Genomic DNA, 57,671 nt, shown 5'->3' on the forward strand with positions numbered 1-57,671 from the left:
TTTAATGGATATCGAATCAATTGAAACTCCATTTGGTTTTTCGTGTTCAACGAAATACGGTTTAATATTTTCAAATCCAATAAACATTGGCGTATCGTATGTTAGGTAAATAGCATCTTTTGTAAAGAATTCAACCGCATGTTTCTCGCCTTCCCTTTTTGTTACGAGTTCTGCAATACGCTGATTACGTTTATTAACTTCATCTTCTAAAGACTTTTTTACAGCAGGTTTTGGCGTATCACTTTCTTTTGTTTTTATGGAAGCAAAATTAGTTCCGTCAATTGCTTTGTTTGCTCCCCAAATTTCTGATACCAAAGTAAGTTTTCCGTCTTTTCCTATTTTCCATACATTCAAATATTTTCCATCATAAACCAGCGCACTGCCTTTATCGTTTACTGCATCAATATTGAAAGTTCCAATTTCAATTCCATAATTATCAATCAGCTGAACTTCAAAAATATCTCGTTTATAAGCATTTATTTTAAAGTTAGAAAGCCATTGCTGGTAATAGGATTTTATATCTTCTTTTGTATATAATGCTTTATGATATTCGGGCATACAAACTGGCGCTGCATCATCATAATATTGTATTATAACATTACTATCATTATGTAAAAAAGAATCTGTTATCTGGCTGTTTATTGCTTTTAGTTTCTCTTTTAACTGCTCTGTATTTTTAATAGTTTGTCCTTCTAAATTCGTAAAAATCAAAAGGAAGATCATAATCGATAAATATCTATTTTTCATGGTTTTAGAATATTTAAATTGATCTCTTAAAAGTAGAAAAAAAATACATATATAAAATTCATTCTCAACGATTTGTACATTATTACTCCTTTTATGTATTCAGAGTGCCGTTTAGATTTGTATTTTTATGAAATAAAAAAAGCAAAAAATTAAAACTATTATATTTTGAAAAAACATTTTTTATTCACCGCAATTCTGGCTGGAAGTTTCACCATTCAGGCTCAAAATAAAATCATAACGGTCAGCAATAATCTGAAAGTTGACAGAGAATTTGAAACTGTTGAACTCACAAAAAAATCACTCGGATTGGCAGCAGATTCGAAACTTGAAAATTATGCTGTAAAAGACATCAGCAACAATTCATTTTTAGAAACCCAAACCGTAGACAATGACAGCGACGGAACTGCGGATGTTCTTTTATTTCAACCCAAAGTAAAAGCTTCGTCAAAACAGGATTTTGAAGTTTTTGTTGGAACTAATCCTTCGGCTTCAAAAATTGTGAGTTGTTATTCGAGATTTGTTCCTGAACGAACAGATGATTATGCGTGGGAAAACAATAAAGTGGCATTTAGAACTTACGGACCTGTAGCCCAAAAAATGGTCGAGGACAAAATTCCAGGCGGAACTTTAACCAGCGGAATTGACGCCTGGCTAAAAAGGGTCGATTATCCTATTATCAATAAATGGTACGAAAAAGCAACTAACGGAACGGGAACATACCACAAAGATACTGGCGAAGGTCTGGATAATTTCCATGTGGGCGACAGTCGCGGAATTGGCGGAATTGCTGTAAAAGTAGATGGTAAATATTATTTTTCTAAGAATTTCGTAAGCTGGAAAACAATTACAACCGGGCCAATCAGAACGAGTTTCATTTTAACCTACGCCGATTGGGATGCAAAAGGAAATAAAATAACAGAATCAAAATTAATCAGTTTAGATTACGGAAGTCAGTTTTCGCGTTTCGAAATCAATATTACCGGAACTAAAACTATTTCTGCCGGAATAACGCTTCATGAGAAAAAAGGAACTATTAGAACTAATTTAAAAGAGGGCTGGCTGAGTTACTGGGAACCAATCGACGATTCTGAAATTGGTTTAGGTTTAATCGCTCCAAAAGGTATTTTAACGAGTTTTGATAATCATGTTACCGATGAAAAAGATTTGAGTAACCTTTACGGAGATATCTCGGTTAAAAACAACAAAGCAATTTATTATGTTGGTTTTGGATGGAAAAAAGGAAGTCCATTTCAAACCAAACAAGAATGGGAAACCTATTTGACTTCTTTTGCTGAAAAGGTAAATAATCCTTTGATTGTGAAGGTTAAGAAATAATTTATAGCCCACGGGTTTTACGGATGAAACGGATTGACGCAGATTTTTTTTAAAATAAACTAGTGCAAACCCGTTTAATCCGTAAAACCCGTGGGCAATTAAACTCACCGCCTCGCAGGAAAATAATTCTCCTTTAAGATAATTTCCAGTGGAATATAATGCGTGCGTTCTGCATCTTCCTGAAGAACCAGTTTTTTATACAAATAATTAATTCCCATATAGCCCTGACTTTCGGGTCTTTGGTTGATTAAAAAATCGATTACGCCTTTGTTTAGGTATTCAATATTTTCATTTAATAAATCGTAGCCAATAATTCGGATTCCTTTTATATTGTTTTGTTCCAAAAATCTGGCAACAATATAAGCCCTTGAATTCGGTACAAAAATACTGCTGATTCCTGAAAACATTTCCAAATTCATTTGGTCGATTCCCGAATCTTTAATCGTTACTTCTGAAAATTTAAAATTCGTAAGTTCTTCATTTCCTTTAAAGAAAGAATAAAATCCGTCGATTCGCTGCAAGTACACAGAGGTACTTTCTATTTCACGGGTAATTTTAAAGATCAAAACGTGTCTTTCGTTTTTCACCGCAAAACTGATTAATCTTCCGGCCAGATAACCGCTTTGAAAAGCATCCTGACCGACATAAGCATGATCGTCTTCATTTGAAATATTCGAATCGATCATCACAACCGGAATATTTTTCTTTTTGTATTCATTTAAAAACTGAACGGAATCTTCATAAAATATTGGAGCAAACAATAATCCGTCGCAATCGAACTCCAAGACTTTTTTGACTGATTCCTTAAAAGAAGCTGCGTTAAAATCGTAAAAGAAATAATCCAGAACGATTCCGAATTTGCTAAACTCCAAAGCGGCTTTCTCAATACCTTCAACCTGACTTCTCCAATATTCTAATTTTTCATATTTAGGAAGAAAAACCGCAAAATGAAACTTCTTATTTAAGGCCAAGTTACTGGCGAGAATATTTCGCTTATAGCCAAATTCTTCAATTATAGCATTGACTTTATCTACAGTTTCCTGTGCAGCCTGACCACGATTATGTATAATCCTGTCAACAGTTCCGGGCGAAACATTGGCTAATTCGGCAATTTTTTTAATTGTTATGATATTGATTCTTTTTTAGTTAAAATAATAAAAGCTCTTTGGTATAAATTATTTTTTTTTAGCAAAAATAAGTTGTTTTACATTACAATTTACATACATTTGTAAAATACCGTGTGCGTACACGTAAAAATACACATAATATAAAAACGGCAAACAATTTTTATATTATTATTTCAAAAACCAAAACAAAACTTTACCCAATGATTGTAGATTCATTACATAATGCAGCTAAATATTATAGTCTGCATCCTAATTTTCAAAAAGCTTTTGAGTACGTAAATCAAACTGACATTGCAAATCTTGAAGCGGGAACTATAGAAATTAATGAAGGTTTAAAATTAATCGTAATTCATGGCGACGGAAGTACGAGAGAAGAAAGTATTAAAGGTTTTGAATGCCACGATAAAAACATTGACATTCAGATTTCAATACAAGGCCCTGAAACTTTTGCATGGAAACCAAGAGAAAAATGTGTCAGCCCAAACGGTGATTACAGCGACGAAAGAGATGTTCGTTTTTTTCATGATAAACCGGATATGTTTTTTGAACTTCAGGAGAAACAATTTGCTGTTTTATTTCCCGAAGATGTTCATGCCGCGATGATTGGCGAAGGTTTTTTGAAAAAACTGGTATTTAAAGTTAGAATCTCCTAACGGAGAAAAATTCCAAATTTTAAAATTCCAAATTCCAAGTGAAAACTTAAAATATTATTTTTCAAAAATTGGAATTTGGGATTTAAAATATTGAGATTTAAACATAAAATCAAACACATATAAATATACTTTACTTTCCAGAGTTTTGGAATTTGGAATTTAAAGTATTGAAATTTTTAAATAAAACTAAATGGATTCAATATTTAATCTAAAAGGAAAAATTGCACTTATAACAGGCGGTGCCGGAGTATTAGGAAGCAACTTTGCAAATGTTTTGGCTAAACAAGGCGTAATTGTTGGGATTGTTTCTCAATCGATTGAAAAAGCAAACAAAACTGTAAAAGATATAGAAGCGAATGGCGGACAAGGATTTGCGATTCAGGCGAATGTTTTAAGCAAAGAAGAATTAGAAAAAGCAAAAGACTTTATTGTTGAAAAATACGGTCGTTTAGATATCCTGATTAATGCAGCAGGCGGAAATATGCCGGGCGCAACGATTCAGCCGGATCAAGCCGTTTATGACATGAAAACAGATGATTTACAAAAAGTTGTCGATTTGAATATCATTGGAACTATGCTTCCAACTCAGGTTTTTGCGGAGCTTTTTGCCAAACAAAAATCAGGAAATATCATTAATATTTCATCAGCATCGGCACAAAGACCTTTAACTAGAGTTGTGGGATATTCTGCTTCAAAAGCGGCAATTGACAATTTTACACAATGGATGGCGGTTGAATTAGCTCAAAAATATGGCGAAGGAATTCGTGTAAATGCGATTTCACCGGGATTTTTTATTGGAGAACAAAACCGTGCATTATTATTGACTCCAGAAGGAAAATTAACTCCGCGTGGCGAAAAAATTATTGATCACACACCAATGGGAAGATTTGGAACTCCTGAAGATATAGACGGTGCGCTTTTATTTTTATGCAGCGATATGTCAAAATTCGTAACGGGAACAATCCTAAAAGTTGACGGAGGTTTTGCCGCAACAAGTATTTAAGATTTCTCACGTCCTGCAAGGTTTTCAAAACCTTGTAGGTCTAAATTATAGACTATTATAAATTAAAAATACCTACAAGGTTTTGAAAACCTTGCAGGAGAATAAACCAAAAACACATAACAAATGGAACAAACATTAAGATGGTTCGGACCAAATGATCCTGTTTCTTTACAAGATATTGCACAAACCGGAGCAACCGGAATCGTAACGGCTTTACACCATATTCCAAACGGAGAAGTTTGGAGTATTGAAGAAATTATTAAACGAAAAGTGGAAATTGAACACGAAAACGGAGATCCTAAAAAAGGTGCTTCGGGTTTGACTTGGTCGGTTGTAGAAAGTATTCCGGTACACGAAGACATTAAAAAACAAACGGGGAATTATCTTCAATACATTGAAAATTATAAGGAAAGCATTCGCAATCTGGCTTTATGCGGAATTAAATGTGTGTGTTATAATTTCATGCCGGTTTTAGACTGGTCAAGAACGGATTTGTCCTATACAGTTGAAGACGGTTCGAAAGCTTTACGTTTTGACATTAATGCTTTTGCGGCTTTTGAATTATTCATTTTGAAAAGACCGGGCGCAGAAAAAGAATATTCTGCAGAACAGACTCAAAAAGCCAAAAACTATTTTCAGGCTATGACGGATGAAGATAAAGTAAAACTGCAAAGAAACATTCTGGCTGGACTTCCTGGCGCCGAAGAAGCTTATTCTGTTGAAGATTTTCTAGTTACATTAAATGGTTACCATCATATTGACAGACAAGCTTTAAAAGATAATTTATTCTACTTTTTAAAACAGATTATTCCAGTTGCTGAAAGTAAAGGTGTTTTGATGGCGATTCATCCTGACGATCCGCCCTACCCGATTTTAGGTTTACCAAGAGTTGTTAGTACAGAAGAAGATTTGATTGAGTTAATGAATGCCGCGCCTTCTAAATCAAATGGATTTACAATGTGTACAGGTTCGTACGGCGTAAGAGCGGATAATGATTTACCGGGAATTGTAAGACGTCACGGTGATAAAATGAATTTTATTCATTTAAGAAGCACGCAAAGAGACGAAGAAGGTAGTTTCTACGAAGCAAACCATCTTGAAGGCGATGTTGATATGTACGAAGTTGTAAAAGCAATTTTGGAAGTAGAGAAAAGAAACAAAACCAAATTGCCAATGCGCCCGGATCATGGACATCAAATGCTGGATGATTTAAAGAAAAAAACAAATCCTGGGTATTCTGCAATTGGCCGTTTAAGAGGTCTCGCAGAGTTGCGAGGGCTTGAATTAGGGATTAAGCGATCTATATTATAAAGGTTTTGCCACGAAGGCACTAGGGGCGCGAAGTTTTTTTTAAGCCACAGATTAGAAGGATTAAAAAGATTTTTTTTCTCTCGCAGATTTTGCTGATTAAGCAGATAATTTAAAAGTTTAGTTTGTCATTTCGAGGAACGAGAAATCGCACAAGCAGCTCGACAAAGATTGGAGAATTTCTACACGGAATTTCTAGTGCGATTTCTCCTTATGTCGAAATGACAAAAAAATCCGCAAAATCTGCGGGATCTGCGAGAGAAAAAACCTTCACGCCCTAGCGCCTTCGTGGCAAACCCACACAATAAAACTAACTAACCACAAAAACCACAAACCATGATTCGCCAAACCATTCTTATATCCTGCAGCTTTTTTATGAACGCTGTATTGGCGCAGGAAATACCTAAAATTATAACTTCAAAAACAGATTATCTTCCTGATTTTAGTTTTGCGGGATATCATTTCGGCGAAAGCCAAATTCCTGAGGCTAATGGAAAAATTATAAATGCTGTTGATTTTGGCGTAAAAGCAAATGATAATTTAGACGATTCAAAAGCTTTATTGAAAGCTTTAAAAGCAGCCAATGCCGTTGACGGAAATGTTATTTTACAATTACCTCAAGGCAGAATTATTTTGAGTGAAATTGTCTATATCGAAAGAAGCAATTTTGTACTTCGCGGTACAGGTTCTGATGAAAACGGAACTGAAATTTACTGCCCAAGACCCATGATGTATCTTAAAGATCCTGAATCTTTGGCGGAACTTCGTGAATATCTTACCACTTTTGACAAAAGACAACGCGAACCTGAAAATAATGTCGATTTGCCTTTCTCACAATATGCGTGGTCTGGCGGTTTTATTTGGACACAGATTACGGGTGAACGTGTGAAATCTTATTTGGATAAATATGAACCGGATTCTAATGTTTTGGCGAAAGTGAGTTCTGGAAAAATGGGAGAATTTACAATCAATGTTTCTGATGTAAAAAATCTAAAAGTTGGTGATATCGTCGAATTACAATTGTTTAATAAAGATGGTGAAAACGGCGAAATTATTAAAGATTTATATCAGGGCGCAAAAGTAAAACCGGGCTCGCATCACTGGCAGTTTCCAAAACTTCCTATTGTGAGACAGCAGGTTGAAATTGTAAAGATTTCAAATTCAAAAATTACCATTAAAACTCCTTTAACTATTTCAATTAAACCAAGTTATCAGGCACAATTGGTAGAATGGAAACATTTAAACGAAGTAGGAATTGAACATCTTCGCTTTACTTTTCCTGATATTCCAAGAGTGGCGCATCACGTCGAACCGGGAAATAATGCTATTTTCCTGACCCGTCTTTTTAACAGCTGGGTGAATGATGTAAAAATCACAAATGCCGACAGCGGGATTTTAGGCGAAGAAATCTCAAATGTTACGGTTCAGAATATTATTACCGATGGACCGCATTTATCGCATTATACGGTAACTTTAGGTGGGGTTCATAATGTTTTGGTGAAGAATCTTAAAATCTACAATAAAGCGGTTCATCCGTTGAGTTTCAATACTTTTTCTACTAAAAATGTATATCAGGATTGTGAAATATTTGCCGATGCTCTTTTAGATCAGCATTCGGGAGCGAATCATCAAAATCTGTTTGATAATATCACAGCTCATATTACGGCTGATAAAAACAATAGTTACTTTTTGTTTGGCGGCGGCGGTGCTGATTATTGGAAACCTTCGCACGGACCTTTCAGTACGTTTTGGAATTTAAATGTACAAGTCGAAAATCCAGATCAGTCAAAACCGGTTTTATTATACGGAATGAAAGACGGTGCTTTCGCTAAAATTATTGGCGTACACGGAAATACAAAATTTGAAATCAAATACGATGTCGATCCCTATATTGAATTTTTAAACACGCCGATAGAAAAAATCCCGTCGCTGTATGATTATCAATTAAAAAAGCGATTGAGGTAAAGTTCTTTTTTAATCTCGCAAAGTCGCTAAGACGCAAAGTTTTATTTGCTCATTTTAATGATTAATAAGTACTATTTGTCATTTCGACGAAGGAGAAATCTCCTCGAGAAACTCTACAAAGATTGGACTCTCGTTGGCGAGCTACTTGTGGAGATTTCTCCTTCGTCGAAATGACAAAAATGAGACAATACTTTGCGTTCCAGCGGTTGAAACCGCTGGCTATGTTTTAAATTCTATATCAATATAAAAACCTTTGCATCTCTGATCCTTTGCCTCTTTGAACCTAAAAAAATAAACGCTATGAAATACAAAATAGCTTTTCTCGTAACCGTACTTATTTTCGGAAATCTGTTTTCCCAAAATAAATACCGCCTTAAAAATATTTCTACAACCGACGGGCTTTCGCAGAGTTCTGTTATTGCCATACATCAGGATAAACTTGGGCAGATGTGGTTTGGTACGCGTGACGGATTGAATAAATATGACGGCAGCCGATTTACGATTTTCAGGAATGATGTCAACGATAAATCTTCCATCAGCAACAATGATATTTTGGCAATTGTTGAAGACAATTCGGGAAAAATCTGGGTTGGAACTTACAATGGTTTAAATTGTTACGATCCTGTTTCTGGCAAATTTACCCGATATCTGCATACCAAAGCCAATCACACGATAAGCAATAATGCGGTTTGGACGATTAAAGAAATTGGCAGCGAAATGTGGTTTGGAACTTCAAAAGGATTGACAATTTTGAATAAAAAGACAGGAAATTTCACTTCGGTTTTTCATTCAGATACGGATACTTCTACACTTCCCAGCAATAATATTTTAAGCATTGTAAAAACCAAAAAAGGTGAAATCTGGATTGGAACTACAAAAGGTTTATGCCAGTTGACAAGCAGAAAAGGCAGTAAATTTTCGTTTAAAAATTATCCGTTAAATCCTGTTGATTTATTAACGGTACAATCGGTTATTGAAGATAAAACAGGCAATTTGTGGGTTGGAACAAAAAACAAAGGACTTTTAAAATTCGATCAAAAACAAAAAGCTTATGTTCCTTTTTTAGATGCTGCAAAATACCGCGAAATCAATAGTGACATTCGATCTTTGATAATTGACAAACAAGGTTCTTTGTGGATTGGTGCTTACGACGGAATTTACATTTTAGGACAAGATAAAAGTCTGCAAAAAATAAACAACACCAATAACAACAACGGAATCGACAAAGTAAAATCTGTTTATATGGATAAAAAAGGTTCGATCTGGATTGGCTGTTATTACAAAGGCGTGAATCTTTGGGATGTTTCAAATGTCAATTTCTCTAATTACAATCAAAATTCGAAAAAGATTCCGATGAGTTTCGATGTGGTTAGTTCAATTATTGCCGATAAAAATCACAATATCTATTTTGGAACAGAAGGCGGCGGAATTACTATTTACAACAATAAAACCGAAGCTGTAAGTTACATCAACAGTAAAACGGGTCAGGCCAATAAAAATGACATTAAATCGATGTGTCTTTCTGACGATCATATTTTGTGGATTGGAACTTTTTCAAAAGGTTTATCAGCTTACAACACGATTTCAAAAAGAATTGAAGACAATCGAATTACTTCAGATTTATTGACATTATTGAAAGAAAGCGGCGTTTATTCGCTTAAAACAGAAGGTCCTGTTTTATGGATTGGAACTTTTGGCAAAGGCTTAATTCGTTACGATACAGCAAATAAGAACTTTCAAATTATTGGAAATGACAATACAAAACCTGTTTTTTTAACCAATAATATTGTTCGAACTATTTTAGTTGACAAACAAAATTACGTTTGGGTTGGAACTCAAAATGGTTTAAACCGAATTCCGTTAAAAAATTTCAATCCGCAGCAATATAAAATTCAACATTTCTTTTACGATCATGCCGCTTTGTCCGGTGATGATATTTTGACTTTGTTTCAGGATTCTCAACATAAAATCTGGGTGGGAACAAAAGCAAAAGGGCTGCATTATTTTGATGGAAAAAAATTCAACCATATCAATCTTAAAATAGGAAATACTGTAATTACTTCTATTCACTCTATTTTAGAAGATGATGATAAAAACCTATGGATCAGTACCAATTTGGGAATTATCAAATACAATACAACGAAAAAGAATATTGTAATTTATGATCAAAAAGACGGATTGGCAAGTAATGAATTCAATGATAATTCCGCTTTAAAATTAGATTCGAATCAATTTTATTTCGGAAGTCCGTCTGGAGCAACCTATTTTGATGCTGCAAAAATTTCCCTGAATCAATATTCGCCTCAGGTTTTAATTACCGATTTGAAAATCAAGAACGAAACTATTCATGCAGAAGATAAAGACGGAATTTTAGAAAAAAGTATTGGTTTTACCCAAACCATAACGCTGGATTATGATAAGGCTAATTTCTCGATAAACTTTGCGATTCCAAATTACATTCGATCAAAAAACAATCAATACAGTTATCGATTAATTGGATTGGAAAATAACTGGACAACGACTAAAAATGCTGAAGCTAATTTTGCGATTCAAAATCCGGGAACTTATGTTTTTGAAGTTCGAGGCGCAAATAACGACGGCGTTTGGAACAAAACTCCGGCGACGCTTACGGTTGTTGTAAATCCGGCTCCGTGGCGCAGTATCTGGGCATTTTTGTTGTACGGAATTATTATTGGTTTAGGTTTATACGGTTTGATCTGGATTATGAAATCGAAAGCAAGATTGAAACAGAAACTGGAACTGGAATATCTGGAAACAAAACGTATTGAAGAAAATAATCGTGCAAAACTGGATTTCTTCACGAATATTTCTCATGAATTCAGAACGCCTTTAACTTTGATTTTAGGCCCATTGCAGCAAATTCTGGCGGATTATAACGGAACAAATGAAATGTACAAAAAGCTTTTGGTGATTGAAGGAAGTGCGAATCATCTTTTAAGTTTAATTAACCGTTTAATGGATTTCAGAAAACTGGAGAATGATCAGGTTACGTTAGAATCTGCTAACGGAAATATTGTAAAATTCACCAGAGAAATCTTTTTATCGTTTATAGAATATGCCAAAGACGGCGGTTACGATTATACTTTTGAAACTTCGGATGAAGAAATATCGGTTTATTTTGACCGATATAAACTCGAACGTGTATTTTATAATTTGATTTCGAATGCGTTTCGATATACACCAAAAGGCGGAACGATCAACATTAAAATAAATCAAGATCCCGAAAATCTTTTTATCGAGGTTGAAGATTCCGGAGTGGGAATTTCAGAAGAACATATTGACAAGATTTTTGATTTATTTTTTGAAGTGCCAACACACAATCAGGTTCAGAAAAATTATAATAAAGGAACAGGAATTGGGCTTTCAATCGTAAAAAATATTGTAAAACTGCATAAAGGAACAATCGATGTTACCAATAAAACTTCGGGCGGCGTTATTTTTAAAGTAACGCTTCCGCTTGGGCGTGAACATCTTTTAGACAGCGAAATTATTCCTGATTTTAAAATCAGCGATGATATTGCACAATACACAGCACAGCTTGAACCTTCGGAAACTATAGAAAATGAAGACATTGACGATTTAATTGTTAATGAAGAAAAGCAGACGATTCTACTTGTTGAAGATCATAAGGTTTTGAGAAAGTTCATGAAAAACCTGCTCAAAAAAGATTATAATATTATTGAGGCCGAAAACGGAAAAATTGCTTTTGAAAAGGCTTTAAAATTTGTTCCGAATTTGATTATCAGCGATGTTATTATGCCCGAAATGGTGGGAACTGAACTTTGTTCTAAAATTAAAGAAAACTTAAAAACGAGTCATATTCCGGTTATTTTGCTGACTTCCAGATCTTCATTGGTTTATAAATTTGAAGGATTAGAAAGTGGTGCCGATGATTACATCAGTAAACCGTTTAATTTAATGGAATTCAGGCTTCGCGTTAAAAACCTTTTAAACTCAACGGAGCGTTTGAAACTTAAGTTTTCAAGCGAAGACAGTTTTATTCCTTCAGAAATTACGGTTTCTTCTCTGGATGAAGAATTATTGAAAAAAGCATTTAAAATTGTAGAGGATAATATTTCAAACGAACAATTTGATATACCATTTTTCTGTTCAGAATTAGGTGTAAGCCGTACCATGTTATTCTTAAAAGTAAAAGCCTGGACCAATTTTACGCCAAACGAATTCATTCATGAAATCAGGTTAAAACGTGCCGCTCAATTATTGGAACAAAACAAATTAAACGTTTCAGAAATCAGTTATAAAGTCGGCTTTAACAATCCGAAGTACTTTAGCAAATGCTTCCAAAAAAGATACGGAGAAACTCCGTCGCAATTTGCTGACAAATTTTACGAAAAAACTTTTTGATGTATTCCTGCAAGGTTTTCAAAACCTTGTAGGTATAATTTCAATACTTACCAATCACTAAAAACATAACGATAATTTTAATACCTGCACGGTTAAAAAACATTGCAGTTATTTACACCTACAAGGTTTTGAAAACCTTACAGGATTAATTGTAATAAATTTTAAAAACCGCGTTTTTAAAGGGCTTAAAAAAGGGTATCTGTATTTTTAGATACCCTTTTTTGTATTTCTATATCGTTTTCGGCCTATACATTTGCGATATGAAAATCAGGAAAACAAACTTTTTATTGCTGCAAATTTTGTTTGTCATTATGATAATCGGAATGAGTCTATTGCTTTTCTACTTTCTCTAACATTAACCTTAAAACCAAAAAATGAATGTTTACAGACGAACAAATTAAATCGTTTAGATGGTATTTACTAGTAACTTTTTTACTGGCAACTATCATGATGAGTGCACAGGAGAGAAAAGTTACAGGAAAAGTAACTTCGAGCGAAGATTTACTCGGTTTACCTGGTGCTAATGTCTATATCAAGAATTCTTCTGTTGGAGCTACTACAGATATGGATGGAAATTATACCGTTTTTGTTTCTGAAAAAAATGCTGTTTTAGTATTCAATTTCGTAGGATACCAAAGTGTTGAAATTCCGGTTGGAAACAAAACTGCCATCAATGTAAGTTTAAAACCAGACACTAAAAATCTTGAAGAAGTAATTGTTGTGGGTTATGGAACCCGTAAAAAGAGCGACATTACAGGTTCAGTATCTTCGGTAACGGCAAAAGAACTGACTGCTTATCCGGTTCTAAGTGCAGAACAAGCTTTACAAGGACGTGCAGCAGGGGTTTCGGTACAAAGTAATAATGGTGGTGAACCGGGTGCACCTGTAAAAATCAGGGTTCGTGGCGGAACTTCGATTAATGCGAGTGGAGATGCTCTTGTTGTGGTTGACGGTTTTGCAGGAGTTTCAATGCCTGCTCCTCAGGATATTGCTTCTATTGAGGTTTTAAAAGATGCTTCGGCAACGGCAATTTACGGATCAAGAGGTTCAAACGGGGTTATTATGGTTACGACTAAAAAAGGAAAACCAGGAAAACCGGTAATTGAATTCAGTAACTCTACTTCTATTCAGACTGTAAACAATAAACTTGATTTATTAGATGCAGATCAGTTTGCGGCCTACAGAAAAAGTTTTACAACACATACACAAGGTCCTGCAAACACTGACTGGCAGGATGTTATTTATCGTGACGGAATGATTTCGAATACACAATTATCATTTTCAGGCGGATCTGACACTGTGAAATATTATGTTTCCGGAACTTATTTCAACCAAAATGGTGTTGTAATTAATTCAGGAATTGACAGATATACAATTGTTGCTAATCTTGAAGCTGATTTATCCCCTAAATTTAAAGTGGGCTTAAACACTTTTACAAGTAAACAAAATAAAGACGGAATTGTGAGCCAGACTGGAGCCGGAGGAACTGGAGCTGCGGGTGTAATTGCATCGGCTTACAGATTTATGCCAGACAAAGGAATTTATAATGAAGACGGAACCTATACAACAACAGCGCCAATTGGTGACGATATTGATAATCCGTATGCAACTGCAATGGAAAATATTCTGGAAACAGTTTCTATTGTAAACAGAAACAATTTCTTTGCACAATACAAAATCACTAAAGATTTAGACTTTAAAACAACTTTAGGTTTAACGGATAACAACTCTCAAACAGGAAGATTTATTCCTTCAACTTTAATTGCAGGAAAAAATATTAAAGGAGAAGCTTCTGTAAACAATACCAGATTTTCTTCTTTCTTAACAGAGAATTATTTGACTTTTAAACGTGAAATTATCGAAAAAGGAGTTTTAACGGTTCTGGGAGGTTATTCATACCAAAAGAACAAAAACGAAAGTTCGTTTGCTGCTTCAAGAGGGTTTTTAACAAATACGAATTCATATAGAAATCTTGGTGCAGGAACTGTATTTTTAAAACCAGATTCTAATTTATCTGAAACTGAATTAATCTCTGCTTTCGGAAGGTTGAATTTTGATTACGATGATAAGTATTTACTAACATTTACGGCCAGACGAGATGGTTCTTCAAGCTTTAGTAAAAACTACAAATACGGTACTTTCCCTTCTGGAGCAATTGGATGGAATATTGGGAAAGAAAATTTCTTAAAAGACAGCAAAACTATTTCTAATCTTAAATTAAGAGCGAGTTACGGAGCAACAGGAAATCCTTCAATTGGTGCCTACTCTACTCTTTCAAGATTCTCTGAAATTTATGATGTGAGCGGTGACGTAATTGTAAATGCGGTTCAATTGACATCTTTGGATAATCCGAATTTGAAATGGGAAACTTCATACCAACAAGATTACGGAATTGATTTAGGTTTATTTGATAACAGAATCAGCATTACGGCAGATTACTATAAAACGATCACGAAAGATTTATTATTCAACAGACCGCTTCCGGGAGTTTCGGGAATTGCATCTCAGCTTCAAAACGTTGGAGAATTAGAAAACAAAGGATGGGAATTGGGTATTAATTCTAAAAACTTTATCGGTCAGGATTTTACATGGAATACAAGTTTTAATATTTCTTCAAACAAAAACAAGGTATTAAAATTAGCTGATAATAAAGATTTATTGATCAACTCAACTCCAGGTCATTTCCTGGCTACAGAATCTCAAATTTTGAGAGTTGGTGAGCCGGTTGGTTCTTTCTTCGGATTCATTTATGATGGTGTTCTTCAACAAGGAGAAACTGCTTTACCAGGCAATTTTGAAACAACTGCGGGTGGTGAAAAATTCAGGGATTACAATGGTGACGGAAAATTAGATTCACAAGATAAAACGATTATCGGAAACCCAAATCCTGATTTCATCTTTGGTTTAAACAATGATTTCACGTATAAAAATCTTGATTTGAATATTTTCTTCCAAGGTTCAGAAGGCGGACAAATCCTAAACTATACTTTAATGGAATTAGCATCTGGAAACAACAATGCTACAACTGAAGTTTTAGATTCCTGGACGCCGACAAATACAGATACAAATGTTCCTAAAAATGCGGCAAGAACGAAAAGAGTTACGTCAAGATTTGTTTATGATGGAAGTTACATTCGTTTAAAAAACATCTCTTTAGGATATAGTTTAGATGAGAAAGTTGTTTCTAAATTCGGATTAAGTAAAATTCGTTTTTACATCAGTGCACAAAACCTTTGGACCATTACTGATTATCCTGGAACTGACCCTGAAACGAGTTACTTAAACGACAACAACTCAAGAAGTAATACCAATTTAGGATTGGATTATGGAGGTTATCCAAACGTGAGAACGTTTACAATGGGTCTAAACGTAAAATTCTAACAATAAAAATATCATGAAAAAATATATAGCTTTTCTTTTCCTGGGAACACTTACCTTTTTTGCATGTTCTGATTTAGAAGAACATCCGGTGGGAGTCATTCGTCCAGAAAACTTTTTCAATAATACCGACGATTTACAGGCAGCTGTAAACGGAGCTTTTGCTAACATTGCGCATAACAATTATTGGGGACGAGAATTTACAATTGCCTTAATGCTTCGCGACGATATGTCTGACATTGGTGATAGAACTACACAAGCCGCACGTATCGATGTAAACGATATGAGTATGAATGATACAAATGCACTTGTTGCTAACTTTTGGCCACAATCATATGTTATCATTACGGCAGCAAATCAGGCTATTGAAGGTGCTAAAAAAACGCCGGGAGATCCTGCAAAAGTAAACGCAATTGTAGCGCAGGCTTATTTTGCAAGAGCCTTTACTTACTATCATTTAGTACGCCTTTTTGGAGATATTCCATACATTGATTTTGTGGTTAATGATGTTTCTCAGGTAAACTCTATCAGCAAAACAAAAGAAGCAGATGTTTATCCAAAAATCATTGCCGATCTTGAATTTGCAAAACAATGGCTGGATGACAAACCAAAAGTAAAAGCCGTTCCGGGAAAAGGGACTGCGGCAGGATATTTAGCTTCTGTTTATTTAACTTTGGGTCAATATCAAAAAGCGTATGACGAAGCAAAATATGTAATTACAAACGAAACTAAATTTGGTTTAGGTCTTGATGCAGATTTTCAGGATTTATTCAACGCTACAAAAGCAGCTTCGTTAAAAGAACCATTATTTACAGTAGATTTTAATAACTTAACATCTGGAAATTACGGTCAGGATTATACAGCGTTTTTTACAGGTTCATTAAAAGATGACAGTTATAGCTACGGACAAGGATTTTCTGTTGCCGTTCCGTCATTAAAAGTATTTAATACTTGGGATCAAAGAGATTACAGAAGAGCAGTAAGTTTTGATACTATTATTAGAAAGAAAACCGGTCCGGGCGGATCATTGCAGGTATTTCCTTCAAGTGATAACGAAAAAGCGCCTCGTCCGCATATTGCAAAATATTTCCGTTTTCCGGGAAAAGCAGGTGCAAACGGAAGAACTTCTCAGCATAATTATATTACAATGCGTTATGCCGAAGTTTTATTGACAGCAGCAGAAGCTTTAAACGAAATTAATCCGGGAACTACAGAAGCTGATGGTTATGTAAACCGAGTTCGTGCAAGAGCAAGAAATAAAGGAGGAAGACTAGTTTCTTTCCCTGCAAATGTAACACCAGGTTTGTCAAAAGCTGATTTCAAAAAAATGGTTATTGACGAAAGAAGATTAGAACTTGCTTTTGAATATGTTAGATGGTATGATATTAAAAGATTGAAAAATGGTCCTGAAGTGTTTGGTCCTGCTGGTTTAGAACCGCATGCAAATTTTGATCCAAACAAAGATTATTTATGGCCATTGCCGGGAACAGAATTGGCAATAAATCCAAATTTAAAACCAAATAATCCGGGTTATTAATTTAGCATAATTATATTGAACGCGGATTTGACGGATTCGCTTCGCGAAAACGCAGATTTGAACGGATTTTTTATGTCACCAATAATTTGTCTCCCGCAGATTTGACAGATTGAGCAGATTGAATTATTTTTTTTAAAATCTGTTGGAAATAAAAAAATCAGCCAAATCTGCCAAATCTGCGAGAGAAAAAAATTCGCAAAAATCTGCGTTTTCGCAAAGCGAATCTGTAAAATCCGCGTCTAAAAACAAAGTCTAGAAACTAAAAATTAGATTAATTAGTAATATGAATAAAGTTAGTTTCATTTTAATCCTTGGGTTTGCATCGCTGGTAACAGCGTGCAAGTCCGGGATTAATTCTCAAACAAAAAGCACTGCAGCGGCAAATAATTTACTGGAAACGCGTTACAAAATGTTACTCGATTATCCGGTAGATTCTCTGTCGATGCCAAGAAGCATGAATATCAAAACCAATGAGATTCGCAAAGTCCCTTCAAAAGACTGGACAAGCGGTTTTTTTGCCGGAAATCTTTGGCAGTTATACCGATTAACAGGCGACTCAAAATATAAAGAACAAGCCCAGAAATGGACTCCTTTCAGCAAAAAGGAAAGTGTTAACAGTAATTCGCATGACGTAGGTTTTAAAGTGTTTTGCAGTTTCGGAGAAGCGCTGAAAGTGGAAAACAAGAAAGAGTACGAAGCGGTAATTATTAAAGGCGCCGAAACTTTATGCACAAGGTTTAATCCAAAAGTGGGTTCCATTCGTTCCTGGGATTTCAATAAAGAAATCTGGGATTATCCGGTTATCATTGATAATATGATGAATTTGGAATTACTTTTTGAAGCATCTAAATTATCAGGAAATCCAAAATACCGTGACGTAGCCATTCAACACGCTAATACCACTTTAAAAAATCAATTTAGAGCAGACAACAGCTGTTATCACGTAATTGATTATAATCCGAATACGGGTGAAGTTAGAAAGAAAACTACTTTACAAGGTTTTAACGACGATTCGGTTTGGGCGCGCGGGCAAGGCTGGGCAGTTTACGGATTTACAATGTCGTACCGATATACAAAAGATCCGGCCTATTTAAAACAAGCCGAAGCGACAGCAAAGTTTTTTATGACAAATAAAAATCTGCCGGAAGATGGAATTCCGTATTGGGATTTAAAAGATCCGAGTATTCCAAATTCTCCGCGAGATGTTTCTGCCGCGATGGTAATGGCATCGGGATTATATGAATTGTACAGTTATACACAAAATAAAAGTTATTTGGCTTTCGCCGATAAACTAATAGCATCGGTTCAAACTGATAAATATATTTTAGATTCTAAAATTAAGGCTCCTTTTCTATTCGATCACAGCACAGGAAACTGGCCAAAACACGACGAAATTGACGAACCAATAATCTACGCCGACTATTATTTTCTGGAAGCGTTACTTAGAAAAAAGTGATACAAGGTACAAAGGTACAGAGTTACAAAGCGACAAAGGTTTTAGCTTTTGAGCCTCTGAACCTTTGAACCTAAAAACCTTTGAACCTCTGAGCCTATGAACCTTTGAACCTAAACACACATGAAGAATTATAAACACAATACATTTTCAATTTTTGCGCTTTTTGTTTTTTTTCAGATTTGTCTGAGCATCAGTTTTGCTCAGACAAAGATGAATTTTAACGAGAACTGGCTGTATCTTGAAAATCATACTTCAAATCTTACCGAAGCTCAAAAGGCTTCAAACTGGACTTCTATAAATTTACCACATACCTGGAACGCCGAAGATGCAACCGATTTATATCCGGGTTACCGACGTGATGCAAGCTGGTATCAAAAGAAATTAAATATTCCGCAAATTGATAAAAACAAAGTGTATTCGTTATACTTTGAAGGTTCAAATATTACCACAAAAGTGTATGTAAACGGAAAAGAAGCCGGCGGACATATTGGCGGTTATATTGGCTTTTCTATAGACATTACCAACTTTATTAAAGAAGGAAACAACGATATTTTTGTTCGTGTTGATAATAGTTACGATATCGAAATTATTCCGTCTCAAAAAAGTGATTTCTTTATTTATGGCGGAATCACACGCGATGTTTGGTTTGTTTCGAAATACAAAAATCATATTGATAATTTGAAGATTACTACGCCAGAAGTTTCGGCTAAAAAAGCTTCGGTACAAGTTGTTTCTTCTTTCATTAATTCAGATAATTCAAAAGATTTATCGTTAACCGTAACACTTAAAAATCCGAAAGGAAAAAAAGTGGCGAGTAGAACTATTCCTGTTTCAGATAAAACTTCGACAATCACTTTTGAAAACATCAAAAACCCGGAACTTTGGGATACCGAAAAACCAAATTTATATTCCTTAACGGCTGTTTTATCAGAAAAAAATCAAATTAAAGACAGCGTTTCTGAGAAAGTAGGTTTTAGATGGTTTGAGTTTAAAGATCATGGTCCTTTCTATTTAAACGGAAAACGTTTATTGATTCGCGGAACACATCGCCATGAAGAACAAGCCGGAGTTGGCGCGGCAATGAGCAATGCACAACATTGGGCCGACATGAAATCAATAAAAGATATGGGTGCTAACTTTGTTCGTTTAGCACATTATCCGCAAGATCCTGAAATTTATAAAGCCTGCGATGAACTTGGACTTTTAGTTTGGGATGAATTGCCGTGGTGCCGCGGCGGAATTGGTGATGAACTTTGGCAGACAAACACTAAAAATATGCTCAAAGAAATCATTAATCAAAATTACAATCACCCAAGTATTATAATCTGGTCGCTTGGAAATGAAATGAACTGGCTTCCTGATTTTCCAAACGGAGACAATACCGAAAAAACAAATGTCTTTTTAACCGAGTTAAACGACATTGCGCATAAAATGGATCCAACCAGAAAAACAGCAATTAGAAAATATTATGAAGGTTCGCATATTGTGGATGTCTTCTCCCCTTCTATCTGGTCTGGCTGGTATTCCGGAAGTTACAAAAGCTACCAAAAAGCAATTGATGTTTACAAAAAAGAATACAAACATTTCATCCACGCTGAATATGGCGGAGACAGCCACGTAGGCCGTCACAGCGAAAACCCAGTAACAGGCGAAAATGTTATTAAAGCGGAAGGCTGGGAAGAAGCAATTGTACAGACTAAAGTGGCCAATATTGCCCAAATTGGAGATTGGAGCGAAAATTATATCGTTGATTTATTTGACTGGCACTTGCATATATCCGAGAATGACCCAAATTTTGTGGGAAATGTACAATGGGCATTTAAGGATTTTGCAACGCCTTTACGTCCGGAAGATGATATTCCGTATATGAACCAAAAAGGTTTGGTGGATCGAAACGGAAATCCGAAAGATGCGTATTATGTTTTTAAAAGTTATTGGGGCAAAGAGCCCTTCGCTTACATAGAATCGCATACGTGGACAGAACGTCAAGGTCCTGAAAATACACCAAGAACTATAAATGTTTTTAGTAACTGCGAAAAAGTTACCTTATTTCATGACGGAAAATCTCTTGGCGAAAAACTAAGAAAACTTTCGCTGTATCCTGCAAACGGGCTAACTTGGGATGTCAACTTTAAAAAAGGAGAAAATGTTTTATTAGCTATAGGTAAAAATAAAGACGGTAAAACGGTTTCTGATACGATTAAGGTTAATTATCGTTTCAATAAAAATGATACGGCTTCGTCTTTACAATTGTCTTCAGAGAAACTAAAAAATGGTAATTATCTGGTTACGGCAATTGCAATTGATAATAACAACTTACGCTGCTTAGATTATGAAGAAAGTGTTTATTTTCAATGTTTAAAAGGTGGAAAAACCTTAAAGAATCAAGGAACACCAACCGGAAGTGAATCGATAAAAATGGCAAACGGAAAAGCGTCTATTGAAGTTATTCCTGATGGTTCTAATGATCCTATTGAAATGACGGCGCTTAACCAAAGTTTTAAAGGCGAATATTTGAAGATTCCTGTTCAATAAGATTTTTAGCCGCTAAGGCGCTAAGACACAAAGTTTTTTTTGCCACAGATTAAAAGAATTAAAAAGATTTTAAAAAATAAGCGTGAAGTTTGTCATTTCGAGGAAGGAGAAATCGCACGCAGGGATCGACAAAGATTGGCGATTAACATTGTGGAAATTCTAGTGCGATTTCTCGTTCCTCGAAATGACAAACTAAGCCCAAGGTAAATCTAAAAAGTTCCGTTAGGAACGACAGGTCGGTAGCAACGGATGAAATCCGTTGAAAATGAATATTACGCCCATAAATAATGTTCCGTAGGAACTATACATATTACACAAACCAAAGATTACAAAAAATGAAAAAAATCCTAACACTATTATTCCTGACAACGTTCGCTGCCGGACAATCACAAGGTTTAATTTCAAACGTTCCAAACCGAAACACAACCTCTTTAAACGGTGTTTGGAATTACATTGTTGATCCGTATCAAACAGGCTTTTACAGCTTTCACCTTGACCAATATGATAAACAGGAAAAACCAGCAAAATCAGCTTTTTACAGTAATTATCACGCAGTAAACAAACAGGAATTAGTAGAATATGATTTTGATAAATCGCCAACAATAAATATTCCCGGCGACTGGAATTCGCAGGTTACAGAACTAAAATATTACGAAGGAAACGTTTGGTTCAAAAAATCTTTCGATTATAATTTGGTCGCTAATAAACGCCTTTTCGTTTATTTGGGAGCCATCAATTACAAAGCTGATGTTTATTTAAACGGAAAAAAACTGGGAACTCACGAAGGTGGTTTTACTCCATTCAATTATGAAGTTACTGCGATTGTACAGCCAAAAGACAATTATTTGGTTATTAAAGTAGATAATACGCGTCATAAAGAAGATGTTCCAACAGTTAATACCGATTGGTGGAATTATGGCGGAATTACGCGTGATGTCACTTTAATCGAAGAAGAATCTGCATTTATTGAAGATTACATGATTCAGTTGAAAAAGAATAATGCCAATATTATTTCTGGTTTTATCAAAATCAATAATTTGAATCCTACGCAAAATCAGGCATCGATTTCTATTCCTGAATTAAAAATCAATTACAAAGGAAAAATTGGCGCTGACGGAATTTTAAATTTTGAAATTCCAGCGAAAAAAATCTCGTATTGGTCACCGGAAAATCCCAAATTATATGATGTTACAATCGATTTTAACGGAAAGAAATTAAATGATAAAATTGGTTTTAGAACAATTGAAACAAAAGAAGACAAAATTTTATTGAACGGAAAGCAGGTCTTTTTAAGAGGAATTTCGATTCACGAAGAAAATGCAAAAGGCGGACGTGCGAATTCTCAGGAAGATGCTTTACGTTTACTAAACTGGGCAAAAGAATTAGGCTGTAATTATGTTCGTTTGGCGCATTATCCACATAACGAAAACATTATTAGAGAGGCTGATAAAATGGGATTAATGGTTTGGGAAGAAATTCCGGTTTACTGGACGGTAGAATTCACAAACAAAAACACGTACCAAAATGCTCAGGATCAATTAACCGCTGCAATTACCAGAGATAAAAACAGAGCCAGTATTGTGATTTGGTCTATGGCAAATGAAACTCCTATTTCTGATGCCAGAAATACTTTTATCACGAATTTAGTAACGCATACAAAATCTCTTGATAATACAAGATTAATTAGTGCGGCTTTATTAACGCGTAACGGAAAAATTGACGATGAAATTGGTAAATCGCTTGATATTATTGCTTTCAACCAATATTTAGGCTGGTACGGCGGTAACTTAGAAAATGCTGAAAAAACATTCTGGACTACGCCATACAACAAACCTGTTTTTGTTTCGGAATTTGGAGGTGATGCAAAAGCTGGCTTTCACGGAGATAAAACCGAACGCTGGACAGAAGAATACCAGGAATATTTATACATTCAGAATTTGAAAATGATTGAAAAAATCCCTCACTTAAGCGGATTAAGTCCGTGGATTTTAGTTGATTTCAGATCTCCAAAAAGATTACTTCCGGGCATTCAGGACGGTTACAATCGTAAAGGTCTAATCTCAAATGACGGTGAAAAGAAGAAAGCTTTTTACATTATGCAGAATTGGTACGACAAAAAGAAAAAAGAAGAAAAATAAATTAAGAACCATTACCAATTCATTAACAAAAAACAGACTGTATTTATATGATTTTTCTTCATTATTAACTTACTTTGTGGTTATTCTAAAAATTGTAACCTTATGAAAAAATTTTATTTAATGGCAGTTACTTTATTTGCTGCCTTTACAGTTCAAGCTCAAGATGTAGTAAAATTTGCTCCGCTTGATGCAAGTCCGGTTGATATTTCTTATTTCCCAAACAAAGCAGTTAAATTCAAAAAAACAGACAATCCTAGTCCGGTTGTAAAAGTTATCTACGCAAGACCTTCTGTAAAAGGAAGAACTATTTTTGGAGATATCGTGAAGTTTGGTGAAGTTTGGAGAGTTGGTGCTAATGAAAATACTGAAATTAAATTTTACAAAGCAGTAACAATTGGTGGTAAAAATATTGCTGCAGGTACTTACAGTTTATTTGCAATTCCTGAAAAAGATAAATGGACAATTATTATCAATAAAGAATTGGACTTATGGGGTGCTTACGCTTATGATGAAAGTAAAGATGTTGTAAGAGTTTCTGTTCCTGTAAAATCAGTAAATGAAGTAATCGAAGCTTTATCAATTGCTTTTACAACTCAGGGTAATGTAGCTAATCTAGTTATTGGGTGGGATAAAACAACTGCTGAATTGCCTATTACGGTTAAATAATTAATCATTTTCAGATATAAAAAAAAGAGCCATTTTGAACTGCCCCCAAAAAGTTAGACACTATTTGGGGGCAGTTCATTTTTCAATGTCTCTTTTTTGTTTTAAACCTTAACGGTTTCTATAATTTTATCCAGCGTAATTGGCAAATCTCGTACACGTTTTCCTGTGGCGTTAAAAACAGCATTTGCAATTGCAGGCGCCATTCCAACCAAAGCCGTTTCACCAAGACCTTTCGTTCCCATTGGGTTGCTGATTGGGTCTTTTTTATTAACGAAGAAAACTTCCTGTTTTTCAATATCGGCATTTACGGGAACATGATAATCGGCGAAATTATTGTTGATTGGACGTCCAAAACGATGATCGATTTCCAATGCTTCCATTAATCCCATTCCGATACCTCCTACTGCACCGCCGTACATTTGTCCAGCAGAAGTTTTTTGGTTGATAACTGTTCCAATATCAGCACACGAAACAACATGCGCCAAACGTATTTTACCCAAATTCGGATTTACTAATACTTTTACAAAGTGCACTGAAAACGAATAAATCGAATATTTCTTAGCTTCTTCTGTTCCTTTTGATTGATTTTCAACTTCTAACCCATCTAATTTATTTGCACTAAGCAAAGAAGTTAAAGCAACAGTTTTAGCGGTATCTTTTGTTGAAGAAACAATTCCATTTGCAAAAGTTAAATCTGTAATTGGAGTTCCTTTCAAAGCAGGATTTTCAGTCGCTAATCCCAATACTTTACTTACCAACAAATTACAAGCATCATGAACCGCAGAACCAACAGACGAAGTCGTTGCCGATCCTCCTTGTGTTGGGCCTTTTGGTAATCCGCTTTTTCCCATTTCAATGATCACATTTTCTGCAGGTAAACCAGTAATTTCAGCACCAATTGCCGTCATCATAGTTGCCGTTCCCGGTCCCATATCGTTGACACTGCACTGCAGCACTAAATTTCCATCGGGTAAGAATTTTGCTTTTACAGAAGTTGGACTTCTATAACAGCCAAAAGTTCCGGTTCCCATTCCGTAACCTACTAGCCATTCTCCTTCTTTTACAGAACCAGGTTCGTTTTTACGGTTTTTCCAGCCAATGCGTTCCATTCCGCCTTCGTAACATTCTAAAAGATATTTACTGCTCCACGGTTTATTTTGTTCCAAATCTTTCTCAGCATAATTCAATTTTCGAAATTCTATTGGATCTAAATTTAATTTATAGGCCATTTCATCCATCGCACATTCTAATGCAAAAGAACCTGTAGCCTCGCCCGGCCCACGCATCCAGATTGGTGTACAAGTGTCTAACGGAACAATTCTGTAACGTGTTGAAACATTTTCGCAATCGTAAATAAATCGGGACATATTTACGGTTCCTTCCATGAAATCTTCATAACTGGAAGTCATCGCAACGGCTTCGTGAGTCAAACCTGTAAGTTTCCCAGCTTTTGTTGCACCAAGACCCATTTTTTGAATCGTATAAGGCCTGAAACCAACATTGGTAAACATTTGCTCGCGGTGCAAAACTAATTTTACAGGGCGGTTCAATTTCTTTGCCCCAATTAATGCTGCAATTTCATACGGCCAAGTGTGTAATCCCATTCCAAATGCTCCTCCAAGATATTCAGAGTGTACTTCTACATCTTCAACCGGCACTCCAAAAACTCCTGCAACACTTTTTCGCGTTCCTTCAACGCCTTGACTTTTGGTATATAAAATGGGTTTATTTCCGTCCCATTTTGCGATAATATTCGCCAATTCCATTGGGTTATGAACTTCAGTTGGAATCGTATAATCGGCTTCTAAAATTACTTCTGCATTTTTGTAACCGTCATGAACTCCTCTGTGGTAATCATTCCCTTTATCTGTTTCAACTTTTTTCTCTTTATCCGCAGCTTTTTGAAGTTCAGTCGAATGTTCTTCTTTAAAATAATCGGCTTTAATTAAACTCGCTGCATATTGCATACGCTCAAAAGTATCGGCAATTACCAACGCAATTGGCTGATCGTAATACAAAACCGAATCATCTTTGAAAATCTGCAACGGCTGTCCAAAATTATGTTTGTCTTTTGCTTTTTGGTATCCGGAAGGTTTGTCTACATTTAAGTGCGTAATGACAGCGAGAACTCCCGGCGCCCATTCTGCTTTTTTAGTATCTATGGTTTTGACTCTTCCTTTTGCAATTGTACTTCCCACCAAGCATGCATAAACTACTCCTGGCGTTTTATATTCGGCAGAATAAGTTGCTGATCCTGTTACTTTAGCAAATCCGTCAACTCTATTAATATTACTTGTTTTGCTCATAATTCTAATTATTTTGATGCTGCTATTGTAAGTGCTTCTGTTATTGCATTTGGACCAAGCGTTAGTTTAAAATCATTGCCGCCGTATGCTTTCGCACCTTTCATTGACAAATCTGCCGCTTTTTTAAATATCTCTTCTGAAACTGTTTTCCCTTTTAGGAATTCTTCTGCTTCAGTTAATCTCCAGGGTTTATGCGCTACACCTCCCATTGCCAGTCGAACATCATTTATTACATTATTTTTTATATCTAAAGCCGCTGCAACAGAAACTAATGCAAAAGCATAACTCGTTCTGTCGCGAACTTTTAAATAATGTACATTTTTAGTAAAATTATTATCCGGAATTTCTACCGAAGTAATTAATTCTTTATTTTCTAAAGTATTGTCTTTCTCAGGAGTATTTCCCGGCAGACGATGAAAATCTGTGAATTTTATTTGTCGTTTTCCTTTTGGTCCTTCGACTAAAACAGTTGCATCTAATGCCGCCAATGCCACACACATATCACTTGGGTGAACGGCAATGCAGCTGTCTGAAGCTCCAAAAATAGCGTGCATTCTATTAGAACCTCCAATGGCACCGCAGCCACTTTTGGGAGTTCGTTTATTGCATGGCATATCCGTATTATAAAAATAGGAACAACGTGTTTTTTGCAGCATATTACCACCAACAGTTGCCATGTGTCTGATTTGCTGGGATGCTCCGGCTGCTAAAGCCAAAGCCAGCAAAGGATGTTTTTCTTTTATGGATGCATCTTCGGCAACTTGACTGTTTTTAGCTAAGGCTCCTATTGAAACTTTTCCGGTTAGGAATTCTATTTTCTTTAAATCTAATCCTGTAATGTCAACCAGTTTGTCTGGAGCCACCACATTCTTTTTCATTAAATCTACCAAATTTGTTCCGCCGGCAATAAACATAGCTTCTTTTTCTTTGCTGATATTCGATACCGCTGAACTTGAAGATAATGCTTTAATTATTTGAAAATTTTTCATAATTCCTTTCCTCCTTCCTTCACTTCAGTTATTGCATCAACGATATTATGATAAGCGCCGCATCGACAGATGTTTCCGCTCATATATTCTCTGATTTCTTCTCGACTATTCGCATGACCTTCTTTGATACAGGCAATTCCCGACATGATTTGTCCCGGTGTACAATAACCGCATTGAAATCCGTCGTGCTTAATAAAAGCTTCCTGCATTGGGTGCAGTTTTTTTCCTTTTGAAAGTCCTTCGATTGTAGTAACCTGAGCGTTTTGCTGCATGGTTGCCAAAGTCAGGCAGGACAAAATTCGGGTTCCATTTACGTGAACCGTACACGCACCGCATTGTCCGTGGTCACAGCCTTTTTTTGTTCCGGTCAACAATAATTGTTCTCTTAATAAATCGAGTAAAGTGGTTCTCGGCTCGATATTAAGATTGTGTTTTTTGCCATTTACTTCGATAGAAAGCGGTACTGTTTCTAAATACTCCGCTATTTTTTCATCCCACTTATTCTCTGAAGCCATAACCAGTGAAGGCGGCGCCAGAGCAAGGGCGGTAAAAAGTCCTGATTTTTTTATAAAGTCACGACGGGAATTTGAATCATTCTCTGTTACTTTATCTGGATTTGTTTTTTTAGAAGCCATTCCATCTCTCTTTTAAATTAGCAAAAACTCTTGGGTATTCTAACAAATTTAACAATCTTAATCCACAAAAAGTTATGAAATTCAAACATTGTGCTTATTTAGAATAATTACAATTTCGGTGTGGGTTTTAACGCAAAGAACGCTAAGGTTTTTTATCTCACATTGTGTTGAGCGAAGGCAAAGTTCGCAAAGCTGGAATTGATATTCGGCGGGTGTTTTTTAACGCAAAGCGCGCAAAGATTTTTTATCTCACTTTATGTTAAGCGAAGACAAAGTTCGCAAAGCTGGGATTTGAATATTGGGGTGTTTTTTTAACGCAAAGTGCGCAAAGTTTTTTTTATCTCACTTTATGTAAGCGAATGCAAAGTTCACAAAGCTGGATTTTGGTGTGCTTTTTTTTAACGCAAAGTTCGCAAAGGTTTTTTATCTCACATTATGTTAAGCGAAGGCAAAGTTCGCAAAGCTTTGTCAATTCCAGCTTTGCGAACTTTGCAATTATCTAGATAATTAACTTAAAAAAAAACTTTGCGCCCTTTGCGATAAAAACCTTTGCGCTCTTTGCGTTAAAAACCCTTAGCGCCCTTTGCGGTTAAAAAAACTACACACAGAAACAGATTTATTATTTACATTGAAAATTGTATTTTTACAAGATTAAGCTTTTAATTATGCCACATCAACAACATATTTACCTCGATAATAATGCCACCACCCGTGTTGATGAACGGGTCTTAAAAGCTATGCTACCCTATTTTACTGATTTTTATGCCAATTCTACTAGTCAGCATATTGCAGGATTATCGGTAAACGAAGCTGTTGAAAATGCTGCCTGGCAAACTGCTGATTTGATTAATGCCGATGCTGATGAAATTATTTTTACTTCGGGTGCTACAGAAGCGATAAATCTGGCGATAAAAGGTCTGGCTGATCAGAGTCGAAAACATATTGTAACTGTTGCTACAGAACACAAAGCAGTTCTAGAAACTTGTCGTTTCATGGAAAGTATAGGCTTTGAAGTCAGCTACTTACCTGTTGATCGTGAAGGGGTTTTAGATCTTAATCTTTTAAATGAAATTATTACAGATAAAACACTGGTTTTCATAGGAATGCTTTCTAATAATGAAACAGGTGTCATACAAAATGTCAGCGAAATTTCTGCGATTCTTAAAAGTAAAAATGTGTTGTTTTTGTGTGATGCAACTCAGGTAGTCGGAAGAATTCCGATTGATGTAAAAGCTCTTGGAATTGATCTTTTGACATTGTCGGCACATAAATTTTATGGACCAAAAGGTGTTGGTGCTTTGTATGTTTCGGCGAAAGCCAAACTAAAATTACTTCCTCAAATTACGGGCGGCGGACATCAGCGAAAATTACGCAGCGGAACGCTTAACGTACCCGGAATTATCGGTTTAGGTAAAGCTGCTGAAATAGCTGTAAATGAATTAGAAACAGCTAAAAACAGAATAGAAATATTACGTAATAAACTAGAAAAGGGTTTATTGCAATTTGAAGGTTCTTTTATAAATGGAAATATTCAAAACCGAATTTATAATACTTCAAATATTTGTTTTCCAGGTGTAAATTCGGAAAAGCTTATTATGGCTTTGGGGAATATTTCGGTTTCGAATGGGGCTTCTTGTTCGGCGGTTACGTCTGAACCTTCGCATGTTTTAAAAGCTATGGGATTGTCTGATGAAGAGGCTTTGAGTTCGATTCGGTTTAGTTTGGGAAGATTTACTACTTTGGAGGAAATTGATATTGCTGTTGAGCGGGTTTTGACTTTGGCGAGAGAATTTGCCACTAAGACGCTAAGGCACTAAGTTTTTTGTTTGCTTTGAGAAATAATCTCGCAAAGTCGCAGAGACGCAAAGTTTTTTATTAGTTGCCTCCAGTTTTAACTGGAGGAAGAAATAGATTAAGGTTAAAAAGGCTTTAGCCAAACTTCGGTTAGTTTGGCTAAAGCCTTTTCTGTTTTTTGCTTAGAACCTCCAGCTAAAGCTGGAGGCAATTGAAAATAAATCTTAAAAACTTTGCGACTCTGCGACTTTGCGAGATTAAAACATATAGCTACTCAGAAATTAACTTGTTGTAATCTTCTTCTGTATCAATATCAATATTACCTTTTACAAAAGGAACTGAAACTGTATCTTCTAAATACTTTTTAATGATTTTTTTTGCTCCTTCCTGACCGCTCAATTCAAGTAATTCATTAAAGTATTTTTTATGGAATAAAACCGGATTTCCTAAGGTTTCGGAATAAGCCGAAGCTATAATTCCTTTTTCAGTTTTATAATATTCGAATATTAAATTTTCAAAAACTAAATTGGTGACAAAAGGCTGATCACAAACGGCAAAAATACATTCATCACAATCTGGATTTAGGAGCAATAATTCATTTAATCCTTTTATGACTGAAGAGGACATTCCGGTTTCCCATTCGGGATTAAAACAAATGTTTATTTCTGTTGTATTAAGTTCTTTTTCTACTTCATTATGATTGGCTCCCATTACCACAATTGTAAGTGAATTGGGTACTTTTAGAGCTTCAGAAATGGTGTTTTTTAAAAGTGTTGAGTCTTTATATTCTAATAACTGCTTTGGTCTTCCTAGTCTTGAAGAATTCCCAGCAGCTAAAATTATAATAGCGGTTTTATTTTGAAATTGATCTTTCATAATGAATTTCGTCATGAATTTTACCTGCTTTATATTTTAAAGAAGTTCCGGTTTTTCCTGCCGAAAAAGCTTTAATTTCTGATACAATCGAAAGGGCAATTTCTTCTGAAGTTTCTGCTCCAATGTCTAATCCAACCGGACTGTAAATACGCTCTAATTGTTCTTCGCTTACATTAATTCCTTCATTTTGAAGATCATCGAACATCCGGTTTAATTTTGTTTTTGGACCGAGGATTCCAATATACTGGCAGTCTGTTTTTAAAAGTAATTTTAAAACTGCCAGATCGTATTTGTAATTGTGGGTTATCAAAACAAAATACGTTTGATTATCAATGGTAATATTTTCCAGAAATTCTTCTGGTTTTACTGCATTTACTTTGTCTGCTTTTGGAAAACGTTTTTCGATTGCATGTGTCGCACGTCCGTCACCAACCGTAATTTTCCAGCCTAGAATGGATGCCATTTTAACCAAAGGCTGAACATCATTTCCTGCTCCGGCAATTACAAGTGAAATTGGCGGATTTATATATTCTATTAAAGCTTCGTTTTCGTTTTCTGTCTGAAGTTTTTTTACAATTGATGTTTTACTTTTCAAGACTTCATTTACATCTGAAATCAAATCTAGAACCTCATCATTATGAGATAAAATTTGATTTTCTTCTCTGTAAAAAAGTGTTGTTCCTTGCTGAATGGCATTTCTTTTTAAAGAGAAAATAGTCACAACTACGGCTTCTTTTCTTTCTAATTCTAATTGCTGTAAAAGCTGTATGGGATTTTTTGATGCTTCTTCATCAATATATTCAAATAGAATATGAACAATTCCGTTGCAGCCAAGCTGTAAACCTACTTCAATATCGTCTTCATTATTCGTATTGTAGGTAATTAATTTATTTTGTTTTTGATGAATGGACAGCAGTGCTTTTCGTAATGCATCGCCTTCAAGGCAGCCGCCGCTTATAGCTCCTGTTAGTTCTCCATCTTCTGTTACAAGCATGCGTGCTCCGGGCTGGCGATACGACGATCCTTCAACTTTAACGACTGTTGCGAGAGCTGTTTTTTTTCCGGCCGATTTTGCTTCTGTGTATGCTTTAAGAATTTCGCTGATTTCTTTCATAAAAATAAATGTCCATCAACAGAAATTGGTATTGATGATCTTTCATTCTCTAAAAATAAAAAATATTATAAACTTAAAGGCAGTAAAGCTATTTAAGTTTATAATATTCTTAATTAAAAATCGGCTTGATTTATTTTTTTAAATCTAAAGAATAATTCAGTTTTGATTTTATTATTTTTCTGTCGCGGTCCAGCATATAGATCTTTTTTGTGTCTGAACTTAAATAACCATAATACGATTGTTTTTCGACAGGTTTGTCCCAATTCAAAACAAAAATAGTTCCGTCGGGATCGTTTTCTAAACCTCGTTCTGTATTAAAATTTCCTTTTTCAACAAACTCTTTTTCAGGCGATTTTCCTTTGTAAATACTTGATAATTCAAATTTTTGTCCTTCCATTGTTCCGTTTCCCTGATAAATTTTAAGAACGGTTTGAATACCGCTGCAATCTGCACAAGGCAATAGTCCTTCGTAAACCAAAACATTTTCGGCTGTGTTTTTTTCGACTTTTACACTTGTTGAATCTGGTGCTGCAATATTCGTTTTTTCCTCATTTTTCTTGCTGTTGCAAGATAAAAACTGAATTGCAGTTATTAGCAAAATCAATACATTTTTCATATTCTTTAATTTTAATATTATTTCAAATTTAAGGAATTTTCCTATTTAAAAAACTAATTAACTTAACAAATTATAAATGATTATTTTTTGTTGCAATAGCATTTGTATTATGAAGTTTTGTATTTTTATCAATAGCAAAATATTTTAGTTAACTTAATAAAAAACTACATGGGAAAATTTGTAATTACTAAAAGAACCAATGGTGAATTTCAATTCAATTTAAAAGCTGGTAACGGCCAGACCATTTTGACCAGCGAAGGTTATTCGACAAAAGCAGCGGCCTTAAACGGAATTGAATCTGTTAAAACAAACTCTCAGGACGATAATCGTTATGACAGAAAAGAGTCTAGTAATGGCAAACCCTATTTTAACCTAAAAGCAAGCAACGGACAAAATATTGGGGCAAGTGAAATGTATGAAAGTACTTCTGCGAGAGAAAACGGAATCGAGTCAGTAAAAAAGAACGCTCCTGATGCAGATACAGATGATCAGACTGCATAATTCCAAAAAATATTTAAAAAAAAACGAGGCTCTGAAGCCTCGTTTTTAGTTTATATATGACCAAACTTCATTTTATAGCGGTCCAGTTCTTCTTCTGTTTTGTTTAAAAGTTTTTCGAGAAGTTTTATTTTATCTTCATAGAGTTCTTTTAATGCTTCATCATTGCTGGAATTAATTAATATGCTTCCGTTGTTACTGTTTCCTTTTACGGTATTATAGTTGTTGAAATATCTCTGACTGTCAAAACTTATAATATCTTCAACACTTACTTCTAAAATCCGTGCTATTTCTACTAATTTAACATAGGATAATATTGTTCTTCCTTTTTCTATTTTACTATAACCTGCCTGAGTGACACCAAGTTGATCTGCCATATATTCCTGAGTGTAATTTTTTAACTCTCTAATGCTTTTTATTTTGTTTTTTATTGAAGTTGCCATAAGTTTGATTTGGAGGGAGGGCGTTTGTAACTTAAACAGCCGCAACTGAACTTAGGGGGTATTGCAGCTTTATTTTTTTGAAGTAATTACAAATGCTGTTTCTGTAGGTCGGTGAAACAGGATTTGTTTATTTTTTTCTGATTATAATTATGAAACCATATACGAGAGCAATAACTATAAAAGCCAGATCGTAACTGGAAATCTCCGTTAATAGTTGGTTCATTGCTATATTAGTTTGTTGTTTTTAAAATCCGTTCGAATTCGAAATTTAAATACTGGTCGATTTGTTTTCCAATTATTGGCCGGTCTAAAGCGCTTATTTTTACTTTAGTTTCTTTTTTGTAAATGTCTTTTACAATCACAAAATAGTCAAATTCTGATTTATTATTAAATCTCATAATAATCAAAAAAGAATAGCACAATAAAGTTGGAATTAAATAATACAGCTCCATTACATTGGTGAAAATCATGCAGTAATAGGCTAAGACAGTTACGGCTGTAAAAGCGCCGTTTTCAAAAAGATAGGTTTTCTTTTTTTTGAGCAGTCCAAGTTCTACAATTTCATTAAAATTGTACTGCCATTGTTTTGATCCGTACTGAAATTGTACCTGATCATGAGTGAGGGAAATGAACATAATGATAAATAATTAAATCTCTTTAAAGAAAACCTGGTGAGAAAGTTTTCTAAAAAATTGTTTTCGGCTTAAATGAATACATTTGAAAATGCTGCAGTGGTAAACAGCACATCATTTCGCAATATTACGCATAATCAGCTTTTTTTTCTTACAAGTCAGCTTATAGAATATAACCAGAGGTTGTAATTAAATCTAATTATAAATTTTACCTTATGATTTAAAAATTCAATATGGCGTTTTACTTATATAACTAATGCACAAAAAAAGCCACTCCTTTGTGAAGAATGGCTTTTTAGAAAGGATAAAGTTACAAAATTTATTTTAAACCGTCGACTCCGGCATGAGTTGGGATTACTTCTTTTATACTTCCGTCTGGATTAAACTCTAATTTATCGATGCAGACTTCACGATGAAATCCTCCTGCGTCTCCCATTTTAATTCCGGTTGGATAGGAAAATCTATGGTAAACAAAATACCATTCGTCTTTATTTGGAATTTGTAAAACCGAATTATGTCCGGTTGCGTGAATTCCAATATCTGGTTTTCCCTGAATCACTATATTATTTTTCGGAATTTCAATTGGTCCTAAAGGCGATTTTGAAGTTCCGTATCTCACTTTATAATTTGGGCTTCTGGTATCGTCTTCGCTCCACAGGAAATAATACGTTCCTTTTCTGTAAATTATATAAGTTCCTTCGCGAAAAGTATCATCAACTGTAATTACTTTTGTTGTTCCTTTTTTAAGAGAAACCATATCGGGATTCAATTCGGCGACAGCCATATATCCATTTCCCCAGTACAAATAACTTTTTCCGGTTTTAGGATCTGTAAAAACATCAGGATCAATTTCCTGACCGCCTTTTACACCTTCGGGTCTTGTGCTTATTAATGCTTTTCCGCTGTCTTTAAAAGGTCCATTCGGATTATCTGAAACTGCCACGCCTATTTTTTGCGCTGCTGTGAAATAATAAAAATATTGGTATTTGCCTTTTATCTTTTTCTCTACAATACAAGGCGCCCACGCATTTCGGTTTGCCCAGCTTACATCTTTTCGAAGATCGAGAATAATTCCTTCGTCTTTCCAGTCTTTTAAATTATCCGAAGAAAACGTCTTGAAGTAATTTCCAGACCAACCGTCAAAACCATCACTTGTTGGGTAGATATAGTATTTTTTTGTTTTGTTGGAGTACAGAATTTCCGGATCAGCATAATAGCCTTCTAAAGCTGGGTTATTGTTTACTTTCGGATATTTTGCTGGCGTTCCCCATTTGTCAGTGATTCTTTTTAATTCAGAACGCGTAATTGGTAAAATCGTTCCGTGACGCGGATTAAAATCCATCGAAATATCATTATCAATTACGGTAAAGTTTTCTAAATCTTTGGTTTTTGTAAACTGATATTTTCCTTTTGTATAAACATCATACATCAGGATATATTCGTCTGAATTGTTTAGTTTGAAAACGCTTGAACCTTCAACTCCGTCTTTTGTCTGCTGCAAATAATTATCATTTTCAGTCCATTTTCCCGAAGTTAAATCGGTTGTTGTGGCTACTTTTATTCCTGCGGTTTCCGTTTCTGTTTTATAAAAAAGATGATAAACGCCGTCTTTTTCAATTATATCACCGTCAATGCAGGCTCTTTCAGATTTTGGAACAAATAATAATTTTGGTGCACTTTCCAGAGCTGTGAAATCTTTATTCGCGTAAGCGTAATAAATTTTATCCGGTTCTCCTGCATATTGCAGACTGAAATAAATTAAATATTTTCCGGCTTTAGCATCATAAATAGTCTGCGGCGCCCAAACTCGTTTTAGGTTTTCGTTTCCTGAAAAAGCGGTTTGAATATTTACTACACTGCTTTTCCAATTTACTAAATCGGTACTTTTTAGTAAAACCATTGCACGATTACTGTCCCAACCTTTTGAAGAAGTCATATCGGTTAAAACCATATAAAAAGTTTTTCCGTCGTCGCCTCTTAAAATATGCGGATCACGAACGCCTCCGGTTGAACTTATTGTTTTGCTGTCTAAAACTGGTTTGTTATCGTTGAGATGATAATAATGATAACCGTCGGCACTAACGGCAAAACGAACGGCTTCTTCTTCAACAGAATTTCCTGTGAAATAAACAAACAAATAGGCTGTTAAATCTTTTTCTGCAATTACGGGTGGAATTCCTTTTGTATTCTGGGCTTGTAGAAAATTAAAAATCGATAAAAATAATACAAGGCTAAAATGTGCTTTCTTCATTATTTTTTACTTTTTATTTGATATAAAACGGAACTGTGCGGTTTTAAATCGGCTGCAATTGTTGTTGATGTTGTTTTAGATTTTTCGTTAGTCCACATATTTAAAATATCCGCTTGTCCTGAAATATCAAGATCAGAAAGATTTACTGAAACATTCTGTGAAGCCGAATCTGAAATATTAAATAAAGCCAAATAAATACTGCCGTCTTTTGCATTTTTTGAAGTTACGGCAATTTTACCATCCCTTTGGAAAAGTTGTTTTATGGCTGTGCTTTCATTGTGCATTTTTACCACATTTTTGTTCGTTAATAATGACAAAGTAAAAGCGTCGTTACTTGGTAAATCTCCGCCAAAAAATAATGGTGATTTAAAGATATTGAAAAACGTAATCAACGTGTATTGTTCGTCTTTTGTTAAACGAGTCATTCTGTCTTCGCCTCGTTCTCCTCTTACTGAAATACGTCCAAGCGGAATCATATCGCAATCCGGCCATGTTCCCGGTGCAATGTATGGATACCATTTTTGCGCCACGTCCATTAAATGCGTTATGTGCGGCCAAGTGTCCCAAACATCGTCAACCATACGCCACATATTGGCGTGCGTGGTTACGTGTGGTGCTGCTTCGATTGGTGTTTCTCCCGGTGAAGTACTTAAAACAATTTTACGTCCGCTTTTGTCGATTGCATTTCTTATTAAGTTGATTTCGCCTTCGTGATAGGGTCTTGATAAATCATCAATTTTAATAAAATCAACGCCCCATTGTGCATACAATTCAAAAATAGAATTGTAATATTCCTGCGCACCTGGTTTGTCTGCAAGAATTGTATAATTGTCTTTTAGCCATTCGCATTGCAAAGCTGTCGTATAAATTTGGTCTGCCGTAATTCCGTTTGCACCTTTTATTGGTAGTTTGTCTTCAACTGCTTTTTTCGGGATTCCGCGCATGATATGGATTCCGAATTTCAGTCCTTTTTTATGGATATAATCGGCTAAAGGTTTGAAACCATTTCCGTCTTTTGCTGATGGAAAACGGTTTATAGCCGGTAAATATCTTCCGTATTGATCGATTACATAACGCGGGTCTGTTTGGTTATAACCTCCTGCTTTATCATTTTCTACAAACCATCGAATATCTACCACAATATATTCCCAGCCAAATTTCTTTAGATTTTTAGCCATATAATCGGCGTTGGCTTTTACTTCGTGTTCTTCAACGGTTGGTCCGTAACAATCCCAGCTGTTCCAGCCCATTGGCGGGGTTTGTGCCCATTGTTTGAATTCGTCTTTTTGGAAGGTTTTGTTTTGTGAATTGGCAGAAATTGATATTAAAATCAATCCGAATGCCAATATTTTATTTTTTATTTTCATATTAAATAAATGTAGATTACACATTTTAAATGTAATGAATTATTTTTTTAAACACATAGAAACATAGATTTCAATGTTTTAAAGAATATAAAAAGAAACCAGTTTCTAACGCATAGCTATGTGCATTAAAACAAGTCAAACGCCTTTTTCAGGCTTTCAAAATCTATGTTCCTATGTGTTTAATTTTTCTATTTTACATTAATCGTAACCTCAACTGGTTTTAACCATTGACTTGTAAAAGTTACTTTAATTGGCTGTGCTTCTCCTGTCGCCTCAATATAAGCTGCAATATGCCCGTGAAATACACGCTGTACATTATCTGTATAATCTGTCATGTCGCTGTTATTTCCTGCTTCAAGTCCTAATAAAGTTCCCGGGCCGCTTATTGTGCAAGTCACTTCGTTATCTGAAAGCATTACTGGCAAGCCGTTTTGATCTTTTACCTGAACCATTATTTTAGCAACGCCTTTGTCTTTAGAAATCGTGATATTTTTATCGGCAATGGTTAATTCAACTGGCTGCTGTGTTGATGTAATAGCATATCTGCTTACTTCTTTTTCATTTTTATCTAAACCAATTACTTCTAATTTTCCTGAAGCAAAAGGAATATCCCAATAGATAATTCCGGTTTTCTCGTCGTATAGTTTGGTTTCGCCAACTACTTTTCCGTTTAGTTCTAAGCGTGCTTTTGCAGCATTGGTATAACAAACTACACGAATTTTTTCTCCTTGATTGTAATTCCAAATTGCCCATGCATCTTTAGAAATATCTTTTTCGTTTTTTAACGGATAAGTTCCAATATATGCCATTGGTTTATCTGACCACAATGACTGGCGGAAATATCCTCTTGGTTTGATAATGCCCGCAAAATCAACTAATCCAGAATAAAATCCTCTTGAAGGCCATCTTCCTGATTCTCCTAAATAATCAATTCCTGTCCATAAAAACTGTCCGAAAATATGTTTGTTGTTTTTTACGGCAAGCCAAGGTTCCATATCATGTACATTTTCACTTCCGAAAATGACTCTGTTTGGATATTTTTCGTGATCTGATTGGTATTTGCTTTCTGTATAATTGTATCCTGTAATGTCTAAAGCGCCCGGATATTCTGTTTCGTTTGACATTGCAACTCCTGCTAATCCGGCAGTTGTTGGGCGTGATTTGTCATACTTTTTTACTGCGGCAACTAAACGTTTTGCAATGGCTCCAAGACGCATCGCATCTGGTGCATCTTTTTTGTAACCGCCGTAAGCTGCCTGTCCAAAACCATCTTTTCCTTTGTCTAAAACCGGATGCGAATATGGATCGTTTGGATAATCTACTTCGTTACCAATACTCCATCCAAAAACAGATAAATGATTTCTGTCTCTACGAACAAAATCTTCTAAATCTTTTTCTCCATATTCTGCAAAAATATCAAACGAACCTTCAAATCCCGGAGTTCCATAATTCCAGCCTTCCAGCCATTTGCGTTTTGGGAATTCCCATTCGTCATAAGCTTCGTTTAAAACCAAAATTCCTAATTCATCACAAAGTTCATAGAAAACCGGCGCTTGTGGATTATGGCTTGTACGGATTGCATTTACACCAATTTCTTTAAGTGTTTTTAATCTGGTTTCCCAAACTTCACGAGGAACTGCCGAGCCTAAAACTCCAGCATCGTGATGCAGACAAACGCCTTTCATTTTCATCCATTTTCCGTTTAAGGCAAAACCATTGTTTGGATCGAAAGTAAAAGTTCTAAAACCTGTTTTTGTTATGGTTTGATCGATTTGTTTACCCTCTTTTAAAACGATTGTTTTAAGCTGATATAAATTCGGGTTTTCTAAATCCCATATTTGAGGATTTTTTACGCTCAATTTAGTTGAAACTTTTCCGTTTTGATTGGCTGTAACTTCCACTTTAGAAGAAGATTTTGCAACCGATTTTCCTTCTTTTGAAATCAATTCATTTACAATAGTAAGACTTGATTTTGCTTTTGAATCGTTTTCTACATCAACCTCAACATTTAAAGTTCCTGTTCCGTTTTTTACTTCCGGATAAGCATAAACTCCCCATTGCCCAATATGAACCGGATTTGCATATACCAAATAAACATCTCTGTAAATTCCTGAGCCTGTGTACCATCTTGAATCGGCACTTTGACTGTGGTCTACTCGAACAGAAATTGTATTTTCTCCTCCAAATTTTACATATTGTGTAGCATCATAAGCAAAAGAAATATATCCGTTTGGACGTTTTCCTAACGAATGTCCGTTGATGAAAACTTCACTTCTGTTATAAACGCCTTCAAAATATAAATAGACTTTTTCGCCGCTTTTGCTTTGCGGAATAGTTACTGATTTTCTGTACCAGCCAATTCCGCCCGGCAAATATCCTGTACAGCTTGCCAGCGTTGGACTCAATTGTCCTTTTACGCTCCAGTCGTGCGGAACGTTTACAGATTGCCATTTACTATCGTCAAAGGCTGTATTTTTTGCATCCGGAGTTTCCTGAAGATTAAATTTCCAGTTGTCATTGATTTTTTGTGAATCTCCAAATGATATCTGGCTAAATGCCGATATACACGAGAAGAGAAGTACGGGTAATAAGTTTTTTTTTGTAAACATTTTTTTTAGTTAATTTTTGTTTCAGGTTTCAAGTTTCAAGTTCCTCGCTAACGTGAAACCTGAAACTTGAAACTAACTTTATTTTTATTGAAATTCTCCCACAAATGTCACTACAGACCTTGCGGGGATTTCTAAATCATTAATTTTCTGAGTTGCTGCTCTTTTTAGGTTTGAATTTTCAGCCGTTATGTATGGTGTGAATTCGTTGTTTTTTTAGGGTTCCTTTTGATAAATTGAACTTGTATTTTTGGGGAGATTTTCCACAGTTCACTGCAACTACAATTAGCTTTTTATTGGCTATATCTTTATAAGCGGTTAACATTACATCATTTGCGGCATCTAATTCGTTTTGGTTTGGAACGTCAATTCTCTGCATTCCCGGACGAACGAAAAGCGAATAATTTCCTAAAGCCCAAAGCAGTTTTGAATCGTGAAATTCTCCATCGCTTCTAACATAATTAGGTTCGGTTCCTCCGTTGCTTTTTCCATCGTCCAGGTAAATTAGGCCGTCTTTATAATCAACTCTGGTAATTGATGTCCACCATTGCCATGAAGCGGCGTTGGCAACTGCAATATCGTTGTGAATTAAACGTGCAACGAATAAAGCGGTCTGCATTCCTAAATCTCTGCCTCCGCCTGAACCGCCTGGAATTTCGGCTTCTCCCGGATTTTCTAAAATACAGTATTCAGACTGCCAGTATTTTAATCCCGGATTTTGTTTGATATTGGCAGCGATTAGTTTTCGACTTAAAACTTGTTTTTCAACAGGCCACGTTGTAAAATAACTGTGTCCTAAAATGACATTTTTTACATTTGAGAATTTGGAAATATTCGTTTTGTTTTTTCCAAAGAAATAATCAATTTGATTGTCTCTGTTTTCGGCATTTACATTTTCATATAAATAATTGATTTGGGCGGCTTCGGCAATTACAATTTCGGTACTCATTTTATTGGCTTTGAGTTTTTCAGAAAGTGATTTGGTCAAAGCATAAATTTCGTTGTTTGTAGCCGGAGTTCCTTCCTGACTGTTTTTGTCTCCGTTATTTGGCATCCATTCCCATTGCGGTTCGTTTATTGGACTTATATAATCGAATTTGATTCCTTCTTTTTTCTCTAATCCCTGAATACTTTGAACTAAGAAATCGGCAAATTTTGGAATTGCTCCATCTTTTAGATTCAGTTTATTCTTTTGGGATGCAAAAGATAATCCGTTGTTTGTCATCGAAACCGGCGGACTATTTGTAAAAATCAGGAATTTATCGACACCTCGTTTTTTTGCTGCTTGCAGAAACCATCTTTGTCCTTCTTGTTTGGAGAAATCGTAAGTTCCGTCGGCATTTAGGAAACATTCGCTTCTTCTCCATTCGTCAGAAACCTTACTGTTTTCGCCTTGTTCTGTACTTCCGGCACCAAGGTTAAACCTCCAGATGGAAAGCCCTATTCCTTTTGGATTTCCGTCTGCATCAATTTCTTTGCTGAAAAGTAAATCGGCGATGGCATTCTTTTTTTGATCCGGCCAATTTTTACCCACAAACTGAGTTCTCCAGGCATCAGAACCTCCAAAACCGTCCATGGTTTGTACAACATTATCTGTGCTGATGATAGCAGTTCGCTGTGCAAATGACAGCGAACTTGTTATCAATAAAAGCGAGATATATATTTTTCTCATTTTTTTTATTTTTCTTATTGTCGCATTTTTTACCGCTTAGTTTGTCATTCCGAGGAACGAGGAATCGCACGCGTAACCACACAGTGATAACCAATCTTTGTAGATTCTCTAGTGCGATTTCTCCTTACGTCGAAATGACAAAAATTTCGAATAACAGGGATGCGTAAATATCTTACTTATAACTTCCAACGTAGGTAACTACCGCCCTCGCAGGAATCTCAAAACTCGCCGCATCAACAGCAGTTCCTTTTTTCAGGCTTAAAGTTTCAGAAGTTGTATAAGGCGTTAATTTGTTATCAGTTAAAGCTCCTCCGGCAAGATTTAATTTATAGGCTTTCGCCGATTTGCTGATGTTAACGGCAACAACAACGAGCTTTTTATTTGCTGCGTCTTTATATGCGGTTACCATTACATCATTCACGGAAGTGGCATTATCTACACTCGGAATTTGGACTCTAACCATTCCCGGTTTTACGAAGAATGAAAAATTTCCTAATGCCCAAAGTGTTTTTGAATCTCTGATATAACCATCGTTTTTGCAATAATCTGAGTTTCCGGCTCCGTTGCTTGCGCCATCGTCTACGTGAATTAAACCGTCTTTGTAATCGCCTCGGCTAATAGCTGTCCACCATTGCCATGACGTAACGCCTCCAACTGCAATATCTGTATTGATGATTCTTGCTGTCCAAAGTGCTAAAGACATTCCTAAATCTCTTCCTGCTCCTGCTCCGCCCGGTAATTCTGAAGTTCCCGGACTTTCCAGAACGCAATATTCAGACGACCAAAGACTGATGTTTCCTGCTCCCTGAATTCTTGACGCTGCTAATTGTCTTGACGAAACCATTTCGTTTAAAGGCCATGCCTGCCAGTAACTGTGTGCCGAAATAGTTTTCTTTACATTGCTTAATCCGCTGATTTTTTTAGCTGAATTGGCTCCAAAGAAATAATCAACTTGGTTGGATCTGCTTTCTTTACCCGAAACTGTTTTATACAACGGTTCATAAGCTCCAGCTTCGCCCACTACGATTTGTGCTTCAACTCCTTTTGATTGTAATTTTGGAGATAAAACATTTACGAAGTTGTAAATGTTAGCGTTTGTCGCCGGAGAACCTTCCTGATTTGTTCCGTCCCATTCGTATTGCGGTTCGTTGAACGGACTTACATAATCGATTGTTAAACCTTGCTCTGTTTTTAGTTTATCTAAAGCGTTTGCCCAGAAATCAGCCAAATCCGGCATTTTTCCATCTTTTAAATTGTAAAATTCTTTGATGGTGGCGTGTGCTTTTCCGTTTTGAGTTAAATAAACCGGAGCACTATTGGCGAAAGCCAATAATTTTTCGACACCGCGTTCTCTGGCTGCTTTCATAAACCAAACCTGTCCGGCTTGTTTGTTCATGTTATAATTTACTCCATCTGTTGTAAAACATTCTGTACGTCTCCATTCGTCGTTAATATCGCTGGCATCGCCTTGTTCTGAACTTCCTGCTCCCAGATTGAAACGCCATAATGATAATCCAATTCCTTTTGGGTTTCCGTCGGCATCAAAATCTTTGCTAAATAATAAATCGGCAATTTTGTTTCTTTTGTCTGAAGGCCAGTTTTTCCCAATAAAGTTACACTGCCACGCATCAGAAGCTCCAAAGCTTTCCATTGTCTGCAAAGGCATATCCAGATTTACCTTTAATTCTGCCGTACCAGATTCTGAATTTGAATCTCCGTTGTTTTCAGAATCGCAGCTTACTAATAAAGTGCTGGCGAAAAGCAAGCCTGCACACAGCAGACTTACTTTATTGTTATTTAAAAACTTCATTTTAGTAACCTGGATTTTGAGTGATTAATCCGCCGCTTAAGTCAATTTCTAACTGTGGTATTGGCCACAATAAATTTTTAGCCGGATTAAAATTGATTCCTTTGTCTTGTGATTCTCTGGTGTTTGTAGTTTCATACGGATCTGTAGAATTCAGGTTGTACTGAACAAAAGTTCCGTTTGGTCCCATTAAAGATTCAATTACCGGTTTCCCTGTTGTTGGGTCTTTTTCACGACGAATATCAAATAAACGTAATCCTTCAAAAGCTAATTCTAAACGACGCTCTTTGTAGATTTGTCTTAAAAGAGTTGGGCCAGAAATTCCAGTTTTTGGCGTTAATTGTACACGTGCTCTAATGATATTAATATCTGCCAATGCATCGCCGCCTGTATGGTAATTGGCTTCTGCTCTTGTCAAATACATTTCTGCCAGACGAATCAACGGAATGTTTAATGGTAAGTGTCCGTCTTTTTTATCTAATGCACGACGTGTCGCTATTGGAATATAATATTTACGGCAGATACGTCCTGATTTATTATCGTTTAAACTGAATTTATGGGTCGGGTTTAAAGTCTCATCTCCATAAGCAGGTTCTCCCCATTTTGTAATGGTGCTTTTGCGACGGATTTCATCATTTTCAGATAAATAAGCGTTTTCTAAATCGCTGGTTGGCATACACCATCCCCAGCCATCCAAAACATCCTGAGCATCATTGCTTGGGAAATTTTTCTTGTCTTCACCCCTTGCTCCGGCTAAAGTTGGTAAAGCGGCTCCTAAACTTTTGTCTTGTACAGATGATGACTGCGCTTCCAAAATTGATTCAATTCCGTTATGATTGTTTACATTCCAGATGTTTAAGAAATCAGCTTCTAATTGAAAAGGTCCTTCTGTAATTACTTTGTTGGAATATAATTTGGCATCGGCCCATTTTTCCTGAAATAAAGTTACACGAGCCAATAATGCGTAAGCAGCCCATTTGTTTATTCTTCCGTCTCTTTTTACTGGAGCGCTTTCTAATCTTGATGCAGCTTCTTTAAGATCGGCTTCAATTTGAGCGTAAACATCTGCTGCAGAACTGCGCTGTAAATTTAAATCGCCTGTTCCTAAAGATTTTGTGTATAACGGAACTCCGCCAAAAAGGTTTACCAATTCGTAGTAACAATAAGCACGAACGAATAATGATTCTCCCATATATTGATTTCTCTGTGCATCAGAAATTGGCGAATTTGCCATTTTCTCTAAACCAATATTTGCTGACTGAATGGTGTAAAAATGAGCGGTATAAATACTGTTCATATCTCCCATATTATCCGGCGTAATCAGGTATTGCGAACAAGGTCTGTGCGCGCCGCTGTCCTGTCCTGTGTTACCCATCCAGGCATCATCTGTAGACATTTCGTTGGTAACTCTCGGGGCCGTTAATGTCCACCAGTCTTTTGCTAATAACAAACGCTGTGTTAATTCATTAGCATAGTTTTCGCATTCCTGCGCAGTTTGAAAATAGTTTTCTAAAGTCTGCGTTCCTCTTTCTTCTTTTTCGATAAAATCGTCACAAGAAACTGTAAATGCAGCTAAAGCTATTATGGATACTAGTATTTTTTTCATGATCGTTTTTTATTAAAATGCAACATTAAGACCCATCAGGATTGTTGGCTGTACAGGATAATTCCATCCGCCAAAACCTGATCCTTTTACTCTATCTCCTGTATTAGGATCTCCGCCGGCTACTTCAGGATCAACTCCAGAGTAGTTTGTCCATGTCCATAAATTTTGTCCGGATAACGAAATTCTCAATTTATCTAAACCAAATTTGTTGTAGAAAGAATATCCTAACTGAAGGTTTTTCATGCGTACGAAAGAACCATCTTCAACATACAGAGACGAGAATTTTGTGTAGTTCTCATTATTGTCGTCTTTTGATAAACGCGGAATGTAATTTGAAGTTCCTTCACCGTGCCAGGCCATTTGATCTAATCCGTTTACTTTGTTTGTTAAACTTGCTCCGTTGTATAAATCTGAGATGTTTTGGTTTATGATATCATTTCCAATACTTGAATAAAAGTTAGCTACTAAATCAAAGTTTTTGTATCCAAAATTCAAATTCAAACCTACATTGTAATCTGCCCACGGAGAACCAATTTTAGTTCTGTCTTTATCATCCAGTTTTCCATCGCCGTTTACATCTTTAAAACGAATATCTCCTAATTGTGCATACGGCTGTAATTTTGTTCCGTGTTCGTCTGTATGAGAATTTAATTCGGTTTGGTTTTGGAATAAACCATCCGCAACATATCCGTAAAAATATCCCGGTTCTTCGCCTTTTACAGTTAAAGTTCTGTTACTTGCTCCGTATAATTTTTCTCCTTCAGATGACAGAGAAAGCATTTCGACATTTACGGTTGTAAAAGTTAAGTCTACACCATAAGAGAAATCACCTTTTTTATCTTTATAAGAAATTAATAAATCGATACCGCTTGACTGCATTGAACCTACGTTTGTCCACATGGTAGAAAATCCCGGGAATCCGCTGTAAGTTGGAAATTGTTTCAGGAACAACATATCGTGTGTTTTCTTTTGGTAGTATTCTAATGACCCTGAAAGTTTGTTTTTCCATAATCCGAAATCAATTCCAAAACTCACATCTTCAACCGTTTCCCATTTAATATCTTTATTGGCCATTGATGAAGGGTAAGAAGTATCCACAACCTGCCCGTCGATTATATAAAATCCCTGACCAATGTTTGACTGATAAACAGCACTTGGTAAATTTTGATTTCCTACTTTACCCCATCCTGCTCTAAATCTTAAATCGCTTAAAACATCTTTTGTAGGTTCCATAAATCCTTCGTTTAAAATTCTCCATGAAACCGAAGCCGAAGGAAAATTTGCCCATTTGTTATTGGCCATGAATTTTGAAGATCCATCTCGTCTAAATGTTCCTGTGAAATAATATTTACCATCGTAGTTATAAGAAAAACGTGAGAGATAAGACATTATAGAACTTGACCAGCTGTTTCCGCCGCTGTTACGGTTTTTAGTTGCGGCATTTAACTCTCTCATCGAATCTGAGTTATTTGGAACGCCTTCTCCGTAACCCCAAACATCGTTTCCGTTGTATTCTTCCATTGTATTACCAATCATTAAAGAAGCGTTGTGTTTTCCTGCAAATGTTTTGTTGTAGGTTACCGTATTCTGCCATGTCCAGTCTACATTGTTTGTTGCTCTTCTTTCGATGGTATTGATTTCCGCTTTTTCGTGTGCGGCATCGATTACGAAATCTGGAGTAAATTTGCTCCAAATTTTATCTCCAACCTCAACAGAAGCCTGTGTACGAATTACTAAACCTTTTATAGGTTCGTATTGTAAATATCCGTTTGTATTTAAATTGTACTGATCTGTGTAATCATCGTAACGGTTTACGGCTGCAACCGGATTCCATATATATGATGGCGAACGTGCATAAATACTGTATTCATTTTCTAATCCTGTTAACTGATCTGCTGGTTTGTAAATTGGCGTAATTGGATCAATTTTATCAAAATCTGCCCAGTTACCCGGAGCGCCCCAAGTTTCGTAACGAGGGTTTAAAGTGATTCCGGCTGAGAATTTATCTGAGAATTTAAAATCGTTTGCAATTCTCATCGTTACTCTTTCCCATCCGCCTATTCCGTACATAGACTCTGAGTTATAGTAATTCAGACTTATAGCATAAGTATGTTTGTCTGAACCACCGCTTACTCCAAAAGAAGCATTCGTTACAGGAGTTCCGGTTTTAATTCCGGCTCTCCACCAGTCTGTTGTTTTGCCTTTGTATTGAGAAGGATTTGGCAGATAATCTGAATAGCCTGAATTGTTGTAAGCTTTATTCATGATCGTTGCATAACCTTCGGCGTCAGCCATATTATAGGGATTATTCATGATCTGCATACCTGAACTCAAATCAAAATTGAATCTTGTTTTTCCAACTTTTCCTTTTTTAGTTGTTATCAAAATAACTCCGTTTGATGCACGAGAACCGTAAATAGCACTTGCAGAAGCATCTTTTAAAACTTCCATAGATTCAATTTCGTTATTACTTAAGAAATTGATGCTCGTTCCCATTGGGATTCCGTCCACCACATAAAGCGGATCTGTACTTAAGTTTACGGTAGAAATTCCACGAATTAAAACTCTTGGCTGCGCGCCCGGACCACCTTGTCCTGTAACCTGAACTCCGGAAACTTTTCCCTGTAATGATTCGGTTACGTTACCAACTGTCATGGTTTGTAATTCTTTTCCTTTTATAGAAGAAATTGAACTCGTTACATCGCTCTTTTTTACAGCGGCATAACCTACAACCACAATTTCATCTAAGGCTTGGCTTGATTCCTGAAGTACGATATTGATCTCGGTTTTATCACCAACTGATACAACTTGAGAAGTAAATCCAACAAATGAAAATTCTATTTGTGAATTTTTGTTCGGTACGTTGATTACATAATTACCGTCAAAATCAGTCGCTGCAGATGTTGAAGTTCCTTTTACAATTACGTTTACTCCCGGAATTGGTACTTTTGCTTTATCCTTAACAGTTCCTTTTATTTTTATTTGTCCAAATGATACAGCAGTACACAAAAGGGCAATAAAAAACCATATATATTTAAATTTCATATTTAGATGTTTTATTTATTAATGTTATAAAAGCCTGATAACAAATTATTTCTTTGTTATAAAAACTCTCTCTAACTCTGTATCAAGAACTACTTTGTAAACTCCGGCCGCTGCTGGGTATTTAGCATTTCCGTTTTCTCCCGGCGACATGGTACAAATACCATTTTTAATTAATCTCCATGAAGGGCTCCACCATTGTCCTGTAAAAGTTGCTTCCATTTGTCCTGTCAAAGTATATTCTCCCACTAATTGATAAGGGTTGTTTGGATTATTTGCTAAATGCAGTCCTGTTTGAACCCAAGCCGTCCATGTATCCCAATCTGCACCCTGAATTCCGCCGCCGCAAACACTCACGAATGGTCTTCTTAAAGCTTCATCATCATGCCATAATCCGTTGGCGATATCTGCCCAGACTTTGCTTGAAGGTGTATATTTTGTAGCTGTATATTTTAAAGTATTTGGATTTACTTTGATACTGTAATATCCTTTTGTTGGAAGAATAATCGCTGTTGAAGCAACATCGTCAACTAATTCTCCAGAAGTATTTAAACCAAAACAATGCGGTGCAAAATCGGATTCCTGACCTAAGAAATAAATTTCTTTGTTGTCTTTATCTGCGTAGTATTTGAATTCGAAATCCTGTCCGCTTTTTTCGTGGAAATACATCGGAACTCCAACTGCGTCTGTCGTTAGGTTTGTTCCTTTTGGCTGATCGCATAAATAAAGCGCCGGATATTCATTTGTTGCTACAATATTTACGCTTAAAGTTCCCGTATTCGGAATCGCAAATTTGTCTTTTGCAGTAATAGTCAATACATAATCTGCAGCCGTTACAGGCAATGTATACGTTTTATTGAAAGTATACGATTGAGGCGAACCTGTTAACTGAACGGTTTCATCAATACCAAGCGCTTCACATTTTACCTGAACATAATCAATTCCAGAATCGTCGTTTACTACAAAATTTACCGGCATTTGGTTACTTGTCGATAACAAGATAACGGCACCTTCTTTTGGCGTAACCATTGTTATGGACGGAGCTGCAAATTCTCCGTCTAAACGCAGGTTTGCTTCTTCATTTACAACATTTCCCGAAACGTCTGTAATAATTAATTTTATTTTGAATGCCTCAGAAGTTCCTCTGTTTGCCGGAACTTCAAAAAAGTAACTCAAATCGTATGATTTTAAAAGAGGATCTGTTGCAAATGAGATTACTTTATCAAGCGATAATTCCGGAATTTGAATCTCTACGCTTTTTAATCCTAAATCGTCAGCCAGAGCGGCTTTGATTTCAAATTTTCTGCTTGGTGCACCATAAATTTCTTTTGTTGATACCACTACCGTAGGATTATCAGAACTTGGAAATCCTGATTCGTTATTTTGACATCCGGTAAAAAAGATGGCAAAAAGGGTAAGAAAAAATAAAAATACATTTTTTTTCATTTCTTAATTTTTAAAGTTAGGTTTAGTTAGTTTGTCGTTTTCTAAAAACGTAAGTTGGTTTAAACTTGTAGGTCATTTTTTAAGTTTGGTTATCTGTTCCTGAGGCTAAACAGACTGCAATTGATTATCTGGTTATTTTCATATTGGTGAGTTTGGTTAATTGTTAGTATATTTTTTTCTTTTTGATCTTTCCTCTTTGTTCTATTTTCTTTCTTCTTTATTAAATCTAATTGTTTGTTATTTTACCCGCAGTATTTAAGAGCTGCGGGTATGATAAGTTATACTGTAAAACCAACTCTTACTTAATGTTTAAAAAAGGCTCTATTCTTTAAACTACTAAAAAACTTATCGAAACAAACACTTATGATTATAACATAGTAATGTGACTAACTTCATTACTATTACTGCAAAGAAATGTTTAATTCAAACTTTCCAGCAGGGGTAAAATGGAAAAAAAAGGAGGTCAAATTTGCAATTAACCATTATTTTAAGTTAAATTTTAAGGACTACGAAAAAATACCAGTATATTTTTACATAATACGCAATTATTAAATTTCATGTTTTTTTTAAAGAATTCCGTTTGTCATTGCGAGGAACGAAGCAATCACACAAGGTTGTCGACAAAGATTGGAGAGATGCTTTGCGGAGTTACGTGTGCGATTTCTCCCTTCGGTCGAAATGACAAAAAACCTTATTATTTGATAATATTGAGATCTGAGTTGAAAGAACTCTTGTATTTTTTAATGTATTCTGATGGAGTCATTCCAAAGAGTTTTACAAACTGCTGTCTGAAATATTTTGGATCTTCAAACCCAACTTCGGCACTTGCCTGCGTAATATTCATGTCTTCGGTGAGCATTAACATGGCCGCTCTTCGAATACGAACAGAACGTATAAAGGCATTTAAAGTCTGCCCCGAAATGATTTTGATTTTGGTATAAAGCGTTCTGTGGCTCATTCCCATTTCGAGCGCGAAGTTTTTGATGGTAAAATCTCTTTTATGAATATTAGCTTCGACAATATCAATACATTTTTTTAGCATTTCCTGATATTCCACCGGAACTTTTTGGGTATTTTCCTTAAGTGTAATGCTGTCTAAGAAATAAGTTCGCAGGTTGCTTCTGTTTCGCAGTAAAGATTCTACACGTGCTTTTAGGATATCATCATCAAATGGTTTTGTGATATAATCATCGGCACCATCATTGATTCCCTGCAAATGAGTTTCAGGATTTTTTGATGCCGTAAGCAGAATTACCGGAATATGAGACAAATCGTTACTTTCTTTTATTTTTCGGCACAATTCTAAACCGTCCATTTCTTCCATTGTAATATCACTGATTACAAGATCCGGCATGTGTTTTTTGGTCAGTTTTAAACCTTCTTCTCCATTTTCGGCACTGTAAACGACATAGTTTTCTGAGAATAATTTTATCAGATACGCTCTGATTTCGGCATTATCATCAATAATTAAAACGGTGCGTTTTTCAGTAAGCATGATTTTTTGGAAATCACTTTCTGAAACTATAGTATTTGAAGCCGAATTGTTTTCTTCGGAATCGTCAATTATTAATTCATCAAATAACTGACTTCTTTGCGGAGCTTCATTTGTAATTTCGACATTTTCAAAATGGCTGTTTTCTTTCAGAAAAGTTAATTTAAATGTACTTCCTTTACCAATTTCACTTTCGCAGCTTACTTTACCTTTATGTTTGTCTACAAAGTATTTGACAATAAAAAGTCCGATTCCGAAACCGGTTCCTATTGAAACTTTTGAATTGATTTGTTTGAATTTTTCGAAAATTACTTCGATATCTTTTTTCTCAATTCCGTCTCCGTTATCCGAGATTTCAAGAAAAACCTCCTCATCACTTTCTGTTACTATAAGATTTATTTCGCCGCCAATTGGTGTGTACTTAAAAGCATTTGACATTAAGTTGAATAACGAAATCTCAATTTTTTCATAATCGCCAATAATCACAATTTCATGATCGGGAATTGTAAAATTATAATCGATGTTTTTATCTTTTGCCTGATTTACAAAACACTGATATACTTCATTACAAAGGTTGTTGACATTTATCGGCGATAAACGCAAGGAATCGGCATCGTTTTCTGCTTTTCTAAAAAGTAAAAGCTGATCTACCAAACTTAAAAGTCTTCTTGCATTTCGGTGTGCAATTGCCAAATCACTTCCGGAAGAGCCATTTTGAACATCTTCTTTCTGAACTGCTTTTTTCAACGGGTTTATAATCAGCGAAAGCGGTGTTCTAAATTCATGCGAAATATAAGTAAACATCGAAGATTGCTTTTCGGCGATTTCCTTTTCTTTCTTGCTTTCCAGTTCGGCAATTTTGACTTTATATTTTAGCTTTTCTTTGTTTTTATGATAATCCAGATAAACGAAAAGAAGTCCTGCAATACTCAAAATATATAATAAATAAGCCCACCAGGTTCTGTACCAAGGCGGCAGAACTTGTATAGAAACAAGACTGACTTCTTTATTCCAGCCTCCTTTAAAATTGGTTGTTTTTACTTTAAAAGTATATTTTCCTTCGGGAAGCCTGGAGTAATTTGCTTTTCGGGCCTGACCCACATAATTCCATTGTTCATCCCAGTTTTCTAAAAAATAAGCATAATTTATTTTGTCGGCATTATTATAATCCAAGGCAACAAATTCTAATGACAATGTAGTTTGATCGTAAGCCAGTTCGACTTCTTTTATTTTTTCAGAATCGGTTGTGATTTCTGCTTTGCTCTCTTCAATTGGCTGATTGTTTACATAAAAATCAGTCAGCAAAACATTATTCTTTTGATTGAATCCTTTTATGGCTTCGGGAAAAAAGATATTAAAACCGTTTATACCGCCAAAAAGAAATTCTCCTGTTGATAACTGAAGTCCAGCATTAAAACTAAACTGATTGCTTTGAAGCCCGTCGTTTACAGAGAAATTACGAAAGGTTTTTCTCTTTTTATCAAATCGGCAAATGCCATTATACGTACTCATCCAGAGATTCCCTTCTTTATCTTCAAATAACCTTAAAATGGTGTTGGATGGAAGTCCGTCATCAGATGTAAATCTTTTAAATTTATTTGTTTTTCTATCAAACAAAAGCAAACCGCCTTCCTGCGTTCCTAACCAAAGATTTTTGTCTTTATCTTCATGAATGCATCGAACAGGATTTCCTATTGTGGTTTTGGTAATCTTTTTGGTGTTTTTTTCTATGGAAAATAAAGACGTATAATTTCCTCCCCAAAGCTTTCCGTCGCTTGTTTCTATAATAGATTGCAGATTGGTAACATTTTTATCAAAAAGAACAAAATTGTTTTGGGCTCGGTCAAAAAGGTACAAAGCACCTTCATTAGTGGCGCTTGCCCAAATATTTGCTTTTGAATCTTTGTAGACAAACCAAATGTTTTTCTCCACTTGTTTGGTGTACGGATTGTAACAAGAAAATTTCGTTACGGTATTGTTTTGTTTATTGATTCGGTTTACGCCACCAGCCCAGGTCGAAAGCCAGATATCATTATTGTTATCACGGACTATTCCGGTAATAAAACTGCTTGAAAGTGTCTTGTTGTAGTTTATGTAGGTATTATTTTTTCGGTCCCAATATTTTAAACCTGCGCCGTCTGTCCCAACCCATAAATTCTTTTTTTCATCTTCGCAAAAAGACAAAATAAAGTTTTCGGCAGGATCTTTTCCATTGTATCTGATGCTTTTAAAATATTTTGGAGTGTCGCTCAGCATACTGATTCCACCACGAAGGGAACCAAACCATTTGTTACCGGATTTATCTTCGTATAAACTCCAAACCGAATTGCTTTTTGCCAGTTGATTGTTTTTAACCGAATTATAAGGCACGGCTTTTTTATTGTTTCCAATAACCTGAAAAATGCCACAGCCGTCTGTTGTAACCCATATTTCTCCTTTTTTATCTGAAAGAATATCGGTTACACTGCATTTGCCTGAAAAATAATTATCAGAAAGTGCTCCGGTTTTGGTATTAAACAGAAAAAGCCCTTCGTCGGTTCCGAACCAAAGATTTCCATCTAAAGATAATTTCATTGCTTTTACGCCAATTGAAAGTGGAAAAACGACTTGTAATTTCTTTGAATTATAAGTGTAATTGCAAAGTCCGACATTTCGAATATAAACCCAGCTTCCGGATTTATTTTTATTTTCCTGAATGGCTATTGCATCGTAATTATTGACGTTGATTTGGTTTCCTAAAACGGTAAGCGGAATTGGTTTCCCAATAAATGAGCCGTTTTCGAAAGCAACTAATCCTAAGTTTTGAGAGGCAATTAAAAAAAGTTTATCAGAAACAGAACGCATCTGATGTACAATATCTTTTAGCGTTTTTGTCTTTTTATTTGAAGAAGTATATTCAACAGAATGAAATGTAGCCGAAGTTTTGTTGTAAATACAGACTCCGTTGTTTCCTCCTACCCAAATGTTGTTTTTAGAATCACCTTCGATATTGTAAATCGCATTGAACAATAATGATTTTGGATCGTTGATTCGGTTTCTGAAAACTTTGAAATTGTAGCCGTCGTATCGGTTTAAGCCATCGTAAGTTCCAAACCACATAAAACCTTCGCTGTCCTGAAATATCGTGGTTACAGAATTATTTGATAATCCGTCAGATATATCCAAAAACTTAACGGGATAATCTTGCGAATATCCTGAAAATGAAAAGGCTATTAGCATAAGATATAGAACAAAATGCTTCAAAGTGTAATTTTTAAAATACTTGTAAAAAGTACAATTATAAGCTAATTTGACAGTATTTTACAAAAATTACAATATAAAAATTATATTTTGCCCTTTGTTTATAGGATTTTTATAGCGGTTGATTGTTTTTAATAAAGTTATACCTATGTTTTTCTTGGTGCGGCTATAGCTTTTCCTCATTTTTTGTCATTTCGACGAAAGGAGAAATCGCACTAGAAACTCTACAAAGATTGGCGATTCACTTTGAGGAAATACTAGTGCGATTTCTCGTTCCTCGAAATGACAAACTTTACGAGTAAATGAAGATTAGTTTCCTTTTCCTCTCATTAAATCTTCAATCTCTGACAAAGAAATTTTAGGATTTGCACCCGGCGAACTCGCAACCAAAGCACCCATTGCGCAAGCCAAATCTAAAGCTTCCTGTGGCGTTTTATCCGTAAGTAAAGAGGTTACTAAAGTGGCTAAGAAAGAATCTCCAGCACCAACAGTATCAGCAACCACAATTGGATAACCATTATTTTCATAAAAAGTGCCTTCCCATAATAGTAAAGCTCCGTGTTTACCTCTTGTAACGCATATTCCTTTTACATCTGCCAAAGATGAAATGAAATTGATATTCTCTTTTAAATTGGTATGCGGAAAGTTTAAAGCGGATGCTATTTCTAAAATTTCCTCATCATTGAACTTTACGAAATTGGCTGATTTCATTAATCGTTCCAGAATTTCGTAGGTATAATGAGGCTTTCTTAAATTGACATCGAAAACTTTATAGGCATTTGTTTGTAAAAGTTCTTGCAACGATTCTCTGGAAACCTCATCTCTGCAAACCAAACTTCCGTAAATTAAAACATCAGCTTCATTAGTGAGTTTTCTGGCTTCGTCATTTAAAACAATTTTATCCCAAGCCGATGGATATTTGATTTCATATGTTGCAGATCCGGTTTTATCTAACGTTACGTTTACTAATCCTGTTGGGAAATCTTCTGAGGTAATTATGGAAGCGGTTTCGAGCCCTAATTCTTTTACGGTTTCTATGATCGCTTTTCCGTCTTCGTCATTTCCAACGCAGCTAATCATTGCCACGTCACAGCCTAATGATTTCATTCTTAAAGCTACATTCAACGGTGCGCCGCCTATCTTTTTTCGTTGGTAAAAACATCCCACAGCACTTCTCCGTAAGCAATCGCTTTAAGCTTTTTTTCGTTACTCATTCCTAATTTGTTTTTGTTAATCCTGAAATATAAAGTTATACTTTTAATTAAAACTGACCTAGGAATTAGTTATTGTATAATATCTATGTAATGATTCAAATACTTCTAACGGAGTATCCGCTATGTGTTGAAATTTTATTTTTCTACCGACGATATACTCCTAGCGGAGTATTTTTACTGTCATTTTTTTCCGATATTGAACCCCTAACGGGGTATGCTTAACTCGTAATGCTATTGTTTTCTAGCGATATGAAACCCCTAACGGGTATGCTTAACGGGTAATGTTATTATTTTTTCTACCCATATAAAACTCCTAACAGAGTTAATCTGTAACGTTATTTATTTCAATGAAATATCTCGGAGAGATTAAATATCGGTAGCATTCCACGATCACGCCTTCAAAATTTGTCCCGTAGGGACTACACATTCAATACAATAAAAACGTACTTATTCTTTGATATTGAGTATTCCAAAAATTTCTTGTTTAAGTGACGCTTCACGAGCAGCTATGGAATCATTACCGAAAGCATACATATCACTTTTCGTAAAGCCGGCTTTCAAGATTTCTGTAGTATCTGTTACTTCCTGATCAAAATCAGCTTCTATAGATCCTTTAAATTTTTCAGAATAACGAATCTTGTAGAATCTGCCAACACTCTCAGAAGAACCTATTGAAGAACCGCCTTCACCTTTATATCTTATTCCGTCAACATTGTAAATCAAATAATCAATTTTAGCTCCTTTATATTTGCGGTGTGAAATACATTTTCCAACTGTGACTTTTCCATTTAACTTAATATCTTTTCTTATAAGATATCCTTCAAAGAGTAGAAATGAAAAAAATAAAAAGCCTAAAATGAGAAGAACTACTGAAATTTTCCCAATTATTTTAAGTCCTATTTCCTTCATAATTATTCTTTTTACCTAATATGATATTAAACAAATATAACCTAAAACCCCACCAAGCTTTTATAAAAATCTTAAATATATAAAAACAAAAAACTGTGCAAAGTCAAAAGACACTTACACAGTTTATTTTATGATGAAGCTGTAAATATTAATCTAACAAAAAGACAATCAACCCACGCGCACCATGCGCACCTAAAACCAGGGACTGCTCAATATCAGCAGTTTTTGAAGGTCCGGCAATAAAAGTCCCGAAACCATATTCCTGATTTGCTATTCGTTCATACGCTTGCTGCATCGTGCGGACAATATCTTTTTTATGAACAATTATCGCTAAATACTGCGCAATAAAAGGTGCTATTCGCTGTCCTAAAATATCATCAGTTACCCAAAGTGCACTGTTTTCTGCAACTCCAAAATGAGCTTTCACAACCGTTAATTCAACATCCTGAAGCGAATGCGGATCAACATTGTTCCAATCCAGAGAAGCAATTTCTGAAAGCTCCGGAAGTGTTGTAATTAATCTCTTTTGAAGATTGTAATTTGATTTTATATAATTGATGATTTCACTGTAATTAGAAACCTCAACAGGATCTCCGCCAATACCTTTTAAAACTGTTTTATAGGTTTCCAGTATATCAAAATCTTCTGAACCTAAAACACTTAAATCCGGCAGATCTGTCACTAAATCGGGTTGGTTTAGTTTTATTCTATTTAAAATTTCGGCTTTACTGCTCATTGTCTTTTGCTTTAGATTCTCTCGAATTTTTCTTGTACCATTCTCTAAAAGATTCCTCGGGAACATCTGGCATCTCTCGCTGGTCGTACCATTTATTCAATTTATTATTGACCATTCCCGGAACATTTTTCATTACAAATCTTCCT

37 protein-coding genes (2 of these 37 only partly in view) are annotated in these 57,671 nt (G+C 35.5%); 14 read left to right on the forward strand and 23 right to left on the reverse strand.

The genetic code is table 11. The features are described from left to right. Positions 1–747 carry the 5' portion of a YybH family protein gene (locus tag FLAPXU55_RS03915; protein ID WP_180856667.1) on the reverse strand. The gene continues 177 nt to the left of window position 1, outside the view, so 747 of the gene's 924 nt are visible here — the first part of the coding sequence; the start codon lies at positions 745–747; the stop codon falls past the left edge of the window. A 165-nt stretch (positions 748–912) separates the two neighbouring features. Here FLAPXU55_RS03915 and FLAPXU55_RS03920 point away from each other — a divergent pair, with 165 nt between their 5' ends. Beyond that, entirely contained in the window at positions 913–2,082 is a 1,170-nt protein-coding gene (locus tag FLAPXU55_RS03920) for a DUF4861 family protein (protein WP_180856668.1), read from the forward strand. Positions 2,083–2,186: 104 nt separating this feature from the next. Here FLAPXU55_RS03920 and FLAPXU55_RS03925 read toward each other — a convergent pair whose 3' ends face one another. Beyond that, the gene (locus FLAPXU55_RS03925; RefSeq protein WP_317169640.1) at positions 2,187–3,218 is read right to left on the reverse strand and encodes a LacI family DNA-binding transcriptional regulator; all 1,032 of its coding nucleotides are present in this window, start codon (positions 3,216–3,218) and stop codon (positions 2,187–2,189) included. A 191-nt stretch (positions 3,219–3,409) separates the two neighbouring features. Here FLAPXU55_RS03925 and FLAPXU55_RS03930 point away from each other — a divergent pair, with 191 nt between their 5' ends. From FLAPXU55_RS03930 to FLAPXU55_RS03980, 11 genes are all read left to right on the forward strand, one after another. After that, positions 3,410–3,862, forward strand: a complete 453-nt coding sequence (locus tag FLAPXU55_RS03930; RefSeq protein ID WP_180856669.1) for a YhcH/YjgK/YiaL family protein — start codon at positions 3,410–3,412, stop codon at positions 3,860–3,862. Between the two features lie 190 nt (positions 3,863–4,052). After that, positions 4,053–4,865, forward strand: a complete 813-nt coding sequence (locus FLAPXU55_RS03935; RefSeq protein WP_180856670.1) for an SDR family oxidoreductase — start codon at positions 4,053–4,055, stop codon at positions 4,863–4,865. Between the two features lie 123 nt (positions 4,866–4,988). Next, positions 4,989–6,176, forward strand: coding sequence for a mannonate dehydratase (gene uxuA / locus FLAPXU55_RS03940; protein WP_180856671.1), 1,188 nt, complete (start codon positions 4,989–4,991; stop codon positions 6,174–6,176). A 333-nt stretch (positions 6,177–6,509) separates the two neighbouring features. Further along, complete coding sequence (locus FLAPXU55_RS03945; protein WP_180856672.1) at positions 6,510–8,138, forward strand: DUF4955 domain-containing protein; 1,629 nt, start codon at positions 6,510–6,512, stop codon at positions 8,136–8,138. 300 nt (positions 8,139–8,438) lie between these two features. After that, the gene (locus tag FLAPXU55_RS03950) at positions 8,439–12,524 is read left to right on the forward strand and encodes a two-component regulator propeller domain-containing protein (RefSeq protein ID WP_180856673.1); all 4,086 of its coding nucleotides are present in this window, start codon (positions 8,439–8,441) and stop codon (positions 12,522–12,524) included. A 378-nt stretch (positions 12,525–12,902) separates the two neighbouring features. Then, complete coding sequence (locus tag FLAPXU55_RS03955; RefSeq protein WP_180856674.1) at positions 12,903–15,905, forward strand: SusC/RagA family TonB-linked outer membrane protein; 3,003 nt, start codon at positions 12,903–12,905, stop codon at positions 15,903–15,905. A gap of 13 nt (positions 15,906–15,918) precedes the next feature. Continuing rightward, complete coding sequence (locus FLAPXU55_RS03960; RefSeq protein WP_180856675.1) at positions 15,919–17,439, forward strand: RagB/SusD family nutrient uptake outer membrane protein; 1,521 nt, start codon at positions 15,919–15,921, stop codon at positions 17,437–17,439. 283 nt (positions 17,440–17,722) lie between these two features. Further along, the gene (locus tag FLAPXU55_RS03965; RefSeq protein ID WP_180856676.1) at positions 17,723–18,895 is read left to right on the forward strand and encodes a glycoside hydrolase family 88 protein; all 1,173 of its coding nucleotides are present in this window, start codon (positions 17,723–17,725) and stop codon (positions 18,893–18,895) included. Between the two features lie 210 nt (positions 18,896–19,105). Next, positions 19,106–21,430, forward strand: a complete 2,325-nt coding sequence (locus FLAPXU55_RS03970; RefSeq protein ID WP_235991987.1) for a glycoside hydrolase family 2 protein — start codon at positions 19,106–19,108, stop codon at positions 21,428–21,430. Between the two features lie 335 nt (positions 21,431–21,765). Then, positions 21,766–23,568, forward strand: a complete 1,803-nt coding sequence (locus tag FLAPXU55_RS03975; protein WP_180856678.1) for a glycoside hydrolase family 2 protein — start codon at positions 21,766–21,768, stop codon at positions 23,566–23,568. A gap of 102 nt (positions 23,569–23,670) precedes the next feature. Beyond that, complete coding sequence (locus tag FLAPXU55_RS03980; protein ID WP_180856679.1) at positions 23,671–24,234, forward strand: DUF2911 domain-containing protein; 564 nt, start codon at positions 23,671–23,673, stop codon at positions 24,232–24,234. A 101-nt stretch (positions 24,235–24,335) separates the two neighbouring features. Here the strand turns inward: FLAPXU55_RS03980 and FLAPXU55_RS03985 are convergent, their stop codons facing one another. From FLAPXU55_RS03985 to FLAPXU55_RS03995, 3 genes are read right to left on the reverse strand one after another with little or no spacing between them, the layout of a single operon-like run. Continuing rightward, positions 24,336–26,540 carry a xanthine dehydrogenase family protein molybdopterin-binding subunit gene (locus FLAPXU55_RS03985; protein WP_180856680.1) on the reverse strand — a complete coding sequence of 735 codons (2,205 nt, stop codon included), beginning with the start codon at positions 26,538–26,540 and terminating at the stop codon, positions 24,336–24,338. A gap of 8 nt (positions 26,541–26,548) precedes the next feature. Beyond that, positions 26,549–27,529 carry an FAD binding domain-containing protein gene (locus FLAPXU55_RS03990; protein ID WP_180856681.1) on the reverse strand — a complete coding sequence of 327 codons (981 nt, stop codon included), beginning with the start codon at positions 27,527–27,529 and terminating at the stop codon, positions 26,549–26,551. Beyond that, positions 27,526–28,164 (reverse strand): 2Fe-2S iron-sulfur cluster-binding protein, encoded by a 639-nt coding sequence (locus FLAPXU55_RS03995; protein ID WP_180856682.1) that lies wholly within the window; start codon positions 28,162–28,164, stop codon positions 27,526–27,528. Before FLAPXU55_RS03995 ends, FLAPXU55_RS03990 begins: the two co-directional genes overlap by 4 nt. A gap of 665 nt (positions 28,165–28,829) precedes the next feature. Between FLAPXU55_RS03995 and FLAPXU55_RS04000 the strand changes: the two genes are divergently transcribed. After that, positions 28,830–29,981, forward strand: coding sequence for a cysteine desulfurase family protein (locus tag FLAPXU55_RS04000; protein ID WP_180856683.1), 1,152 nt, complete (start codon positions 28,830–28,832; stop codon positions 29,979–29,981). Positions 29,982–30,228: 247 nt separating this feature from the next. Here the strand turns inward: FLAPXU55_RS04000 and FLAPXU55_RS04005 are convergent, their stop codons facing one another. The 3 genes from FLAPXU55_RS04005 to FLAPXU55_RS04015 form a co-directional block, all read right to left on the reverse strand. After that, the gene (locus FLAPXU55_RS04005; protein WP_180856684.1) at positions 30,229–30,849 is read right to left on the reverse strand and encodes a nucleotidyltransferase family protein; all 621 of its coding nucleotides are present in this window, start codon (positions 30,847–30,849) and stop codon (positions 30,229–30,231) included. Next, positions 30,812–31,948, reverse strand: coding sequence for an XdhC family protein (locus tag FLAPXU55_RS04010; protein ID WP_180856685.1), 1,137 nt, complete (start codon positions 31,946–31,948; stop codon positions 30,812–30,814). Before FLAPXU55_RS04010 ends, FLAPXU55_RS04005 begins: the two co-directional genes overlap by 38 nt. A 130-nt stretch (positions 31,949–32,078) precedes the next feature. Beyond that, positions 32,079–32,564: a copper resistance protein NlpE gene (locus tag FLAPXU55_RS04015; protein WP_180856686.1), complete on the reverse strand. Its 486-nt coding sequence runs from the start codon at positions 32,562–32,564 to the stop codon at positions 32,079–32,081. Between the two features lie 168 nt (positions 32,565–32,732). Between FLAPXU55_RS04015 and FLAPXU55_RS04020 the strand changes: the two genes are divergently transcribed. Further along, complete coding sequence (locus FLAPXU55_RS04020) at positions 32,733–33,065, forward strand: YegP family protein (protein ID WP_056199036.1); 333 nt, start codon at positions 32,733–32,735, stop codon at positions 33,063–33,065. 50 nt (positions 33,066–33,115) lie between these two features. Here FLAPXU55_RS04020 and FLAPXU55_RS04025 read toward each other — a convergent pair whose 3' ends face one another. The 15 genes from FLAPXU55_RS04025 to FLAPXU55_RS04095 all read right to left on the reverse strand — a co-directional run. Continuing rightward, on the reverse strand, positions 33,116–33,505 hold the full coding sequence (locus FLAPXU55_RS04025) for a helix-turn-helix transcriptional regulator (protein ID WP_053471962.1): 390 nt from the start codon (positions 33,503–33,505) through the stop codon (positions 33,116–33,118). Positions 33,506–33,735: 230 nt separating this feature from the next. Then, positions 33,736–34,140, reverse strand: a complete 405-nt coding sequence (locus FLAPXU55_RS04030) for a hypothetical protein (RefSeq protein WP_053471963.1) — start codon at positions 34,138–34,140, stop codon at positions 33,736–33,738. 316 nt (positions 34,141–34,456) lie between these two features. Next, on the reverse strand, positions 34,457–36,388 hold the full coding sequence (locus FLAPXU55_RS04035) for a family 43 glycosylhydrolase (RefSeq protein WP_180856687.1): 1,932 nt from the start codon (positions 36,386–36,388) through the stop codon (positions 34,457–34,459). Then, positions 36,388–37,755: a glycoside hydrolase family 27 protein gene (locus tag FLAPXU55_RS04040; RefSeq protein ID WP_180856688.1), complete on the reverse strand. Its 1,368-nt coding sequence runs from the start codon at positions 37,753–37,755 to the stop codon at positions 36,388–36,390. Before FLAPXU55_RS04040 ends, FLAPXU55_RS04035 begins: the two co-directional genes overlap by 1 nt. 188 nt (positions 37,756–37,943) lie before the next feature. Next, positions 37,944–40,364, reverse strand: coding sequence for a sugar-binding domain-containing protein (locus FLAPXU55_RS04045; RefSeq protein ID WP_180856689.1), 2,421 nt, complete (start codon positions 40,362–40,364; stop codon positions 37,944–37,946). A 178-nt stretch (positions 40,365–40,542) separates the two neighbouring features. Continuing rightward, the gene (locus FLAPXU55_RS04050) at positions 40,543–42,033 is read right to left on the reverse strand and encodes a glycoside hydrolase (protein WP_235991988.1); all 1,491 of its coding nucleotides are present in this window, start codon (positions 42,031–42,033) and stop codon (positions 40,543–40,545) included. Positions 42,034–42,205: 172 nt separating this feature from the next. Beyond that, the gene (locus FLAPXU55_RS04055; protein ID WP_180856690.1) at positions 42,206–43,843 is read right to left on the reverse strand and encodes a glycoside hydrolase; all 1,638 of its coding nucleotides are present in this window, start codon (positions 43,841–43,843) and stop codon (positions 42,206–42,208) included. A gap of 1 nt (position 43,844) precedes the next feature. Further along, entirely contained in the window at positions 43,845–45,446 is a 1,602-nt protein-coding gene (locus FLAPXU55_RS04060; protein ID WP_180856691.1) for a RagB/SusD family nutrient uptake outer membrane protein, read from the reverse strand. A gap of 12 nt (positions 45,447–45,458) precedes the next feature. After that, a complete protein-coding gene (locus FLAPXU55_RS04065) occupies positions 45,459–48,491 on the reverse strand; it encodes a SusC/RagA family TonB-linked outer membrane protein (protein WP_180856692.1) in 3,033 nt (1,010 codons plus the stop codon). 45 nt (positions 48,492–48,536) lie between these two features. Next, on the reverse strand, positions 48,537–49,934 hold the full coding sequence (locus FLAPXU55_RS04070; protein WP_180856693.1) for a hypothetical protein: 1,398 nt from the start codon (positions 49,932–49,934) through the stop codon (positions 48,537–48,539). 694 nt (positions 49,935–50,628) lie between these two features. Then, positions 50,629–54,645, reverse strand: a complete 4,017-nt coding sequence (locus FLAPXU55_RS04075) for a two-component regulator propeller domain-containing protein (RefSeq protein ID WP_180856694.1) — start codon at positions 54,643–54,645, stop codon at positions 50,629–50,631. A 330-nt stretch (positions 54,646–54,975) separates the two neighbouring features. Then, positions 54,976–55,773, reverse strand: a complete 798-nt coding sequence (locus FLAPXU55_RS04080; RefSeq protein WP_317169639.1) for a carbohydrate kinase family protein — start codon at positions 55,771–55,773, stop codon at positions 54,976–54,978. A gap of 554 nt (positions 55,774–56,327) precedes the next feature. Beyond that, a complete protein-coding gene (locus tag FLAPXU55_RS04085; RefSeq protein ID WP_180856695.1) occupies positions 56,328–56,789 on the reverse strand; it encodes a hypothetical protein in 462 nt (153 codons plus the stop codon). Positions 56,790–56,937: 148 nt separating this feature from the next. After that, complete coding sequence (locus FLAPXU55_RS04090) at positions 56,938–57,525, reverse strand: LutC/YkgG family protein (RefSeq protein ID WP_180856696.1); 588 nt, start codon at positions 57,523–57,525, stop codon at positions 56,938–56,940. After that, positions 57,515–57,671: the 3' end of a lactate utilization protein B gene (locus tag FLAPXU55_RS04095; RefSeq protein WP_180856697.1), read on the reverse strand. Its footprint extends 1,247 nt past the window's final position; the window shows 157 of its 1,404 coding nt (coding positions 1,248–1,404); the start codon falls outside the window, past its right edge — the gene reads right to left on this strand; it ends in the stop codon at positions 57,515–57,517. The genes FLAPXU55_RS04090 and FLAPXU55_RS04095 overlap by 11 nt, the downstream gene beginning before the upstream one ends.

It is taken from the genome of Flavobacterium panici, from assembly GCF_903819335.1.
Lineage (GTDB): Bacteria > Bacteroidota > Bacteroidia > Flavobacteriales > Flavobacteriaceae > Flavobacterium > Flavobacterium panici.

Bases quoted from the DNA above. Each gene is read 5' to 3' on its own strand.
- FLAPXU55_RS04080 (WP_317169639.1), bottom strand. From the start codon at position 55,773: ATGAAATCATTAGGCTGTGACGTGGCAATGATTAGCTGCGTTGGAAAT.
- FLAPXU55_RS03995 (WP_180856682.1), bottom strand. From the start codon at position 28,164: ATGGCTTCTAAAAAAACAAATCCAGATAAAGTAACAGAGAATGATTCA.
- FLAPXU55_RS03990 (WP_180856681.1), bottom strand. From the start codon at position 27,529: ATGAAAAATTTTCAAATAATTAAAGCATTATCTTCAAGTTCAGCGGTA.
- FLAPXU55_RS03930 (WP_180856669.1), top strand. From the start codon at position 3,410: ATGATTGTAGATTCATTACATAATGCAGCTAAATATTATAGTCTGCAT.
- FLAPXU55_RS04020 (WP_056199036.1), top strand. From the start codon at position 32,733: ATGGGAAAATTTGTAATTACTAAAAGAACCAATGGTGAATTTCAATTC.
- FLAPXU55_RS04040 (WP_180856688.1), bottom strand. From the start codon at position 37,755: ATGAAAATAAAAAATAAAATATTGGCATTCGGATTGATTTTAATATCA.
- FLAPXU55_RS04005 (WP_180856684.1), bottom strand. From the start codon at position 30,849: ATGACGAAATTCATTATGAAAGATCAATTTCAAAATAAAACCGCTATT.
- FLAPXU55_RS04085 (WP_180856695.1), bottom strand. From the start codon at position 56,789: ATGAAGGAAATAGGACTTAAAATAATTGGGAAAATTTCAGTAGTTCTT.
- uxuA (WP_180856671.1), top strand. From the start codon at position 4,989: ATGGAACAAACATTAAGATGGTTCGGACCAAATGATCCTGTTTCTTTA.
- FLAPXU55_RS04025 (WP_053471962.1), bottom strand. From the start codon at position 33,505: ATGGCAACTTCAATAAAAAACAAAATAAAAAGCATTAGAGAGTTAAAA.
- FLAPXU55_RS04045 (WP_180856689.1), bottom strand. From the start codon at position 40,364: ATGTTTACAAAAAAAAACTTATTACCCGTACTTCTCTTCTCGTGTATA.
- FLAPXU55_RS04055 (WP_180856690.1), bottom strand. From the start codon at position 43,843: ATGAAGTTTTTAAATAACAATAAAGTAAGTCTGCTGTGTGCAGGCTTG.
- FLAPXU55_RS03960 (WP_180856675.1), top strand. From the start codon at position 15,919: ATGAAAAAATATATAGCTTTTCTTTTCCTGGGAACACTTACCTTTTTT.
- FLAPXU55_RS04065 (WP_180856692.1), bottom strand. From the start codon at position 48,491: ATGAAATTTAAATATATATGGTTTTTTATTGCCCTTTTGTGTACTGCT.
- FLAPXU55_RS03935 (WP_180856670.1), top strand. From the start codon at position 4,053: ATGGATTCAATATTTAATCTAAAAGGAAAAATTGCACTTATAACAGGC.
- FLAPXU55_RS03955 (WP_180856674.1), top strand. From the start codon at position 12,903: ATGTTTACAGACGAACAAATTAAATCGTTTAGATGGTATTTACTAGTA.
- FLAPXU55_RS04090 (WP_180856696.1), bottom strand. From the start codon at position 57,525: ATGAGCAGTAAAGCCGAAATTTTAAATAGAATAAAACTAAACCAACCC.
- FLAPXU55_RS03965 (WP_180856676.1), top strand. From the start codon at position 17,723: ATGAATAAAGTTAGTTTCATTTTAATCCTTGGGTTTGCATCGCTGGTA.
- FLAPXU55_RS03945 (WP_180856672.1), top strand. From the start codon at position 6,510: ATGATTCGCCAAACCATTCTTATATCCTGCAGCTTTTTTATGAACGCT.
- FLAPXU55_RS03975 (WP_180856678.1), top strand. From the start codon at position 21,766: ATGAAAAAAATCCTAACACTATTATTCCTGACAACGTTCGCTGCCGGA.
- FLAPXU55_RS04075 (WP_180856694.1), bottom strand. From the start codon at position 54,645: ATGCTAATAGCCTTTTCATTTTCAGGATATTCGCAAGATTATCCCGTT.
- FLAPXU55_RS04035 (WP_180856687.1), bottom strand. From the start codon at position 36,388: ATGAAGAAAGCACATTTTAGCCTTGTATTATTTTTATCGATTTTTAAT.
- FLAPXU55_RS03980 (WP_180856679.1), top strand. From the start codon at position 23,671: ATGAAAAAATTTTATTTAATGGCAGTTACTTTATTTGCTGCCTTTACA.
- FLAPXU55_RS04015 (WP_180856686.1), bottom strand. From the start codon at position 32,564: ATGAAAAATGTATTGATTTTGCTAATAACTGCAATTCAGTTTTTATCT.
- FLAPXU55_RS03985 (WP_180856680.1), bottom strand. From the start codon at position 26,540: ATGAGCAAAACAAGTAATATTAATAGAGTTGACGGATTTGCTAAAGTA.
- FLAPXU55_RS04010 (WP_180856685.1), bottom strand. From the start codon at position 31,948: ATGAAAGAAATCAGCGAAATTCTTAAAGCATACACAGAAGCAAAATCG.
- FLAPXU55_RS04050 (WP_235991988.1), bottom strand. From the start codon at position 42,033: ATGAGAAAAATATATATCTCGCTTTTATTGATAACAAGTTCGCTGTCA.
- FLAPXU55_RS03970 (WP_235991987.1), top strand. From the start codon at position 19,106: ATGAATTTTAACGAGAACTGGCTGTATCTTGAAAATCATACTTCAAAT.
- FLAPXU55_RS04030 (WP_053471963.1), bottom strand. From the start codon at position 34,140: ATGTTCATTTCCCTCACTCATGATCAGGTACAATTTCAGTACGGATCA.
- FLAPXU55_RS03950 (WP_180856673.1), top strand. From the start codon at position 8,439: ATGAAATACAAAATAGCTTTTCTCGTAACCGTACTTATTTTCGGAAAT.
- FLAPXU55_RS04070 (WP_180856693.1), bottom strand. From the start codon at position 49,934: ATGAAAAAAAATGTATTTTTATTTTTTCTTACCCTTTTTGCCATCTTT.
- FLAPXU55_RS04000 (WP_180856683.1), top strand. From the start codon at position 28,830: ATGCCACATCAACAACATATTTACCTCGATAATAATGCCACCACCCGT.
- FLAPXU55_RS04060 (WP_180856691.1), bottom strand. From the start codon at position 45,446: ATGAAAAAAATACTAGTATCCATAATAGCTTTAGCTGCATTTACAGTT.